General features: G+C 45.1%; 59 protein-coding genes (1 of these 59 running past the window's edge). 28 read left to right on the top strand and 31 right to left on the bottom strand.

The window, feature by feature from the left end; translation table 11 throughout:
• Positions 1-67 precede the first annotated feature (67 nt).
• Genes JWV37_RS03430 through JWV37_RS03415 form a run of 4 tightly spaced genes read left to right on the top strand, consistent with a single transcriptional unit; the run spans position 68 to position 5,372 of the window.
• Positions 68-2,410, top strand: a complete 2,343-nt coding sequence (locus JWV37_RS03430) for a molybdopterin-containing oxidoreductase family protein (RefSeq protein WP_205458299.1) — start codon at positions 68-70, stop codon at positions 2,408-2,410.
• 4 nt (positions 2,411-2,414) lie between these two features.
• A complete protein-coding gene (locus JWV37_RS03425; protein ID WP_205458297.1) occupies positions 2,415-2,978 on the top strand; it encodes a 4Fe-4S dicluster domain-containing protein in 564 nt (187 codons plus the stop codon).
• Between the two features lie 9 nt (positions 2,979-2,987).
• Positions 2,988-4,133, top strand: coding sequence for an NrfD/PsrC family molybdoenzyme membrane anchor subunit (gene nrfD / locus JWV37_RS03420; RefSeq protein WP_205458296.1), 1,146 nt, complete (start codon positions 2,988-2,990; stop codon positions 4,131-4,133).
• 24 nt (positions 4,134-4,157) lie between these two features.
• On the top strand, positions 4,158-5,372 hold the full coding sequence (locus JWV37_RS03415; protein ID WP_205458294.1) for a rhodanese-like domain-containing protein: 1,215 nt from the start codon (positions 4,158-4,160) through the stop codon (positions 5,370-5,372).
• 39 nt (positions 5,373-5,411) lie between these two features.
• Here the strand turns inward: JWV37_RS03415 and JWV37_RS03410 are convergent, their stop codons facing one another.
• A complete protein-coding gene (locus JWV37_RS03410) occupies positions 5,412-6,257 on the bottom strand; it encodes an NAD(P)-dependent oxidoreductase (protein ID WP_205458292.1) in 846 nt (281 codons plus the stop codon).
• A 244-nt stretch (positions 6,258-6,501) separates the two neighbouring features.
• On the opposite strand from JWV37_RS03410, the gene JWV37_RS03405 reads away from it, so the two are divergent.
• The 4 genes from JWV37_RS03405 to recG all read left to right on the top strand — a co-directional run bounded on the left by JWV37_RS03405 (position 6,502) and on the right by recG (position 11,315).
• Positions 6,502-7,110 carry a helix-turn-helix transcriptional regulator gene (locus JWV37_RS03405; protein WP_205458290.1) on the top strand — a complete coding sequence of 203 codons (609 nt, stop codon included), beginning with the start codon at positions 6,502-6,504 and terminating at the stop codon, positions 7,108-7,110.
• Between the two features lie 69 nt (positions 7,111-7,179).
• On the top strand, positions 7,180-8,229 hold the full coding sequence (locus JWV37_RS03400) for a dehypoxanthine futalosine cyclase (RefSeq protein ID WP_205458288.1): 1,050 nt from the start codon (positions 7,180-7,182) through the stop codon (positions 8,227-8,229).
• A 40-nt stretch (positions 8,230-8,269) separates the two neighbouring features.
• A complete protein-coding gene (locus JWV37_RS03395) occupies positions 8,270-9,523 on the top strand; it encodes a M16 family metallopeptidase (RefSeq protein WP_240331991.1) in 1,254 nt (417 codons plus the stop codon).
• Positions 9,510-11,315 carry an ATP-dependent DNA helicase RecG gene (recG, locus tag JWV37_RS03390; protein WP_205458284.1) on the top strand — a complete coding sequence of 602 codons (1,806 nt, stop codon included), beginning with the start codon at positions 9,510-9,512 and terminating at the stop codon, positions 11,313-11,315. Before JWV37_RS03395 ends, recG begins: the two co-directional genes overlap by 14 nt.
• Positions 11,316-11,329: 14 nt before the next feature.
• Here the strand turns inward: recG and hpf are convergent, their stop codons facing one another.
• The 7 genes from hpf to fliW form a co-directional block, all read right to left on the bottom strand.
• Positions 11,330-11,854, bottom strand: coding sequence for a ribosome hibernation-promoting factor, HPF/YfiA family (gene hpf, locus JWV37_RS03385; RefSeq protein WP_205458282.1), 525 nt, complete (start codon positions 11,852-11,854; stop codon positions 11,330-11,332).
• A 95-nt stretch (positions 11,855-11,949) separates the two neighbouring features.
• Complete coding sequence (locus tag JWV37_RS03380) at positions 11,950-12,390, bottom strand: type IV pilus modification PilV family protein (protein WP_205458332.1); 441 nt, start codon at positions 12,388-12,390, stop codon at positions 11,950-11,952.
• Positions 12,390-13,277, bottom strand: a complete 888-nt coding sequence (locus JWV37_RS03375) for a type II secretion system protein (protein ID WP_205458280.1) — start codon at positions 13,275-13,277, stop codon at positions 12,390-12,392. The genes JWV37_RS03380 and JWV37_RS03375 overlap by 1 nt, the downstream gene beginning before the upstream one ends.
• Positions 13,271-13,948: a type IV pilus modification PilV family protein gene (locus JWV37_RS03370; RefSeq protein WP_275898337.1), complete on the bottom strand. Its 678-nt coding sequence runs from the start codon at positions 13,946-13,948 to the stop codon at positions 13,271-13,273. The genes JWV37_RS03375 and JWV37_RS03370 overlap by 7 nt, the downstream gene beginning before the upstream one ends.
• Positions 13,948-18,078, bottom strand: a complete 4,131-nt coding sequence (locus tag JWV37_RS03365; RefSeq protein WP_205458276.1) for a Calx-beta domain-containing protein — start codon at positions 18,076-18,078, stop codon at positions 13,948-13,950. The genes JWV37_RS03370 and JWV37_RS03365 overlap by 1 nt, the downstream gene beginning before the upstream one ends.
• Positions 18,079-18,145: 67 nt before the next feature.
• Positions 18,146-18,901, bottom strand: a complete 756-nt coding sequence (locus JWV37_RS03360) for a pyrroline-5-carboxylate reductase (RefSeq protein WP_369407646.1) — start codon at positions 18,899-18,901, stop codon at positions 18,146-18,148.
• Entirely contained in the window at positions 18,898-19,290 is a 393-nt protein-coding gene (gene fliW, locus JWV37_RS03355; protein WP_205458274.1) for a flagellar assembly protein FliW, read from the bottom strand. The genes JWV37_RS03360 and fliW overlap by 4 nt, the downstream gene beginning before the upstream one ends.
• Positions 19,291-19,479: 189 nt before the next feature.
• On the opposite strand from fliW, the gene JWV37_RS03350 reads away from it, so the two are divergent.
• Together JWV37_RS03350 and lon are read left to right on the top strand one after the other, a co-directional pair.
• Positions 19,480-20,124 (top strand): outer membrane protein assembly factor BamD, encoded by a 645-nt coding sequence (locus tag JWV37_RS03350; protein WP_205458272.1) that lies wholly within the window; start codon positions 19,480-19,482, stop codon positions 20,122-20,124.
• A 21-nt stretch (positions 20,125-20,145) separates the two neighbouring features.
• The gene (lon, locus tag JWV37_RS03345; RefSeq protein WP_205458270.1) at positions 20,146-22,563 is read left to right on the top strand and encodes an endopeptidase La; all 2,418 of its coding nucleotides are present in this window, start codon (positions 20,146-20,148) and stop codon (positions 22,561-22,563) included.
• A 74-nt stretch (positions 22,564-22,637) separates the two neighbouring features.
• Here lon and rpsR read toward each other — a convergent pair whose 3' ends face one another.
• From rpsR to JWV37_RS03295, 10 genes are all read right to left on the bottom strand, one after another.
• On the bottom strand, positions 22,638-22,898 hold the full coding sequence (gene rpsR / locus JWV37_RS03340; protein WP_205458267.1) for a 30S ribosomal protein S18: 261 nt from the start codon (positions 22,896-22,898) through the stop codon (positions 22,638-22,640).
• Positions 22,899-22,919: 21 nt separating this feature from the next.
• Positions 22,920-23,402 carry a single-stranded DNA-binding protein gene (gene ssb / locus JWV37_RS03335; RefSeq protein ID WP_205458265.1) on the bottom strand — a complete coding sequence of 161 codons (483 nt, stop codon included), beginning with the start codon at positions 23,400-23,402 and terminating at the stop codon, positions 22,920-22,922.
• 18 nt (positions 23,403-23,420) lie between these two features.
• On the bottom strand, positions 23,421-23,846 hold the full coding sequence (gene rpsF / locus JWV37_RS03330) for a 30S ribosomal protein S6 (protein ID WP_205458263.1): 426 nt from the start codon (positions 23,844-23,846) through the stop codon (positions 23,421-23,423).
• Positions 23,847-23,934: 88 nt separating this feature from the next.
• On the bottom strand, positions 23,935-24,939 hold the full coding sequence (gene holA, locus JWV37_RS03325) for a DNA polymerase III subunit delta (protein ID WP_205458261.1): 1,005 nt from the start codon (positions 24,937-24,939) through the stop codon (positions 23,935-23,937).
• Positions 24,939-26,885 carry an RNB domain-containing ribonuclease gene (locus JWV37_RS03320; RefSeq protein ID WP_369407645.1) on the bottom strand — a complete coding sequence of 649 codons (1,947 nt, stop codon included), beginning with the start codon at positions 26,883-26,885 and terminating at the stop codon, positions 24,939-24,941. Before JWV37_RS03320 ends, holA begins: the two co-directional genes overlap by 1 nt.
• Positions 26,882-27,694: an HDOD domain-containing protein gene (locus JWV37_RS03315; protein WP_205458259.1), complete on the bottom strand. Its 813-nt coding sequence runs from the start codon at positions 27,692-27,694 to the stop codon at positions 26,882-26,884. Before JWV37_RS03315 ends, JWV37_RS03320 begins: the two co-directional genes overlap by 4 nt.
• A 67-nt stretch (positions 27,695-27,761) precedes the next feature.
• Positions 27,762-28,826 carry an EAL domain-containing protein gene (locus tag JWV37_RS03310; RefSeq protein WP_205458257.1) on the bottom strand — a complete coding sequence of 355 codons (1,065 nt, stop codon included), beginning with the start codon at positions 28,824-28,826 and terminating at the stop codon, positions 27,762-27,764.
• 13 nt (positions 28,827-28,839) lie between these two features.
• Positions 28,840-29,475, bottom strand: coding sequence for a pyridoxamine 5'-phosphate oxidase (pdxH, locus tag JWV37_RS03305; protein WP_205458255.1), 636 nt, complete (start codon positions 29,473-29,475; stop codon positions 28,840-28,842).
• A gap of 5 nt (positions 29,476-29,480) precedes the next feature.
• Complete coding sequence (locus JWV37_RS03300; RefSeq protein ID WP_205458253.1) at positions 29,481-31,016, bottom strand: ABC1 kinase family protein; 1,536 nt, start codon at positions 31,014-31,016, stop codon at positions 29,481-29,483.
• Positions 31,017-31,021: 5 nt separating this feature from the next.
• Positions 31,022-31,285: a hypothetical protein gene (locus tag JWV37_RS03295; RefSeq protein ID WP_205458251.1), complete on the bottom strand. Its 264-nt coding sequence runs from the start codon at positions 31,283-31,285 to the stop codon at positions 31,022-31,024.
• 160 nt (positions 31,286-31,445) lie between these two features.
• Here JWV37_RS03295 and ilvC point away from each other — a divergent pair, with 160 nt between their 5' ends.
• From ilvC to ruvX, 4 genes are read left to right on the top strand one after another with little or no spacing between them, the layout of a single operon-like run.
• A complete protein-coding gene (ilvC, locus tag JWV37_RS03290; protein ID WP_205458249.1) occupies positions 31,446-32,468 on the top strand; it encodes a ketol-acid reductoisomerase in 1,023 nt (340 codons plus the stop codon).
• A gap of 56 nt (positions 32,469-32,524) precedes the next feature.
• The gene (locus tag JWV37_RS03285) at positions 32,525-33,604 is read left to right on the top strand and encodes a divergent polysaccharide deacetylase family protein (protein ID WP_205458247.1); all 1,080 of its coding nucleotides are present in this window, start codon (positions 32,525-32,527) and stop codon (positions 33,602-33,604) included.
• Positions 33,601-34,365, top strand: a complete 765-nt coding sequence (locus JWV37_RS03280; RefSeq protein WP_205458245.1) for a DNA-processing protein DprA — start codon at positions 33,601-33,603, stop codon at positions 34,363-34,365. The genes JWV37_RS03285 and JWV37_RS03280 overlap by 4 nt, the downstream gene beginning before the upstream one ends.
• A complete protein-coding gene (ruvX, locus tag JWV37_RS03275) occupies positions 34,358-34,765 on the top strand; it encodes a Holliday junction resolvase RuvX (protein ID WP_205458243.1) in 408 nt (135 codons plus the stop codon). Before JWV37_RS03280 ends, ruvX begins: the two co-directional genes overlap by 8 nt.
• Here ruvX and JWV37_RS03270 read toward each other — a convergent pair.
• The gene (locus JWV37_RS03270; protein WP_205458241.1) at positions 34,762-35,103 is read right to left on the bottom strand and encodes an arsenate reductase family protein; all 342 of its coding nucleotides are present in this window, start codon (positions 35,101-35,103) and stop codon (positions 34,762-34,764) included. The two genes, ruvX and JWV37_RS03270, sit on opposite strands and share 4 nt — an antisense overlap.
• Positions 35,104-35,210: 107 nt before the next feature.
• Between JWV37_RS03270 and JWV37_RS03265 the strand changes: the two genes are divergently transcribed.
• On the top strand, positions 35,211-35,495 hold the full coding sequence (locus JWV37_RS03265; protein WP_205458239.1) for a flagellar basal body rod C-terminal domain-containing protein: 285 nt from the start codon (positions 35,211-35,213) through the stop codon (positions 35,493-35,495).
• 11 nt (positions 35,496-35,506) lie between these two features.
• On the opposite strand, the gene queA is transcribed toward JWV37_RS03265, so the two are convergent.
• The 4 genes from queA to hemW form a co-directional block, all read right to left on the bottom strand.
• The gene (gene queA, locus JWV37_RS03260) at positions 35,507-36,529 is read right to left on the bottom strand and encodes a tRNA preQ1(34) S-adenosylmethionine ribosyltransferase-isomerase QueA (protein WP_205458237.1); all 1,023 of its coding nucleotides are present in this window, start codon (positions 36,527-36,529) and stop codon (positions 35,507-35,509) included.
• Positions 36,522-37,331 (bottom strand): twin-arginine translocase subunit TatC, encoded by an 810-nt coding sequence (gene tatC, locus JWV37_RS03255; protein WP_205458234.1) that lies wholly within the window; start codon positions 37,329-37,331, stop codon positions 36,522-36,524. The genes queA and tatC overlap by 8 nt, the downstream gene beginning before the upstream one ends.
• Positions 37,331-37,768 carry a Sec-independent protein translocase protein TatB gene (gene tatB / locus JWV37_RS03250; RefSeq protein WP_205458232.1) on the bottom strand — a complete coding sequence of 146 codons (438 nt, stop codon included), beginning with the start codon at positions 37,766-37,768 and terminating at the stop codon, positions 37,331-37,333. Before tatB ends, tatC begins: the two co-directional genes overlap by 1 nt.
• A 73-nt stretch (positions 37,769-37,841) precedes the next feature.
• Entirely contained in the window at positions 37,842-38,894 is a 1,053-nt protein-coding gene (hemW, locus tag JWV37_RS03245) for a radical SAM family heme chaperone HemW (protein WP_205458230.1), read from the bottom strand.
• Positions 38,895-38,975: 81 nt separating this feature from the next.
• On the opposite strand from hemW, the gene JWV37_RS03240 reads away from it, so the two are divergent.
• The 9 genes from JWV37_RS03240 to JWV37_RS03200 are packed head-to-tail and all read left to right on the top strand — an operon-like array spanning position 38,976 to position 46,831.
• On the top strand, positions 38,976-39,446 hold the full coding sequence (locus JWV37_RS03240; protein ID WP_205458228.1) for an RNA pyrophosphohydrolase: 471 nt from the start codon (positions 38,976-38,978) through the stop codon (positions 39,444-39,446).
• A gap of 1 nt (position 39,447) precedes the next feature.
• Positions 39,448-40,650: an aspartate kinase gene (locus JWV37_RS03235; RefSeq protein WP_205458227.1), complete on the top strand. Its 1,203-nt coding sequence runs from the start codon at positions 39,448-39,450 to the stop codon at positions 40,648-40,650.
• A 4-nt stretch (positions 40,651-40,654) separates the two neighbouring features.
• Positions 40,655-41,206 carry a HobA family DNA replication regulator gene (locus tag JWV37_RS03230; protein WP_205458225.1) on the top strand — a complete coding sequence of 184 codons (552 nt, stop codon included), beginning with the start codon at positions 40,655-40,657 and terminating at the stop codon, positions 41,204-41,206.
• Positions 41,199-41,813 carry a DNA polymerase III subunit delta' gene (locus JWV37_RS03225; protein WP_205458223.1) on the top strand — a complete coding sequence of 205 codons (615 nt, stop codon included), beginning with the start codon at positions 41,199-41,201 and terminating at the stop codon, positions 41,811-41,813. The genes JWV37_RS03230 and JWV37_RS03225 overlap by 8 nt, the downstream gene beginning before the upstream one ends.
• The gene (gene folP, locus JWV37_RS03220) at positions 41,810-42,970 is read left to right on the top strand and encodes a dihydropteroate synthase (protein WP_205458221.1); all 1,161 of its coding nucleotides are present in this window, start codon (positions 41,810-41,812) and stop codon (positions 42,968-42,970) included. The genes JWV37_RS03225 and folP overlap by 4 nt, the downstream gene beginning before the upstream one ends.
• The gene (locus tag JWV37_RS03215; protein WP_205458219.1) at positions 42,967-43,368 is read left to right on the top strand and encodes a hypothetical protein; all 402 of its coding nucleotides are present in this window, start codon (positions 42,967-42,969) and stop codon (positions 43,366-43,368) included. The genes folP and JWV37_RS03215 overlap by 4 nt, the downstream gene beginning before the upstream one ends.
• Positions 43,365-45,323 (top strand): NAD-dependent DNA ligase LigA, encoded by a 1,959-nt coding sequence (gene ligA / locus JWV37_RS03210; RefSeq protein WP_205458218.1) that lies wholly within the window; start codon positions 43,365-43,367, stop codon positions 45,321-45,323. The genes JWV37_RS03215 and ligA overlap by 4 nt, the downstream gene beginning before the upstream one ends.
• Complete coding sequence (tlyA, locus tag JWV37_RS03205; RefSeq protein WP_205458217.1) at positions 45,313-46,023, top strand: 23S rRNA (cytidine-2'-O)-methyltransferase TlyA; 711 nt, start codon at positions 45,313-45,315, stop codon at positions 46,021-46,023. The genes ligA and tlyA overlap by 11 nt, the downstream gene beginning before the upstream one ends.
• The gene (locus JWV37_RS03200; RefSeq protein ID WP_205458216.1) at positions 45,989-46,831 is read left to right on the top strand and encodes a bifunctional riboflavin kinase/FAD synthetase; all 843 of its coding nucleotides are present in this window, start codon (positions 45,989-45,991) and stop codon (positions 46,829-46,831) included. Before tlyA ends, JWV37_RS03200 begins: the two co-directional genes overlap by 35 nt.
• 28 nt (positions 46,832-46,859) lie before the next feature.
• On the opposite strand, the gene JWV37_RS03195 is transcribed toward JWV37_RS03200, so the two are convergent.
• Positions 46,860-47,333, bottom strand: coding sequence for a hypothetical protein (locus JWV37_RS03195; protein ID WP_205458215.1), 474 nt, complete (start codon positions 47,331-47,333; stop codon positions 46,860-46,862).
• A gap of 9 nt (positions 47,334-47,342) precedes the next feature.
• Entirely contained in the window at positions 47,343-48,467 is a 1,125-nt protein-coding gene (locus tag JWV37_RS03190; RefSeq protein ID WP_205458214.1) for a c-type cytochrome, read from the bottom strand.
• Positions 48,468-48,642: 175 nt separating this feature from the next.
• Between JWV37_RS03190 and JWV37_RS03185 the strand changes: the two genes are divergently transcribed.
• The 3 genes from JWV37_RS03185 to JWV37_RS03175 are packed head-to-tail and all read left to right on the top strand — an operon-like array spanning position 48,643 to position 51,291.
• Entirely contained in the window at positions 48,643-49,497 is an 855-nt protein-coding gene (locus JWV37_RS03185) for a cache domain-containing protein (protein ID WP_205458213.1), read from the top strand.
• Complete coding sequence (locus JWV37_RS03180) at positions 49,494-50,159, top strand: response regulator transcription factor (protein ID WP_205458212.1); 666 nt, start codon at positions 49,494-49,496, stop codon at positions 50,157-50,159. Before JWV37_RS03185 ends, JWV37_RS03180 begins: the two co-directional genes overlap by 4 nt.
• The gene (locus tag JWV37_RS03175) at positions 50,143-51,291 is read left to right on the top strand and encodes a sensor histidine kinase (protein WP_205458211.1); all 1,149 of its coding nucleotides are present in this window, start codon (positions 50,143-50,145) and stop codon (positions 51,289-51,291) included. Before JWV37_RS03180 ends, JWV37_RS03175 begins: the two co-directional genes overlap by 17 nt.
• On the opposite strand, the gene JWV37_RS03170 is transcribed toward JWV37_RS03175, so the two are convergent.
• The gene (locus JWV37_RS03170) at positions 51,270-52,064 is read right to left on the bottom strand and encodes a GGDEF domain-containing protein (protein WP_205458210.1); all 795 of its coding nucleotides are present in this window, start codon (positions 52,062-52,064) and stop codon (positions 51,270-51,272) included. The genes JWV37_RS03175 and JWV37_RS03170 overlap by 22 nt on opposite strands.
• A 108-nt stretch (positions 52,065-52,172) precedes the next feature.
• Here JWV37_RS03170 and cmoA point away from each other — a divergent pair, with 108 nt between their 5' ends.
• On the top strand, positions 52,173-52,883 hold the full coding sequence (gene cmoA / locus JWV37_RS03165) for a carboxy-S-adenosyl-L-methionine synthase CmoA (protein ID WP_205458209.1): 711 nt from the start codon (positions 52,173-52,175) through the stop codon (positions 52,881-52,883).
• On the opposite strand, the gene JWV37_RS03160 is transcribed toward cmoA, so the two are convergent.
• The 5 genes in view from JWV37_RS03160 to JWV37_RS03140 are tightly spaced (at most 29 nt apart) and all read right to left on the bottom strand, a layout consistent with a single transcriptional unit that may run on beyond the window.
• Entirely contained in the window at positions 52,880-53,035 is a 156-nt protein-coding gene (locus JWV37_RS03160) for a hypothetical protein (protein ID WP_205458207.1), read from the bottom strand. The two genes, cmoA and JWV37_RS03160, sit on opposite strands and share 4 nt — an antisense overlap.
• Before the next feature lie 29 nt (positions 53,036-53,064).
• On the bottom strand, positions 53,065-53,325 hold the full coding sequence (locus JWV37_RS03155; protein ID WP_205458205.1) for a hypothetical protein: 261 nt from the start codon (positions 53,323-53,325) through the stop codon (positions 53,065-53,067).
• Between the two features lies 1 nt (position 53,326).
• Positions 53,327-54,364, bottom strand: a complete 1,038-nt coding sequence (locus JWV37_RS03150; protein WP_205458204.1) for a DHH family phosphoesterase — start codon at positions 54,362-54,364, stop codon at positions 53,327-53,329.
• A gap of 26 nt (positions 54,365-54,390) precedes the next feature.
• Positions 54,391-56,574: a flagellar biosynthesis protein FlhA gene (flhA, locus tag JWV37_RS03145; protein ID WP_205458203.1), complete on the bottom strand. Its 2,184-nt coding sequence runs from the start codon at positions 56,572-56,574 to the stop codon at positions 54,391-54,393.
• A gap of 9 nt (positions 56,575-56,583) precedes the next feature.
• On the bottom strand, positions 56,584-56,606 hold the 3' end of the coding sequence (locus JWV37_RS03140; protein WP_205458202.1) for an RrF2 family transcriptional regulator. Its footprint extends 382 nt past the window's final position; the window shows 23 of its 405 coding nt (coding positions 383-405); its start codon lies beyond the right edge, outside the window; the stop codon is at positions 56,584-56,586.

The following is a 56,606-nucleotide window of genomic DNA, read 5'->3' as shown; positions in this document are numbered from 1 at the left end:
ATTAATTTTTGGTTTGGGGGCTTTGTTTTTTGCAAAACCTTAAGCCTTAAATCCCAAAGGAGAGACGATGAGTGTTGAGATCTCACGACGGAGATTTCTTCAGGGTAGTGTGGCCCTGAGTATAGCTGGAGGTGCTGCGATGACCTCTTCGGAAGTCTTTGCTAGTGCCAGAGAAAAAAACTCGGTGAATGGTCAAGCGGTGACGAAAAAAGTTGCCACTTTGTGTGAAATCTGCGTTAACAAGTGTGCCGCTTATGCTATTGTTGAAAATGGCATTGTAACAAAACTTGATCCAAATCCAGATTTTCCAAAATCTCGCAATATGCTTTGTCCTCGTGGAAATGCAGGTATCGATGCGCTGTATGACCCCGACAGACTCAAATACCCCATGATTCGTGATGGTAAAAAAGGAAGCGGGAAATTTAAACGCGTCACATGGGATGAAGCCTACCAATACATCACTGATAAACTCACTAAAATCCTAGACGAAGAAAAAGACAACCGTTCAACCATCGCATTTTGTGCGGGCGAGGGTATGGGCGAACATAACTTCAAAAACCTCTTTACTGCTTTTGGTTCAGGTCACTGGCTCAATCACTCAACACTCTGTTTAGCAACGGCTGTTTCAGGGTATGCTATTACGATTGGTGGTTATGGCCAAGCAGACTTGCAAAATGCCAAGTACGTCATCATGGCGGGTGCTAACCGTGCTGAAGCCATTGTCACGCCTGACACGATGGATATTTTTAAGCGCACCACAGGACGAGGCGCAAAGCTTGTTTGTGTAGACCCTCGTTTTACCAATACGGCCGCCAAAAGCGATAAATACCTTGGCATTAATGTGGGCACCGACCTTGCGTTTGTGTTGGCCTTGACGTATGTGGTCATGTCTGAAGAGATTTACAACAAAGCCTTTGTAGAAAACCATGTAAATGATTTTGAAGAGTATAGGCAACATATTCTTTCTAACAACTACACCCCCGAATGGGCAGAGAAAATCACAGGCATCAAAGCCGAAGATATCCGCGAGGTGGCCAGAGAGTTTATGGCTCATGCTCCTCAGGCTATTTATTACCAAGGACGACGCTCTACGTGGAGCAAGGATGATTTCCAGCTTCGTCGTGCCCAAGCCATCTTTACCTCCCTTGGTGGTGGAATTGATGTCAAAGGCGGCATTTGTTTTGGCTCAAATGTTGCCATTAAAGGCCACGATGCCCCAGCACCTCTTTATGATAATGCAAAGCCACGTATTGAGCGAAATGAAGCGGCTATTGTTGGTGCTTCTGGCGCATGGGTTCCTTTTAGAAATATGATTCTAGAAGGCCGTGCAGAGTATCCTGTGCGAGGCTTGTTTATCTACAAGCACAACCTCATGCACAACATGCCAGATAGCAAAAAAACGGAAGAGTTTTTGAAAAAACTTGATTTGGTAGTTACGATTGAAACAATGCCAAGCGACACTGTGATGCTAAGCGATGTGGTGCTTCCTGAGTGTACGTATCTTGAGCGTACCGATCCTGCTACATCATACGGCGGCATTGAGCCAGCGGTTGTTCAGCGCAATAAAGTGGTTGAGCCGATGTTTGAGACCAAGTCTGTACTTCAAATTCTTAAAGAATTTACCAATGTTGCCTCTAAGCCTTTGTTTGAGATAACTAAAAAATACGACGAAATGGTGCAGATGGACATCGAAGATATGGGCGAAGAGAGTGTGTTTGAGGATTATGATTTAGCACAAGCCTTCCAAGAGTCTCAAGAAGAAATCAATGTCCATGCAGTGGAAAAATACCCAGGTGCGGCGGAAATGCTTGCAACTACAGGAGTCTTTTATCCTAACAAGGAAAAATATCTTAAAAAACTCGGTGTCAATGACTATGAATATTATCCTGAAGATAAACGTTATTATTCAGTGCGTAATGGAAAATTTAATACTCCATCGGGAAAAGTAGAGTGCAAGGTTGAATCATTGGCAGCTCGTGGAGTTGATGCAATGCCAACATGGCATGCTGAGAGCCAACTTGCGACGCCTCAAGATGAGTTTCGTTTTATTACGGGGCGCCATGCGCAGTTTACTCAATCAGCCACGGCCAACAATCCAGCATTGTTGGATTTGATTCCAACTAGCTATTTGTGGCTTAATAAGCGAGTGGCCAAAGCGCGCGGAATTAAGTTTGGTGATATGATTGAAGTCAAAAGTAAGGTGGGCGCAACAATACTTCCTGCCTATCCAACGGAAAAAATTGGGCCAGAAACCCTCTTTTTTGTCCATGGATTTGGCGTGACATCCAAAAGTATGCACTTGGCTCACAATAATGGCGGCCACGGATCGTCCATTTCGGAAGATGGTGTTGAGCCTGTGCATGGTTCAGTTTGTCTTCATGACACATTTGTAAGCATTAGAAAGGTGTAAGGTTATGGCAACTTATGGAATGGCGTTAGATTATAAAAATTGTATTAATTGCAAGGCATGTGAAGTTGCTTGTAAAAAGGAAAATGGTATTCAGCTAGGTGCGGATAAGTATCGCATTTGGGTGGGAGTAAAAGAAGAAGTGGGCGAGTTTCCAAATATCTCCATTGCCTCCCAGACCTACCATCCTAGTCAGTGCCAGCAATGTAGTGATGCTCCCTGTCAGTCGGTGTGCCCTACAAATGCGACATACTATGACGCTAATGGTGTTGTGAGGGTTGATTATGAAAAATGCATTTTATGCACATACTGCATGACAGCGTGTCCTTACGATGCGCGTTATGTAGATGATCGTACACATACAGTGGATAAATGTAATTTTTGCTCAAGTTCGCGTTTGGCAAAAGGAGACACACGTACAGCGTGTCAGACAACATGTCCCACTAAAGTGCGAACATTTGGGGATATTGATGACCCTAAGAGTGAGATTAGTCAGCTTTTGGCCAAGCGTGAACATTTTACGCTTAAAACCCACTTGGGAACAAAGCCCAAGCTGTTTTACCTAACATAAGGAGCGAGTATGTCGTTAAAAAATTATCTTCCATTAAAAAGTGAAATCAATCTTTTTAATGTTGAAAAAAATCCCGTTACACTCGTTATTATGGCGTTTACAGCCTTGTTTTTAGCAATGTATCTTTATGGTATCGTAAACTTTTTTATGTATGGGCATGATGCTTATAATGTTACCAGACAGTTTCCTTGGGGATTACTGATGGTAATGTATGAGTTTTTTGTAGGCCTTGCTATGGGGCTTGGTATTCTTGGCGCAAGCATTATTGTTTTTGACATTAAGCCTTTGCGATTTTTGGCAAAGCGGGCCCTTTTGTTTGGTCTTTTAAGCCTATTTGCAGGGTTTAGTGTCTTTTTGTTTGAAATTGGCCATCCTGTTCGTATGGTCATTTATGTGGCTATTTCTGGAAATATTAGCTCAACACTGTTTTGGCTAGGGGTCTTTTACCCACTTTTTATGCTTTTTTCAGTGCTAGCTTTTGTTAATGTCGGTCGAAAAAATGAAAAAATCATGGCCGCACTGGCTCTTGTGTTTGCCATCTGTTCTATTATGACAGCAGGGTCGATTTTTGGGCTTTTAAACTCAACGCCGTTTGCCAATGGCATTTATTATCCCATTCAGTTTTTACTCTCTAGTGTTGCCATGGGAGTATTCTTACTTTTGCTTTGGTATGGTATTAACAAAACGAACAAGACGCAAGATTTTGATGTCATGATAAAGCTTTTAGGCATCATGGTGAGTATTCTTTTGCTGATGAGTATTTCGCGATACCTTGTGGGTGTTTATGGTAACTTGCCTGAGCGTGCTTTGCCTATTGCTTACATATATAGTTCATCCAATTTTCTGGTTTGGGAATTATTTTTTGGCTTAGTTGCTCCATTGCTTATCATCTTGTTTGTATCCAATAAAAAACAATGGCTTTATATCGCGGCGGTACCAGCCTTGGTTGGTTATTTTTTCTCGCGCTACAATCTTGTTGAAGGGTTGCAGCTCTATCCAAAATTGATGGAAAAGACAAGAGAGTATCAAGAGGCAGTTACAATGATAACAGGCTATGTTCCCTCACTAGTGGAAATATCCCTTAGTGTTGGAGGGATTGGCGTAGCTGTTGTGCTTTACTATGTTTCAAATCGTGTTTTAGAATTAGATAATTAATCCACACACTAAAAGGAGACACACATGCGTTCTACATTTGTTGGTGCATTAGCACTTACCACCGCTCTACTTTTCACCGGGTGTGCTACAACCTCTAGCACAACTTCTCCCGCCGCAGCACAAGCGGTTTTAACCAAGCCTTCTGCGTCTGTTCAGAAGTTTATCGACCAGTACAAGCTTGAAGTGGTCGATTATGAATATACCCGTTCTAAACTTGGAAACGGAATGCGTTCAGGCTCTAAAGCTGTTTTTATTGACTCACGTCCAGACAGACTTTACAATGCAGCTACCATTCCTTCCAGTATTCAAATTCACGACACAGACTTTAAAGAGCACGTGGTGCGCATTAAAGATGTTCCCAAAGACAAAGAAATCATCGTTTTTTGCCAAGGTTGGGAATGTGCTAAGAGTCCAAAAGTAGCAGGATGGCTCAAGGAGATGGGCTATACTAACGTTAAGCTTTATCAAGCGGGCTACCCTGAGTGGGTCACCAAAGACTACGCAGAAATTGGTACTGGAACCATTAAAGCTGCTTTTGACAAAAATGGTGCGTTTATGATTGATGCACGGCCTTACAAAATGTTTTTAGCTGAAACCATTCCAGGTGCTATTTCCATGAATGATACTGAAATGCCTCAGCTTATGGGTCGTTTTCCTGTAGATAAAGCTACCCCAATTATCACCTTTTGCGCAGGATGGGAGTGTCATAAATCTCATGCAGTAGCCCAAAAGCTTGTCTCTCTTGGCTATACAGATGTTGCCAACTACTCCGCAGGTCTTCCTGCATGGAAAAAAGCAGGTCTTAAAACTACCAAAGGTAGCGACGAAGCAGCTGCAGGTGGCGCTGTAACTCTTAGTAAACCCTTTTTGGGCCCAGTTAAAAAAGGGTTAGATGAAGGTTCAGTGGATGGTCAATGGTTCCTTGAAGTGTACAAAAACCTTCCTGCCGATGTTACTGTAGTAGACGCGCGCCGAAGCGACGAACGTGCTGCTGGGGCAATTCTAGGAACAGTACATGTATCATTGGAAGAGAACTCTACTGAAGAATTTTTGGCTAAACTTCCAAAAAAAGGCTACATTATTTTCCATTGTGCTGCTGGCGGACGTGCCATGGAAGCGCAGATGAAGGCCAAGAATGCTGGAATGACTAATGCAGTATTTTTAGATGCAGGCATTAAATGTGCAGGCAGTGATTGTAAGATTACTCCCAATGATCCATTAGACCCAATGGATTGGTAGAAATCATTTAAACACAAGAAGGGTTTAAACCCTTCTTGTTTATTTAAACAACCGATAGATAGAACTAAAATCCTCCTCACCACGGCCGAGCATCTTCATTTTTGAGTACAATTCTTTGGTAACACTAGCACTATAAAGAGGACGGTTTAAGGAGTAGGCCAAGTCTTGCAAGCAGTGCAAGTCTTTGTTGATGGCGGCGTTGCTAAAATGAGGTGAGAAATCTTCGTCGATGAGTTTTTGGGTTTTGGCTGCCAAAACCAACGACTGTCCCCCGCCTACACCCAAGATGCCAAGCAACTCTTTTTTTTCTATCCCGCATGCTTCCCCTAGAGCGGTGCATTCGGCGAGTGTTGCCATAAAAGAGCCTAGGCAAAGGTTGTTGATAAGTTTCATTTTTGACGCACTTCCTGCTTCTGGCAAAAAGAAAATGTTTTTCCCAAAGCTTTCTAATAATGGCTTACATGTAAGGAATGTTTTCTCTTCGCCCGAAGCCACCAATGTCACTTCACCTTTACTTGCAGGCACCACGCTTCCAAATACTGGACACTCAAGGTACGCCGCGCCCACTTGTGTCACAAGGCTATGAAATTCAAGCACCGCTTCAAAGTGATTGGTGCTAAGGTCGATGAGGGTTTTGCCTTCTTTCATGCCTTCTAGCAATCCCTCTTTCATAGTAAGCACCGCTTTGACCGCGGGAGAGTCAAACAAGCACAACAGTACCGTGTCGCACGCTTCCATGAGCGCTTTGGGTGAGCTTGCCACAGGAAAACCAAGGGCGGTGGCTTTGCCCTGAGTGCGGTTCCAGACCATTACCTCATGCCCTTGGCTTGCTAGACGTTTACTGATGGCGCTGCCTAAATTTCCAAGTCCAATAAATCCTATCATCGTATCCCCTTTTTACATGTAAATATTTAGAATGATAGTCTAAATTAGACACTTTGTCAATTTATCTCTCACACTTTAACGCACTGACGCAAGGCGACTTTTCGCTCATTCTCGGTTTGCCATCCTTGGCAAACCCCCGAGGGTTCTCAGACAGCACTCCCCTGAGTGCTTTATGTTCTCGAAAATCCGCTCAAAGTCACCTTGCGTCAGTGCGACTTACGAGAAGATGTGCTATCATTTGCCCATGAATCCAGCACTTAAACCCTACCTTCCCGTATGCGAAGCCATCGGAAAACTGTTTGCGCCCAATGTCGAGGTGGTCTTGCATGACCTTGAAGCCAAAAAATTGGTTTTTATTGCCAATGCCTTTACTAAGCGTCGCGCAGGGGATGCTATGCTAAGCCAGCCAAAGGTACCAGAAAATGGCGATTGGGTGGGGCCTTATGATAAAAATTTAGAAGAGGGAAAGTCGGCAAAAGCGGTGACTGTGATGCTTAAAGATGCGCAAGAAAAGCCCGTTGGAATGCTGTGCATTAATTACGACATTACTCCTGCCAAAGCCTTGATGGAGTCCCTAAAAAGCATCGTTGGCTGTGTTCAGCCTGTGCCTAGCCCGGGTGCGTTTTTTTCCCAAAACTGGAAAGAGCACACCGATGAGCTCATTGCGCAGTTTTTGAGTGAACGCAATGTGTCCCTTCAGGGGTTAAGTGCAAACGAAAAGCGAGAACTCGTGGTCTCTTTGGAGGCTCAGGGCACCTTTGCTATTCGCAACGCAGTAGGGTATGTGTGTGGCGTACTTGCCGTGTCGCGCGCCACCATTTACAATTGGCTAAAACAACAACGCGAAGCCTAAAATAGGGCTTTTGTTTGACGTGCGTTTAACCTTTAGTCGGTATAATACACCAAAAAATGAAAGAGAAACATGCAGCGAATGACCAACGAAGAGGCCTTGCGCCTCATCCGTGAAGCCGATTTGACCGAGCTTGGTCAAATGGCTTTAGAGCGAAAACGCGCCCTTCATCCCAAAAAAATCACCACCTTTGTCGTAGACCGTAACATCAACTACACCAATGTGTGTTGGGTGGATTGTAAATTTTGCGCCTTTTACCGCCATGCTAAAGAAGAAGACGCGTATGTGTTAAGCTTCGAAGAAATCGGCCAAAAAATCGAAGAGCTTTTAGCCATCGGTGGGACACAGATTTTGTTCCAAGGGGGCGTGCACCCGAAGCTTAAAATCGAATGGTACGAAGGGTTGGTGGAGTGGATAAGCACCCATTATCCGCAAATCACCATCCACGGATTTTCGGCCATAGAGATTGATTACATCGCCAAAATCTCTAAAATTAGCACCCGTGAAGTGCTAGAACGCTTACATGTAAAGGGTTTGTTTTCCATTCCTGGAGCGGGAGCTGAGATATTAAGCGACCGTGTGCGGGATATTGTTGCGCCTAAAAAACTTGACAGCGCCCAGTGGATTGACATTCACCGTCAAGCCCACAAGATTGGCATGAAATCCACCGCAACGATGATGTTTGGCACAGTGGAAACCGATGAGGAGATTGTGAAGCACTGGGAGATGATTCGGGATTTGCAAGATGAAACGCAGGGGTTTCGCGCCTTTATCATGTGGAGTTTTCAGGGTAAAAACACCAAACTCTTGGCGGAATTTCCCGAGCTTAAAAAACAATCCCCCAACCGCTACTTGCGCCTTTTGGCGGTGAGTCGGCTGTACCTAGACAATTTTCCCAACATCCAAAGTTCGTGGGTGACACAAGGAAGCTATGTGGGGCAACTGGCATTGCTCTTTGGCGCAAATGATTTGGGCAGTACGATGATGGAAGAAAATGTCGTCGCAGCCGCGGGTGTGACCAACCAAATGAATCAGGGCGAAATGATTCGCCTCATTAGCGATGTGGGTGAAATTCCCGCAAAGCGAAACACTGCCTATGAAATTCTTGAAACCTTTTCTTAAAAAAAGTATTGCCACTTTGTTGGTGATACAAGGAGCACTTTTGAGCCAAGAACTCTTACATGTAAACGTCAAAGGGGTTGAAGTCCCTGTAGTTTTTGAACAAAGCACCACCTTGCCGATTGTCTCGTTACAATTGGTAATGCAAGTGGCTGGAAGCATTGAAGATGGCAACACGCCTGGTCTTGCGCGGTTTGTGGCAAGTGTGTTGGGGGAGGGCACTAAAACTCTGGGTGCAGTTGGGTTTGCTAAAAAACTCGAACAGCGTGCCATCACCCTCTCGGCCAATGCAGGTACGGAAACACTCGTGTTTGAACTAGGCGCCCTAAAAGAAGCGTTTGATGAGGGCATTGTGCACTTAAATGCTTTGCTCCAAGAGCCAAACTTTACCAAAGAAAGCGTAGAAAAAGTTCGCTTGATGACTCTTGGAAGCATCTCCAGACGCGCCAGTGATTTTGACTATGTGGCCACAACGGCCTTGCGCGAACTCATGTTTGAGGGCACGCCTTTGGCGCATCCTGGGCTTGGGACGAGTGCCTCCATTAAGGCTTTGGGTCTTAAGGAAGTGGAAGCCTTTTTTCGCACGCATATGGATTTATCCAATGCCATCGTGGTTATCGGAGGAGATTTAAGCCAAGAGGAAGCCAAAGCATATGCCAAAAACGTGTTAGCGACATTGGAGGTTGGCACAAAACGTCCTTTACCTTACGCCCAAGTAACCAAAACACCCAAAGTGTCCGTGCTGCAAAAACCAAGCGAGCAAGCGTACATCTACTTTGGCGCCCCTTTTTACATGCAAAGTGGCGATGCAGACTCTCACAAAGCGCGGGTTGCCGCGTTTATCTTGGGAGAAAGCGGTTTTGGCAGTCGGCTCATGGAGGAGATTCGCGTCAAACGCGGGCTTGCGTATTCGGCCTATGGAAAGATTAGCATTAACCGTTCTTCGAGTAAATTTACAGGCCATTTGCAAACCAAGAACGAAAACAAAGACGAAGCCATGGTGCTTGTGCGTAGCGTGGTCGAAGATTTCGTTAAAGGAGGCGTTAGCGAAGAAGAGCTTGCCCAAGCCAAACGCTTTTTACTAGGCTCCGAACCTTTGCGCACCGAAACCCTTTCGCAACGCCTCTCCCGCGCCTTTTTTGAGTACTACCGTGGGTTCGCTCTTGGCTATTCTAAAGAACAACTCCAGAAAATAGAAACCCTAAGTTTGGAAGAACTTAATGCTTTTATCGCTTCCCATGCAGAGATTGCGCAGCTTAGTTTCGCGGTTGTGACCAACGTGGATGCAGCCCAGTAATCCCAAAGACGCCAAGGATTTTTCAAAACTTGGCGTCACCTCCCTTTTAGACCTCGCCCTTTACCTTCCTCATCATCACGACAACCACTGCCTCACACAAACACCAATGTTAGGTGACGTGATCGTAAGCCTTACATGTAAAGGGTTGGCGCGCCATGCGAAAACCTTACATGTAAAGGCATGGTGCGAAACGTGGCAAAAGGAAGTGCGCGGGGTTATTTTTAACCCAAAACCCTTTCATTTTGCCTTGTTTAAAGAGGGGCAAACGTGCTACGTGAGTGCCAAAGCGGAGTTTAGTTTTGGCGTGTGGCAATTGGTACAACCCAAAGTCATTCGGGTCGTAGGTGTCGTGGTGCCTCGCTACAAAACCCCCTTGCAAAATGCGCGGATGATAGCACTGGTAAGTGCGTACGTACACAAAGACAAGCTCATGGAAGCGGGACTAAACGCCCATGAAGCGGGGGTGTTAACAGCATTGCATGGAGCAACCCAAGAAGCTATTAGGATGCGAAAAAAGCCGTACTTTTTAGAACACGTGGTGCCGGTGCTAAAACGCGTGGAAGTGCTCAATCATCTTCAAAAACTCCTCAAAAAAAAGCGTTATTTTAAGGCTTCGGCCACGCTAAACTCACCCGTCGACCCCTTTGTGAAAAGCCTCCCTTTTGTTCTTACGGACGACCAAAGACGGGTGATTGGGGAGATACGCGAGGATTTTGTGAAAGAACACGCGGCTAAACGTGTCATCATGGGCGACGTGGGGTGTGGAAAAACGATGGTGATTTTAGCTTCCATGGTGATGGCCTACCCTAAAAAATCTCTTTTGATGGTGCCTACAACGATTTTAGCCGTGCAGATTTTTAAAGAAGCCCAACGATTTCTTCCGCCACACATGCACCTCGCCCTTGTGACAAGCGCGACTAAAGAGGGCACGTTGGCACAAGCGGATTGCATCATTGGCACCCATGCGTTGTTGTTTGAACCCTTGCCTCAATGCGATTTGGTGATGGTGGACGAACAACACCGCTTTGGCACCAAACAGCGTGAGGGCATCAAAAAACTTACCAGAAGAGAAGGGGCGCATCCGCATTTTTTGCAGTTTACAGCTACGCCCATTCCCCGCACGCTGAGCATGATGAATGCGACATTGGTAGATTATTCGTTTATCAAACAGATGCCTTTTGTTAAAAAAATTACGACCTCGCTCATTGGAAAAGCAGACTTCAAGCAGTTGTTAGAACACATCGAAAAAGAGGTGGCTTTGGGACACCAAGTGGCTATCATCTACCCTTTGACCCAAGAGAGTGAAATTCACGCGTACCAATCCCTAGAAGAGGGGCGAGCGTTTTGGGAAAAGCGCTTTGAGGGAGTATTTGTGACCCATGGAAAGGACAAAGACAAAGAAGCGGTATTGGCCCATTTTGCCAAAGAGGGGGACATCTTGCTTGCGACTACGGTGGTGGAAGTGGGTATTTCGTTGCCCAAACTTTCTACGGTAGTGATTGTGGGGGCAGAACATTTGGGGCTAGCCTCACTACATCAGTTGCGGGGTCGTGTGAGTCGCACGGGTCTGGAAGGGTATTGTTTTTTATTTACCTATAAAGAAGCGTCAAAACGCTTGGAAGATTTTACGCGCACGTTGGATGGATTTGAGATAGCAGAACTTGATCTAAAGTACCGCCGAAGTGGGGACGTTTTGAGTGGCGACGTGCAACACGGAGACCAATTTGAGTGGTTTGACATGGGACAAGATAGAGGGATTTTGGAGGAGATAAAAGAGAGGGTAGGGGCCTAAACCCCTACAAGTGGCTAATACAAGCCAAATTTTTCGTCTGTGCGCTTGTAAAGGACGCGCAGTTTTGCTTCTTGGTCGTTAAAAACAAGAAACTGTCGTCCGCTTTCTTTGAGTTTTTCAAGCGCTTCTTCGATTTCCATGGGTTTGTACAAGTCTAGTTCCATGGGAACAATCTCATCTACGCCATCGATTTTTTCAGCCACTTCTTTTACAGAAGGTGTCTCTTCGGTTTTGGTGCGGTGTGCTGTGACTTTGTCATGGTGTCGGCGAAGCACTTTTTTGGCCCGCTCAACCGCTAAATCAACTGCAGCGTAGAGGTCTTTTTCTTTTTGTTTGATGACAACAGTGTCCATGTGTGCAAGATTGATAATCAGTTCAACCCCAAAGCCTTTTCTTCCTTTTTTCTCATCCGCAGTGATGACGGCGCGTGCAGAGATGATGTCTAAGCTGTATTTGCTTAAAGAATCAAATCCACCTTCGATGTAGCCTTTAATAGCTTCGGTGAGTTCGAATTGTTTTCCAACAATACTAGTGTTCATGGTAACTCCTTTCCTAACCCCATTTTTGGGGACTTTTGCGCATTATAACATAGCCATTCTTAAAGGGATAGGAGAAAAAGAGTCTGGTATATTTTTTAGGGTTTTTGCAGGGTGCGACGGTGAAAACGAATGGGTTCGGTAGCGGCACTGGAGGTTACAACCGTGTCGATGATGAGAGTAAGATTAGAATCATTGGTCGTGATATTATTGTCAATAATAAACCCAGCATCACACGGGAGACCGCGCCCAAGGTAGCGAAGCGTGATGTTAATGTCAAATAGAGCATTGATGCCAGCTTCTGGGTATTGGGCATTGATTTCCTGTAGACATCCGTTGGTGGCGTTAATATCATGACCAGAAAAAGCCAAAAGAGCAAACTCTGTAGCACTTTGGGCTAAGAGTTCGGCTTGTTCGCGCAAAAATAAATCGGTGGTTTGCTTGGTGGTTTGGGTGGAAAGCGAAAGTGCCAGCATGCCTAAAGTAGCCACTAAAACAATGAAGATAATTGCTGTAATCATGCTAAACCCAGATCGCATCAAAAGACCACCTTTTCTTTACATGTAACGATAAAATCGCCGACACCTGTTTGATTGGCATCATGTAAGCAGAGTTTTATTCGGACAAGGTTGGCATCTTGGCGGAAGCGAAAAAGTCTGACATTTTGAGCCATAAGGGCAGTGCTGCCATTGCTGTAAAATTCATTAAGCCATGGTTGATAATTGTATCGCAAGGTGAGATTAAAATCATTCGGGCTTCCTTCGGGGATAAGAGCATAGGCCGTATGGGCAAGGTAATAGTGCTCGTAGATTTGATCTGGGAGAGCGGAGGTGATAATAAGAGAGTCTTGGTTTGCCCCTTGTCTTACTTTTAACGCATTAGTGCCATCCGTGTTGGCGTTAACGCCCCAACCAAAGTCTGCAGTATTGGAGGATTTTTTAAACACAAGTGCAGCTTCTTTGCCAGCAGTGAGATCAACTTTTTGATTAGTAAGTGCATCCATGAGTAATCCAGTTATTGTAAAATCACTGCCTGGACTTACCAGTGTAGCTGCTCCCTTGTTGGTGTTTGGGTTTTCGATGTCAACAAGCCCCGTCCAATTGGGTGTCGCACCTAGAAAACTTTCATTGCTATAGGCAATCCACTCCATGATAGTGAAATTGTTGTCAACATTGTCGTTTGCCAATGATAAAACGCTCACTCCTGGTTTTCTTACAACGACACTCTCTTTGATGCGGTATTGTAAGCGTTTTGCAATTTGCTCAAGGGTGATTTCGGTCTGAGTTTGCAAACGGTTAATGGTGCGGGTACGAAGGTAGTTTTTATACATGGAACTAATAATATCAGCCCCAATAGAGGCAACAATGCCAAAAACAACAATGACCATCACAAGTTCAAGGAGTGTAAAACCTTTGCGTTTTACCATGCGCGCTCCAGCGGACGGCTTTCGCCGATGTTGCTAGCATAGGCGCGTAAGGTGAGGTCAATGTTTGTTCCTGTGGTGTGCATTTGAATCATTTTGATATTAGTCACACCTCCCGCTGATCCTGTTGTAAAGGTAAAAGTAAGTGTTTTGGCATTGTAATTCCCCGCAGCAGGGTTGTCTGTGACGTATTCAATAGTTGGTGTAAGTGTAATAGGAAGGACCATATCATAATCTTCCGCTGTGATGATAGTTGCTTCTACAACACTGTCAAAATCATCAATATCTGGAAAGCCTGTGGCTAAATTTGAATTGGTGGCAAAGTTCCCTTTTGGTGTAGGCGCAGCAAGGTCATCTCTCAAGCGCTGTCTACCGTCTGCCTCAATGTGTCCAACACGGCGCATAGAGACGACTCTGTCAAATGCGTTATTGGCTGCAGTGCCATCGGTGTTGAGTACCCTTGTAAAACCACTTGTGCTCTCATAGGAGTTTGCATCCCAGTCGTAAGCCAAAATATAACCAATTTTAGACTTGGTAGACATGATGGCCTCTTGTTGCATGGCGAAAGTGAGATTGTTTTGGGTTTGGAGCAATATCATGGGCAGTGTTGCCACAACAATACCCATGACTACGATAGAGACAATTAGTTCAATCATCGAAAAGCCTGTGCGCATTACCAGTTTATCCTGCGGTTGTTTCGTTTGATTGTTGTATTTTGATCGGTAGTATGTGCATGTGTTCCGATTTCTCCTTCTTCGGTTTTGTGCACAGACCCTTCTCCTGCCCATGCGCCAGCTCCGTAGAATTCAACTGTAAAATCAGTAGTCGTGGCTGCTGGGTTAAAGGGGTTGTAAACAAGCCAAGAAGAAGGGGCGAGTCGAATGCGATCGGTGTAGGGAGCTTGGTTTGTAGTAAGAATCTGCACTTCCACCCCGCTTGCAATGGCTGCTGTTGCTGTTGTTGTTGTAGCGGCCCCATAATTTGCACTTCCAAACCTCACATCTCCCAAGGAGATAAAAGAGCCCACACTTCCGTAGAGCGTGGCATCATGCAGGGTGTTTTGGTGCCAATAGAGTGTGTCGGGGCTTTGGTTTCCCAAAGCGTTAAATTCTGTTGTATTGCAATCCTTGCAATAGACCTCATAATAAACCCTTGCTGTGCCACTTTTGCCACCAAAGCGGTAATCGGGCGCATGAACACGTCCGTAATAAAAAGTAGCATTATTGTCCATGTTGATTGTACGGTCAAAATCGATTCCCGATAGGCCGTTAGTGTCTGTGGTTGAAGTTATGTTGAAGTCATCTAAAAAAACATGAAAAGGCTCATGGGCGGTGTTTGTTTGGCGGGTAAAGTTAAAAAGAACACGAACATCAGCCATGCCTGCGTTGAATTCGTCTTCAAGCGTCGAAATGGCTACATTTTCATTGTTTGCTATAAGGGTGTTGTTATCAGGAAGATACGCAATTGTATCTTTGCGTTCTTGAGGCGCATTATTAAGGGTTAAGTTGGTGGTTATGTTTTTTGCAAAACAACTTTGCGTGTAATTTGTAGCAATAGTGTTGTCGCCTAAAATAGCTTGGGTGTTGATATTAAGCGTTGGACTAACACCGTTACCTCCAGAAGTGTAGTAAAAAGGTTCCCCGTTAATAAAAGAGGCGGTATTTTGAAAACTTTTAGCCACAAAAGAAAATACCTCTTCTTTGTAAATATTACATCCGATTTTTCCGCCAGTGGGTGTGTTGCTATGGCTGTCAACAATGCAGTCGTCATAACCCTTTCCGTTTGAACTTCCTTGGTCTACGCTGGTCCACTTTGTATCTTTAAACTCAACCCTAACATCACCAACATTTGAATAAGTAAAAAAATTGTAATTCATTACGCCAAGACTAAATCCTCCACTAAGAGACATGCTTTCGTTCCATGGCGCTAGCCCGCATCCTGCGGGAGTTACGAGGTGCATACTTGCGTCAATGTTGCTACTTGTTTGGTTGTAATTTGTTGTTGAGGTGCTTTCGTCTATGTTTTGTGAAGTAATTTGCAGGGTGTATGTGTTGGCTCCAATGAGATCAGATTCGGTTTGATAAACATAAGAGGCGGGTCGCACAGCAAAACCGCCAGGGTCTCGGGAGCAAACATGTTGTAAAGAAGCCCCTTCTCCAAAGCTGACTTTAAATCCAAGACCAATGTGTGCATTAGGGTAGGAAAAAGACAAGTTTTTTTGGGTTTCATTATCAAAAGAAATGGACTTTGTGGACAATGGCAGTGCATTGTCACATAGCGCTTGATTAGTGCCACCGGCCCCTGCAACATAACCTGGGTTTTCAATAATACTCACCTGAACAGTTCCTGTGTAGGGTTGAATTGAGCTAAAATCGCTCCCAAGCGCTAAGACGGTGACATCAAAGGCTTGTCCTGCTATTTGAGTATAAAGAGCATTTTCTTCAGCAGCCCCATCGGTACTATTACTTCCTTGATTAAAGCCTGCATGCACCACATTAAAAGCACCCAAGGGCGCACTGACGTTTAGGGTGGTGTCAAAATCTGTACAGATGCCAATATTTAAGGGCGACTCATCACCGAATCGAACACCAAGCAAGCTATTTTCATAGGAAACTTTGTAGAGGTTATTGATGGAAATATCGCCAGATTGTGTGATTTTTGCTTGAAATGTTGCGTAGGTTTTTTGGCCAGGGTTGTTGTCTTCGTTTGGCAGTAGCCGTCCCCCGTCTGTTCCGCTTGCACCAATACCAACGCGCCATTTGGATGTGTTGGTATCAAAGAAAAATTCAGCAGTATCTGCATCTTTTGTATCAGTTTTGGAAAAATAACTTGACTCATTAATATTTTGGATTGTGATGCTTTCAGGGATATATTCTAGGTTTTCAGAATCAAGCTCAAGAGTAATTTCAACTTTATCGGCAGTTTCAAGATTAGAGTCCTCTGCATCTTTTTTCATATTGGAGATCCATGTTGCAATAGTGATGGTATCGCCAAGGGATAATGTGCTAATTTCATTTCCATTTTCATCTAGAAGGGTTTGTGCGTAACATACTCTTGGCTCGTATAATTCGGTCGCAAAGGCTACAACACTGGGAAAGTATTTGTCTTGGGTTGAGGTTAGGCGAATGGTAGCACTTTGTTGGCCATTTTTAATAATACTACTAACATCATGGTTTTGGATATCAATCCCTTGATTGTTAATCAGGTTAGGGCTTCTAACTACGCCAGTAATGGATGAATTAAACGCGTTTTGGTTGACAATGCTAATCTCATCTCCATCCAGATAGAGTCTGTCGCCCTCGATATTTTTATCTCCTTCTCCGGCAAAAATAGCCAAAGAAGAGCTTATTTCACCACTTGTTGGTGTCAAAAATCCATCTATAGCAATATCTACAGTAGTATACCCCGTGGCGTTGTAGACGGCGCGATAGCCATCAAATACAGAAATATTTTTCAAGGAAAGGGAGTCATCTTCGTAAACCACAACCAATGACCATGCCCCATAATTGCCAAGTCCACTACTGTCTGTTCCTTCATGAGCAATAATATTGGCAGCTGCAATCCAACCGTTCACTTCGGAACCTTTTTTGCCAACAAGTTGGCTGATCTCACTAAAGGACCCGTAGCTATAGCCACTCCATCCATTGGCAAAGATGTTGGAAATCGAAGGTGTGAGATTAATATTTCCAAGGGAGGGAATGGTTAGCCTCGTAGGGGTGTTGGTTAGGGTGTTGGTGATGGTAGTAGTATTGGTAATGCCTTGTATGTATCCTTGCGTGTAAAGGCCTGCCCATTTAATGGTGGCATTATTAGGGATGGCTAGTTGTGCTCTGGATGAGTTTTTGTAAGTGCCATTAAAATTATCTGTATTGATGAATTTTAAATCGAGGCCATTATTGGCAGTATTGGAATCAGAAATACAAGCCCCAGTGTTGTTTTTAGGACACAATACAGAGTTGCCAATCATGGCAAGGTTGCCTCTAATATTGCGTGTGGTTACTGGGTTGCGAATGAGAAAATCGCGTAAATTGTTTTGCACAACATGGCCATCGTCATTAAGTAGCGTGATAGTGGCTATTCCGTCTGAGATGGAAGCATTGCTTGAGGGATTGGAAAGAATAACTTTAAAGGACTCATCAGGTTCTTGGATAGTGTCTCCATTGATTTCAAGGGGAATCATACGTGTGGTTTCGCCAGGTAAAAAAGTAAGCACCCCTGTGGCTGCTTTGTAGTCATTCCCTGTCAAAGTGGCTGTGCCATCAAAGGTTTCGTAGTGAACCGTTACGGTCTGATTGTGCGCAGCGCTAAGTGTGACTGGAATTTTTTTTGTATACCAGCCGTGATTTCCTTCGTTTATCGAAGCATTTGAAACAGAAAGTTTTGGTACGATTGGCGTGTAATTGATTGTGAGATTGTAACTCATTAGGGTGTTGTATCTTCTTTGGATTTTCAAATAGATAAAATCTCCAGCTCCAACCTCAAAAGTACCTGCGTTTTTTGTATTGCTGTCGGAAGTGTTTGTGTATATTGATCCTCCGTCGCACTGTGTTCCAATGAAAAATGAGTAGTTTGTTTTGTTTCCGTAGATTGAAACTGAAATTTCAGCAGGTAACTGGGATTGGAAATAATAATAATCATAAGTATCAGATCCCTGATACACCGTTCCTGTTTCCTCGTGGGTTTTTGCAATCGATATATTGTGAAGTTCTGAAATTAACTCAACTTCTGAGCAGTTATTGTTGGTTTCGGTGTCAGCAAAAGCAATGCTCACAAGAAGAGCAAACACTATTAAGGGGCGCAACATAACCGACTCCTTAAAGTAAAAAGAATGTAGGTACTAGTTTAGCGAAATTTCTTTATTTCTTTGCTTGTTATTTTAGTGTTTTCTCATATGTTTTTTTTATTGCTAACATAAAGGCACTTCTTGCCTTACAATCTTCTAAGGCACCTAGCCCTGCGGCAGTGACACCCCCAGGGCTCATGACAGCTTCTTTGATGAGGGCAGGATGGTTGGCTTGAAGTAGTGGCGCAAAGCCCTCAAAAAGACCACGCGCTAAAAAAGTGGCATCTTCACGCTTGAGCCCTTCGCGCACCACGCCATCGCACAAGGCTTCGGCTACAAGGGCTAAAAAAGCAGGGCCACTTCCAGTGAGCGCCATGGCGATGTCGAACTCTTTTTCAGTGCCTAGCCAATGGGTTTTACCAATGCTTTTTAAGATTGCTTCGGAAGTTTCCCTAAAGTCATTATCGCCTGTTAAAAGTGTCATGGAAGCGCCATGTGCGGCGGCGAGATTTGGCATGGCGCGGATGAGATGTTTACATGTAAAGGCTTCTTGGAGCGCCTTTAAGGATGTGCCCGCAAGCACGCTGATGAGCCCGTGGGCTTCACCTTGGACATAAGAAGAAACGGCTCCTAGAGCGTGGGGTTTGACACACAAAAGAAGTGTTTTGCCCGTCACATCCACGCCCTCTTGGAGTAATCCTAAGGAGAGTTTGCCACCAAAAGCATCATTAAGCGCGCGAAGCTTGACCATATCTTTGCCAAGAACTTCGATTTGATGTGTATTGACAAGGCCTGCTATCATGGCTTTTGCCATGGCGCCATTGCCGATAAAAGTAAGTTTCACGCTTCTTCCTCTTGTAAAAAGCTTCCAATACTTTGAGAAATGCCAAGGTCGGGATGCTTGTCTGAATCCAAAAGAATCTGCGCCATCGTCATGCTCTCAGCGTTAAACACCAAAGGCGCAATGAAGTTCACTGAAGAGTTCTCAATGGGATTGGCAATAATCATGATGTTAAAGACCATAATCTTGGATTCGTCGGTGATTTCAAGCAGTGATTTATAATAAGGAGGAATCTCAAAGGCGTACTCGCGCAACATATAGGGATTGAGCAATGTAAACGAAGTAGCGTCATCTTTGCTTTCAAGGCGCATGAAAAAATCATCAATTTTTACGAGCTCCATTGTCGTGATGTGCGCAAAGCCGGGAATTGGGCTTTTCACAGTAAAGACCATGCGTGTCCTTTGGGGGGGGAAGTTTTATATCATTGTAGCACTGTAGAGTTTAAAACTCTATTTTATATCGCTCAAAAAGGTTTAAACTGTAGATAACATAAAAAAGACTACAATACCCTCTTTAAGAAAAGCAAGAACCGCCTAGTGACTTGTTGCATTAGTGCCAGAAAGCTTCACACAAGGAGTACCATGCGTCACCTTCGTTTTTTTGCCTCTTCATTACTTGTAGCCTCGCTTTTGGCAGGGTGCGCTAGCAAGCAAGAGGAGTTGTTTAATCAGCCCGCGGCATTTTGGTATGAGCAAATTATCAAAGACATTAAAGACAGAGATTTAGAAGCTGCCGATTTGCACTATACATCCATGGCGAGTGAGCACATCGCCTCACCATTACTAGAGCAAGCTATGCTTGTTTTGGCCCATGCGCACATTGAAGATGAGCAATACTTGTTGGCCAATTTTTACCTAGATGAATACATTAAACGCTACGGCAATCCTACCAAGGTGGAGTACGCAAGATTTTTAAAAATCAAAGCCAACTTCGCTTCTTTTGCCTACCCCAATCGCAACCAACAGCTTTTGCTTGACACCATTGAGGAGACAAAAGAGTTTGTACGGCGGTATCCAAATTCCGCTTACCGCCCTATGGTGGAAACAATTTTAACCAAGATGGAGTTGGGCGAGTATTATTTAAAACAAGAAATCGCCTCATTGTATAAACGTACAGGCAAAGATGACTCGGCAGCTATTTATGAAGAAAAACTTCAAACATCACCGCTTAAAGATGCAAACATGATTAAGCCAACATTGCCGTGGTACCGTGCACTTTTTGAATAACCCCTAGAAGGAGGGAAGATTTTGCAACTTAGTGATTACAGTGCGTTTCCAGCCGCACTTCCTATTATCGTCGAAGATGATTTGTTTTTATACCCGTTTATGATTTCACCACTTTTTTTAAGCGATGAAGAAAATATTGCCGCAGCCAATGCCGCACTTGAGCACAATTCGCTTGTGCTGGTAGCTTCGGCAAAGCCTGGTGAAGAGGGCACCCGCGATTTTGATTCCATGTACAAAGCGGGCGTCATTGGTTCTATTATGCGTAAGGTTGCTTTGCCTGATGGCAGGGTTAAAGTGCTTTTTCAGGGAATGACAAAGGGCCGCATCAGCGAAGAACTTGGTGTAAAACCCCTTAGGGCTATGGTGGAAGTATTGCATACGACCCGCGAAAATGAAAACAAGATTGACGCGATTTTGTCCATCATGCGCGAAAAAGTGCGCGTGCTTGCGGGTGTGAGTAATTATTTCCCACCTGATTTACTTAAAACCATTGAAGAAAATAGTGAAGTCGGACGCATTTGTGACCTGATTTCAAGCTCCATGCGCCTTAAGAAAGAGCAAGCATATAAGCTTTTTGTAGAAGAGAGCTTAGAGGCACGTATGCTGCTTTTGGTGGATTATTTGATTGAAGAGATTGAATCGAGTAAACTGCAACGAGAGATCAAAACCAAAGTCCATTCGCGCATTGAAAAGGTCAACAAAGAGTACTTTTTAAAAGAACAACTTAAGCAAATTCAGCAAGAACTTGGCACGGATTCACAGCGGGAAGAAGAGATTGAAGAGTATCGTAAAAAACTTGAAGCCAAAAAGCCTTTTATGAGTGAAGATGCGGTGAAGGAAATCAGCAAACAAGTTGATAAACTTGCCCGTATGCACCCCGATTCTGCGGATGCAAATATGATTCAAGGTTACCTTGATTGGGTGATTGACATCCCCTATGAATCTGTTGCTAAAGAGCGTCTAGACATCGCCGAAGTAAAACGCCAATTAGACATAGACCACCACTCGCTTACCAAGCCAAAAGAGCGCATTGAAGAGTATTTTGCCGTAAAACAGCTCCTTGAAAAACGCGGTATCAAAGACAAATCCAACAAGGGTGCTATCTTGTGTTTTGCAGGCCCTCCGGGGGTGGGCAAAACCTCACTGGCCAACTCTATTGCCAAGGCGCTAAAGCGCGAACTTGTACGCATTGCTTTGGGCGGGCTTGAAGATGTCAATGAGCTGCGTGGTCACCGACGCACGTATATTGGCGCGATGCCCGGACGCATCATTCAAGGGCTGATTGAGGCTAAACAAATGAACCCCGTGGTAGTGCTTGATGAGATTGATAAGGTGGCGCGTAGTTTTAGGGGCGACCCAACGGCAGTGCTTTTGGAAGTGCTTGATCCTGAACAAAACAACAAGTTTAGGGATTATTATCTCAACTTCAACATTGATTTAAGCAAGATCGTGTTTGTGGCTACGGCGAATGACGTGAGCTCCATCCCTGCACCTTTACGTGACCGTATGGAGTTTATTTTCCTTAGCTCCTACACGCCACAAGAAAAGTACGAGATAGCCAAAAAATACCTCATTCCCCAAGAACTTAAAAAACACGGCCTTAAAAGCATTGAGGTTTCTATTGCTAAAACGGCTTTGCAAATGATTATTGCTAATTACACCAGAGAATCTGGCGTGCGAAATTTGCGCCGTCGTTTGGCGGACATTTTTCGAAAGGCAGCCAAACAACTACTTCTAAACCCGAGCCAAGAAAAAATTTCCATCACCACTAAAAATATCTCAGAGTACCTTGAAAAACGGGTGTTTGAGATTGAAGCAACCGACAAAAAGTCTCGTATTGGTCAAGTCAATGGGTTGGCGTGGACAAGTGTAGGAGGCGATGTGCTCAAAATCGAAGCTATTCGCATTCAAGGCAAAGGCGCCATGCAAATTACGGGTTCTTTAGGTGAAGTAATGAAAGAGTCTGCGAAGATTGCCCTTAGTGTGGTGAAAGTCCTTGTTGATGAGAAAAAAATACTCATTCCTCAAGACATCATTCCTCAAACCACTAAAGAAAAAGAAGACAACGTGCTGCCAGAGGCTAGTGAAATGTACCGTCGCTTTGACGTGCATTTACATGTACCCGAGGGTGCAACGCCCAAAGACGGTCCAAGCGCTGGGATTACGATGGCAACAGCTATTGCTTCGATTCTCTCAGACAAAAAAGTACGCAGCGATGTGGCAATGACGGGTGAGTTGACTCTAACGGGCAAAGTGCTACCCATTGGTGGGCTGAAAGAAAAACTTATTGCGGCCTTTAAAGCCAAAATCACCACAGCTTTGATTCCGAAGAAAAACTACGAGCGTGACTTGGAGGAGATTCCCGATGAAGTCAAAGAAGCGCTAGAGATTATTCCGGTGGAACGCATTGAAGAAGTTTTAAAGAGAGTATTGGTTTAAAGGGAGCCAAGGAGGGATAAAATCTCTCCTTAGTTGGAGTTCCTTTTTGAAAGGAACTCCTTTACATGTAAGACTTATAGAATCTCGAACGGGTTAGCAACAACACGTTTGCGGTCAACGATGTAAGGAACAATCGCTGCGTGACGCGCGCGTTTGATGGCTGCTTCTACCATCTCTTGGTGTTTTTTGCAGTTGCCAGTTAGACGACGTGGCATGATTTTAAAACGCTCAGAAAGAGAGTGCTTCAAAAGTTTTGTATCTTTGTAATCGATAAACTCAATTTTTGCTTCGCAGTATTTGCAGTATTTTCGTGAATATTTACGTTTTTCAGCCATGGGTTTTACCTTTATATGGTTCTAAAATGGAATTTCGTCATCATTGATGTCGATTTCTGGATACGATGTGTTTCCAGAGCCTTTTTGCTGGGGTTGCCGTGGTGGCATGTTTTGTTGGTCATTGGAATAGCGCGGCTCACCATAAGCAGGGGCATCGTCGTTGCCGTGGTCTGCTTGTCCTTTGCTATCAAGCATCTGAAGCGAGTCCACAGAAACAGAGTGTTTGCTGCGCTTGGCGCCGCTTTGATCTGTCCATTGGTCGAGTTTTAAGCGTCCCTCAACAAGAATCTTGGATCCGCGCTTGAGGTATTGGTTGGCAATCTCCGCAGAACGGCCAAAAAATGTGATGTCGACAAAGCACACTTCTTCTTTTTGTTCGCCTGTTTGGCTTTTGAACTTTCGGTTGGTGGCGATGGCTGTATTGCACACCGCACTTCCGCTAGGAAGATAGCGAAGCTCTGGGTCTCGGGTAAGGTTTCCTGCTAAAATGACTTTGTTAAACATGCCTTCTCCTTTGGGGTATTAGGCCTCTTGGACTTCTGGAGCAACTTCTTCGGTTTGGACGGGAGCTGCTACGGCTTCTGGTGCTTGTGCAGGTGTTGCTTCCTCTTTTTTACCTTTGGCTGCATTGGCAAGTTTTTCCCAGTGTGCAAGCTCTTTTTTCTTTTCAAATTTAACAGTCATGAATTTGATGATTTCTTCGTTGATGCGGATAATGCGCTCAACTTCTTTAATCGCCGCAGTTGGGGCTGTAAAGTAGACAACAAAATAAACGCCACGCTCAAACTTTTGCACTTCGTAGGCAAGGCGGCGTGTTCCCATTTCAAGTACGGAAGCAATCTCAGCCCCGTTCTTTTCTAGAACCTCTTTCATGAGGTTTAACTTTTGTTGTACTTCTTCCTCGGTAAGCGTAGGCTTTAGTACAAACAACAATTCGTAATGTCGCATGTGTTCTCCTTGTGGATATGTAGCTCTTTTACAAGAGCAAGGAACCCTTAGTGGCTAAGAGTAAGCGGCGATTATATCTTAAAATAACTTAAGACTTTCCTAATTTTTTAATGAGGGATTGTACATGTAAAAGGGTTGAAAGCAAAAAAGCAGGCTTGTCATAATGGGTTTTTGTCTTTAGGGTGTGTTCAGCCTGGGCTAGGGCTTCTAAGAGGGCTTGGTACAAAGGAAGCGGAAAGCGTAAGCTTTGGCTAGCGCGCTCTTTAGCAAGGTGTGGCGGGAGTGGGTAGCCTAAGATTTCTTTGGCGTCAAAGTCTCCGTGAAGTTTGATGTAGAGGTGAAAGGTGGACAATTGCACCACGTGGTTTTGAAGGGCATTAAGAACGCGTACTTCGTCAAAAGCACCTGATTCTACAAAACTTTGATAATCTGTTTGTATGGGTTTAAGGTCTAAGAGTTTTGAGGCAAACTCTTCCACGCCCACCGTTCCTGCACCGTAGACTAGGCGATCGATGTCGGTTTTGGTTACTTCTCGCTCAAGAATAGCCAACTTGTCAAATTCGCTAATGGCCAAATTTAAATCTTCGTTGTGGGTGAGGTAGAGGTGGTTGAGGGCGTAGGATTGGATGGAGAGGTTTTTGGCTTTGGCTATTTGTGTCATGAATCCCATGGCTTCTGAAAGAGAGGGTTTGAAAAACCGCACTACATCACTACTTAGGGCCTTGGAGAAAGATTTTGCCATAGTTTTAACCTTGGCATCATCACTATAACACTCTAAAAGCAAAAAGCTGTTGGCATCTTTGTGACACAGGGCAAGCAAGGTTTCAAGTTCTTGCTTGGGAAGGGGTTTGTCGGTTTTGATGACCAGAAGGTTTTTGTCCCCAAAAAGGGATGATTGGGAGATGTGCGACTTGGCAGAATGAAAATCATACGCATCAAAATAAAAAACCAAAGGGTCGTCTTTGGCGGTATTCCATTGGTTTAAAACAGCCTTGCCAAAGTGGGAAATTTGAAAATCACATAGGCCGTGCAAGAGCAGAGATTTTGGTAAATTCCCTCTGCTAAGGGCGTTTTCTAGGTCGCGGCGGTACATTAAGGGTCAAGCCTTTTGGTGACGCGCGCGTAAATTCTAGCACTGGGTAAATCAACTTCTACGAGCATGACTTCCACGCGCTCTAACAGTTCCACATCATCATCCATGATAAACAGCCGTGCCCCTTGGATGGTGTCATCAAGGCGCGCAATGACCGCTTTGTTGACGTCGGTGATGATGGCTTTAAAGGTTTCTCTTAAGTGTGTCGCCGCCCACCGTGCGAACTTTCTGTCCATGTATTCCCAGGCGACCTTGTCGCTTTCGCGTTCAAGTTCACTGACCCGTTCACAAACGGTGTCGATGTCGGTTAAAAGGTAGCGGCGGAGTTTTTCATCATGGGAAAGCTCAGTTTTAAGCAGCCGGTGAAGAAGCAAATCGCTGTAGCGGCGAATGGGCGAAGTAAAGTGCGTGTAGGTCTCAAACCCAAGGCCAAAATGGCCTTTGGATTCGGATTCGTACAAGGCGCGTTTTTGGCTTTTAATGATGAGCTTGTCCACATCTTCGCGCATGCCTAGAGCTCCCGCTTGTTTTTGGATGATGCCGATGAGCTTGGGCAAATCAGGAGAAAAGCTTACATGTAAGCCGATGGTTTCAAGGTCAACAAGCAACTCTTCAACGCGTTCAAAGGAGGGGGCTTCGTGGTTGCGGAAAATCCCTTTTTGGATGCGCTTGGCAGCGGCTTGGTTAGCCAAAAGCATACAATCTTCGATGAGCGAATGGGAGGGTGTTTCGCTCTCAATGTGCGTGGCGACGAGGTTTTGCTGGGCGTCTACTTCCATGCGGGTGTCGTTGCTGCGAAATTCAAACCCATCGTAAAGGCGCTTTTTGCGTACTTTGAAAATCGTCTCTTTTAAAGGCAAAAGCCACTCAAGAATAGGTTCATCTTCGGGGATTTGGTGGCTAAAATCACCTGCTAAAAATCGGTCGACTTCATCGTAAGTAAAGCGACGTTTGGAGTGGATGATGCCATTAAAAAGATCTTCGCTCTTTACATGTAAAGAAGTTTTATCCAGTGTGATTTTAAAGCAAAAGGCTAGCCTGTCTTCATTGGGTTTGAGAGAACAAATGTTTTCACTTAGGCTGCGCGGCAGCATGGGGATGGATTTATGGGGAAAATAGATGGAAAATCCCCGCTCTTTGGCTTCTTTGTCGGTGGAGCCAAAGGGAAAAACATACTCACTCACATCAGCGATGGCTACGTAAAGGACACAGTTTTCTTGGTCAAAATAAATCGCATCATCAAAGTCTTTAGCATCGGGCGGGTCGATGGTGCAAAAGGGCAAGTGGGTAATGTCTACGCGCTCAGGGTAAAGGCTTTTGTCTACAGCTGTGCCGTGGGCTTTGGATTCAGCTTCCGCTTCGGGGCTAAAAAATTCGGTTTTATTGTGGGAAGCAAGGCAGATTTTTTCATCTACCGTCGGGTCGCTAAAGACGCCTAGGACTTCTAGGATAGTGCCAGTTAGCGTGTCGATTTTTAGTACAGAAGCCTCGGGGAGTTGTTTGAGGGATTTTTGACTCGCCGCCAAGGGAAAAGCAAGGCCTGTTTTTAAATGTAAGGCGACGACTTGTTTTTGGATGGTTTTGGTGTAGACAATGGCAACCCCGCTAGCGCGTTTGAGGATGTAGACCACCTTGGCTTTGGGGCGTCCTTTGCGGATGGGAAGGCGCTTGGCAAGGACCAAATCTCCGCGCATTGCTCCTTGCAAATCTTTGGGTTCAATCATCAAATCTTTGCGCGTCAAGCCTGCTTCAAAGACTTCTAAAAACCCCGTGCCACTGGAGGCGACATCGACTTTTCCCACGCGAAAAGCACTGTCGAGTTTGTAGTGGTCTTTGGTATATGTACACGCTTTTAGATGCATAAGTTCAGTGACAAGGGCAAGCTGGTCTTTGGTGAGGGTGGCGGCATCCACCCCCTGTGTCAACGCAAGCAAAAATGATTTCACGCGGTTACTTTTTGGGCTGCTTCATTAAAAAGTTCAAGGCCAAAACCGTATGTGTCAAGAAGAGCAGTGGCGTTTTGGGTGGAGGTGAGGGAGAGTTGGTCAAACACGTTAACCGTTGTTTTAACTACATGTAAAGGGCGCGCTAGAGGTGCAATAGCACTTGGTGCGTTGCTAGCGTTACTAGAGAAGCGAATAGCTTCGCCAAGCTCTGCCTCTAGGTTCCACTGTTCAAAGATTTTTGCCGTGACCTCTTCACTGGTGATGCCGTGGGTTTCGCGCTCAAGTACTGAAAGTTCTTCGAGGGTTCGGATTGTCTTGATTTTTGCCAAAAAAGGCTCGAAAGTGTTTTTGTCCATAAGGACGTTAGCAAGGACGACTTTGCCTACTTCCATTAAGAAAGAAGCGGGCAGGAGAATGTCTAGCAAAGAGCGATCAACTTTGGTGTACCAGTTAAACATCAACGCGCTTTGGTAGGTGCTGATTTCCAAAAACCGACCGTTGGTAATGTTGTAGGGTGTGAGGTTAATTTTCATGCTTTGTTTAATAGCGCTTGAAAGGGCAAATCCGCGTACTGTTGCCATCCCAAAAAGAGAGATAGCATGGGAAATATTTTTAATTTCTCGGCTAAATCCGTATAAGGGTGAGTTGGAGGATTTTAGGATGTTGGCAGTGAGCATGGGATCGCTCTCTACTACTTTAACCAAATCATTCAAAGAGCTGTTTTTGTCGGTACAGATGCGCTGAATTTTAAGAATGGTATCATCAAGCGGAGGAAGGGATTTGATTTTCTTTAAAATAGTTTCATCCATGATGTCGCCTTTGGTTAAGATTAAGTTTACAATGGGCTGATTTTAGCCAAAAATAACTTAAATGCCTTTACATGTAAAGCTTTCTGATGGGCTCAGCCTGTGGCTTGCTAAAATAATACCCTTGTATGTAATCTGTTCCGATGTCTTGCACTGTGTCTAGCTCTTCACGGGTTTCTACTCCCTCGGCCAAGATTTTGATGCCATGGTCTTTGGCGACCGTAGCAAGGGCTTTGTAGACGGACTGTTTAAAAGAATCTGTGTGAATATTTTGGATGATTTTACGATCGATCTTAATGATGTCGGGTTTGAGTTCGATGAGCATGTTGAGGTTAGAATGCCCCTCGCCTACATCATCAAGCGCGATTTTATACCCTTGGCCGCGGTAAAATTTTAAAATAGTTTTGAGATGCTCTTGGTCAGCAACCAGCTCAGTTTCAACCACTTCAAAGACGATTTTGCTAGGGTCAAATTCCAATTGATTTGCCCATTTGATGGTGGATTTTAGGCAAAACGCAGGGTCGTAGATGGCGGTGGGAAGAAAGTTGATGAACACGTGCTGGCGAATTTTTTTAACCGCTGCGGTTTTAAGGGCGCTTTCACGGCACAGGCGGTCGAGTTTAAAATCAAGGTCATTGCGCTTGGATTTGTGAAAAAGCATGTCGGGGTAGAGTAAGCTTCCATCGCTTTTGACCCCACGAATCAGGGCTTCGTAACCGTAAATGGTGTGAGAGTTTGCTCTGACAATGGGTTGGAAATGAGAGGTTAAACTCTCGGTGTTGATAATGTCAAAAAATTCACTGTCTTGAATGAGGTTTACATAGCGCTCTAGGGGTTTAGCCAAAAAAACAGAGCGGTAAGAAAAGGGCTCGTCGGGAGCGTTGATGTAGACCATGATGGCTTGTTTGGCAAGAGTGTTAAAAGCCTCGTCTAGCGCCTTGGTATGGGTTTCAAAGAAATCCTTGGGGTTTTCTACCTTTACATGTAAAGCCCCGTTTTGAAAATGGGAAGGGTAGCCTAGTGCGTTTAAAAAGGATTCAATTTTTGAAGAAAGTTCTTCGGATTCGCACAGCCAAAAGATGTTTGCGGGGGTTTCGTCTAGGCAAAAGATTTCGTTACATTTTGAACAGGACATAAAAATTCCTTTTTTAAGGTGCTAAACGGGCTAAGTGCCACACGTTTTCATAATAGGTGTACTCAAAACGATCATGCAAACGGTCGCCGCCCCCTTGCCAAAACTCAAAAGAGGTGGGAAAAAGTTTATATCCGCCCCAAAAATCAGGCAACGGCACTTCGCCCTTGGCAAATTTGGCTTTAAGCTGGGCAAATTTAGCTTCAAGTAAGGCGCGCGTGCTAATGACTTGGCTTTGGTCGGAGACCCATGCACCCAGCTGACTGCCACGGGGTCTGGAGAGAAAATAGCGCAAAGACTCAGTGCGGGAGATTTTCTCCACACGCCCGCAAATCTCCACTTGACGCTCTTGTCCTAACCACGCAAAATGCACCGCCGCGTGGGGATTGTGCGCCAAGTCTTGCGCTTTTTTACTGGTGTAATTAGAGAAAAAGACAAACCCCTCTGTGTCAAAATACTTCAGTAACACCGTACGCATGGTGGGTTTGCCTTGGGTGTCTACGGTGGCAAGGGTCATGGCGTTGGGTTCTAAAAGGGGCTTAGCCTCTTCAAACCACGCATGAAATTGCACGAAAGGGTCGGAGTTTAAATCCTTTACATGTAAGGGGGGTGAAGTGTATTCCTTGCGCATACTAAAAAGATTTTCTTTCATGTGTCCTACTTATATAAAAGGCGTAAAAAAGCAAGCCCAAAGAGCCCAAGTGCAAGCCCGTAAAGGGCAGGGTCATAGAGTAAAACACCCAAAGCGCCAAGGCTTAACCATAGGGTGATTTGCGCCTCTTTGGCGTAAGTTTTGACCTCGCGGCCAAGCCAATGCAGTTGGTCGTTGGACAGCTCTACGCGCACCTCGCCTTGGGCGATTTTTTTCATGGCGGTCTTGGTGTCTTGGACTACAAAAGGCAAATCTTTAACCTGCTCGATGATGGTTTCTAAAACAGAATCTTTGGCCCCAAGGGCGCGCGGGAGGTTTTGAAGCAACAGAGGCAAAATGTCTTTGACGCCATTAAAATTAGGAATGTACGTGGTGCCAAGGCCTTCAATAATAGCGCTGACGCGCAAAATGTAAATAGCATCACTAGGAAGTTTAAAAGGAAGATTTCGGGTCCCTTCAAGGACATGAAAAGCCAGATCCTGCATAGATTCGTTACTGAGGTTGTCGTTGGAAAAGATGGCAAACATTTTGGCTGTAAACTCTGCTAGTTCTGCTGTTGGTGCTTCGTAAGCCACGGTGCCTAGGCGCTTGCACGCGTTAATGTAGAGCTCATAATCTTGTTCGTTAGCCGCTTTTAAAAGCTCAATAATAGCAATACGCGTGTTGCTTGGAACGGTTTTGACCATTCCAAAATCAAGAAAGATAAGCTCGCCTTTGGGGCTAACAAGCACGTTCCCAGGATGAGGATCAGCGTGAAAAAAGCCTTTGATGAGCATCTGTTCCACGTAAAAAGTTACCAAGGTTTGAATGATGGGTTTGAAGTCGATGTTGTGAGCCAAAAGTGCCGTTTTATCATCAAAGCGAAAACCCTCCTCAAAGCTCATCACCAGTGCTTCATCGGTGCAATACTGCGGGTGGGGGTGCGGAAAACGCACACCGCTATCTTTGTAGGTGCTGGCAAATTTTTGGAGGTTTTGCAGTTCGTTGGTGAGGCTGACTTCTTGGAGAATCATTTTGGAAAACTCTTGAATCACCGCTTCGATGGAGTTTTTTGTTTGAGAAGAAAACAAGGGGCGAAAGAGGCGATTAAAGGCAGTTAAAATAAAAATATCCGCTTTGACCTGCGCCTTAATACCTTCGCGCAAGAGCTTCACGGCAACCTTTTCACCCGAATGCAACCACGCGCTGTGCACTTGCCCGATGGAGGCCGAAGCGATGGGTGTGGTCTCAAAGCGTGCAAAGGTGTCAGGGGTAAACACGCGTGAAAAGAGTTTCTCAAAAGCGTTTTGTGGCATGGGCGGAAGCTCATCGTGAAGTTTTTTTAGCTCATGCAAATACTCAGGCGTAAAAAAATCCGCACGGGTAGCTAGGACTTGGGCCAGTTTGACAAAACTCGCCCCAAGGCGTTGGATAACCTGACCCAATTTTTTGGGCGAAAGGGGTTTAAGGCCCAAAAAACTAGGCCGCCGTTTGATAGCTAAATAAACCGTGAGTAAAAAGGTAAAAACACCCCAAATGCGCGCAGGGGTGTAGTGGCGCAAAGAGGCTATTTGAGTTCCTTTTTAAGGGCTTCCAAATCCGCCTTGGTGGCAATACCCACTTCGTCAATCACCTCTTTAAGGAGCGTTTTGAGGCGGGTTTTGATTTTCTCATCCTCTTCTTTGCCTCGTGCTTCAAGGGAAGCGAGTACGCTTTTGGCATCACTAGCACCCAGCTTGCCACGCTCTTCTAGCTTTTTAAGCTCCGCTTCTACGTGCTCTTTAAAGAGCGTCGCCGCACCGATTCCTGTGTACAGTACATCTTTTAGCATGGTAACTCCTTGTGGGGTTATATTGTACCAAAGTTTAGCACGCACAAAGGGGTGTTGGTAGGGGTATTTTGTCTGTTTATGGGGGCTTGGGTGGTTCAGGGCTTTTTGAGAACTTTTTGTGTACACTTGCCCCATTATTTTACTTACAAGGATGAGGTTCATGGCAGTAACAGTGTACTACGACAAAGATTGCGACTTAAGTATCATCAAGAGCAAAAAAGTTGCGATGATTGGGTTTGGAAGTCAAGGACATGCACACGCAGAAAACCTTCGCGACAGCGGTGTTGAAGTCATTGTAGGCTTGCGTGAGGGCGGTAGCTCATGGAAAAAAGCAGCAGCCAAAGATTTTGTGGTTAAAAACGTAGCCGATGCGTCCAAAGAGGCAGATGTGATTATGATTTTGTTGCCTGATGAGACACAAGCAGACGTGTTTGAAGCAGAAATTCGCCCCAACCTCAAAGAAGGTAATGCCATCGCATTTGGACACGGGTTTAACATCCACTACGGCCAAATCCAAGCCCCAAAAGGCGTGGATGTCATCATGGTAGCCCCTAAAGCACCTGGCCATACGGTACGTAACGAATTTGTCAATGGCGGCGGGATTCCTGATCTTATCGCAGTACACCAAGATGCTTCGGGCAATGCCAAAGATTTGGCATTGAGCTACGCAAGCGCTATTGGCGGCGGACGCACAGGTATTATTGAGACAACCTTTAAAGACGAAACCGAAACAGACCTTTTTGGCGAACAAGCCGTGCTTTGTGGCGGTGCAACTGCCCTTGTGCAAGCAGGTTTTGAAACCCTAGTGGAAGCAGGCTATGAGCCAGAAATGGCCTACTTTGAGTGCTTGCATGAGCTTAAACTTATCGTAGATTTGATGTACCAAGGTGGCATCGCTGATATGCGTTATTCTATCTCCAATACTGCTGAGTATGGGGATTACGTGAGCGGTCCTCGCGTTATTAATGACGAGTCTAAAAAGGCTATGAAACAAATCCTTAAAGAGATTCAAGATGGCCGATTTGCTAAAGATTTCGTACTTGAGCGCAAAGCGGGTTATGCGCGCATGAACGCAGAACGTGCCAATATGCGCCGTTCACTCATTGAGCAAACAGGCGAACAGCTTCGTGGCATGATGCCGTGGATTTCTGCCAACAAAATTATCGATAAAGACAAAAACTAAACTTCCTAAAGCGGGCACAACAAAAGCCCGCTTTTTCCTCAAGGTAGCCCTCTTTTATGACCAAACGTACGCGAAAAAAACCTTCTCCAAAGCGCAGAACTTCCTCTTTTAAAAAGTATGCTATTTTTTTGCTTTCATTGCTTTTTGTTGGTGCATTCGTAGCTGGTGGGCTTTACATGTATGGCTTTTTTACAACCCCAGAAGTACCTAAAAAACAAGAAGTGGTAGTGAGTGATGCGTTGATGGAGAAAATGAAAACCATGCTTGAAAACGAGCGCCAACGTCTCAATGAAAAAACCCTTCCCGTGCTAGAACGTCCCTTGAAAGCACTTCCTTCTGAGCCTGAAAAACCTCTTGAAAAAGAACCTGTAGAGACTTCGGTTTATGAAGAGGTGCAACAACGTCCTTCGGAGGTTGCAGATTATGAGAAAAGTTTACAAAAAACTTCCAAAACAATTGTTTTTGAAAAAAAACCTCCCGCTACATTTACGGGCAGGCCAAAGCTAGCTATCATTATTGATGATGTTTCTTTTGCGCACCACGTGCGCAAAATCAAAGAGATTCCTTTTAAAATAACACCATCTATTCTTCCGCCTACTTCTAGACATCCTGATTCTCACACCCTTGCTAAAGAGTTTCCTGTCTATATGGTGCATTTGCCTTTGGAAGCTCTAAGCCACAACGCACCTGAAGAAAAAACCCTCAAAGTGGGCGACACGGAAGAGGAGATACATGGGTGGGTTCGTGAACTCAAAACCCTTTTTCCAAAAGCATTGTATTACAATAATCACACAGGCAGCCGTTTTACGGCCCACCTTGGCTCCATGGAAAAGCTCATTAGTGCTCTCAAAAAAGAAAAACTTATTTTTCTAGATAGTCGCACTACACCCCATGCAAAAGCGCCAGATCTTGCCAAAAAATACGATATGCTTATTCACTCAAGGGATGTGTTTTTAGATAATTCTTATGAAAAAGAAGCTATTCGTGCTCAGCTTAAAGAAGCTGTTCGCCTAGCAAAACGCAACGGCCAAGCCATTGCTATTGGTCATCCTCATGCCAACACATTGAGCGTCTTGGCTGCTGCAAAAGATATCTTAGTTGAGGTAGACGTGGTGTATGTCGGGGAACTTCAGTGAAAACACTTGAGACAATCCCTGTCACCTTAAGTGGGCTCTCTAGGCCAGTGGAACGTCTTTTTTATGCAGGCGATGAGCGTTTGCTGGATTTGCCAATGGTGGCAGTAGTCGGAAGCCGTCGTCCAAATGCCTATACGCGCCAAGCAACACTACGGTTGTGCCAAGCCCTTAGTGCTTGTGGCGTGATTGTGGTGAGCGGTGGCGCTATGGGGGTCGATGCCTTGGCGCATCAGGGGGCTCTCCCAAACACCATTGCAGTGTTGGCAAATGGGATTGATATTTTTTACCCCAAAATTAATGAGGCATTGTTGTGCTCAATTAAGGATGAGGCGCTAGTGTTGAGTGAATATCCTGCAGGAATGCGCGCCATGAAACACAGTTTTGTAGAGCGAAACCGTATTGTGGTGGGGCTTTCTTGTGCTGTTGTTATTGCGCAAGCCGAGGTGGAGAGCGGCTCGATGCATAGTGCTAGAATCGCACAAAAACTCGGGAAGCCTTTGTATGTTTTGCCTCAGCGTCTTGGGGAGAGCGATGGCACTAATCGACTTTTAAAAGAGAAAAAAGCAGAATTAATAGATGATATAGATGCTTTTGCGCGATTGTTTGGAAAAAGAGAAAATGGCTATGATGCATTGTTGGCCTTTTGTGCTAAAGAACCACGCCTCGATAAGTGCCTTGAAAAATTCGGTAATGCGGTGTATGCGTATGAATTAGAGGGACGATTAAGCATTGAAGGGCTTATGGTGGTGGTGCATGGATAAAACCTGCGTAATGGCAATTGATGTGGGATTAAAACGCATTGGCGTGGCACTGAGTTTTGATGGCTCGTTGGTTTTTCCTCAACCGTGTGTTTTTCGCAAAAACAGAGAACAAGCCTCAATGGATGTGCTAAAGCTTACTCATAAGTGGAAGGTTGAGCGCCTTGTGGTTGGGCTTCCAAAAGACGGACAAAGCAGCGAGGAAATGGCGCGTAGAATTCATCATTTTGTAGGGTTAGTCGGCTTTGAGGGCGAGGTGATATATGTGGACGAACAAGGAAGTTCCGTGGAAGCAAAAGAGCGCATGCGAGGTGTTACAAAACAAGAGCGAGATGGAAAGATAGATTCCCTTGCTGCTTTGATTATCCTTGAGCGTTACTTGGCGCAGTGTAGGAAAGATTAGGTCAGAAACAGCCTGCTGTAGGCTTTTTCATCGTAGCCTACAAGAACGCCGTGGTCATATTCAATGACAGGGCGCTTGATGAGTAAAGGCTCCTTTAGTAACCATTCGCGCTTTGCTTCATCATCCAGATGTAACTCTTTAAGTTCAAGGGTGCGGTACTTTGTTCCTTTGGTGTTAAGAAGGGTGTCGATGGTGGTGTAGCTTAGCCACGCATCAAGCTTTTCACCACTAATGGGTTCTTGTCGTACATCGATAAACTCAACATCAAGGGCATGATTTTTAAAAAACCCTAACGCTTTTTTGACACTTCCACAAGTCTTGATTCCGTAAACAACCACAGAAAACCTCCTCTATTTAGCTTGTGCAAATAACCTCTTGGTTAGTGCTTATTTTTTAGCTTGGTTTAAATAATCAAGGAGTAGTATACCATACCAAAGGAGATCCCATGCAAGTCAATCAATCTTCCATGACCGCACATACCACTTACCTTGCGGCCAATGCCAATAACGTTGCTAACGTTAACACTGAAGGTTATGGGGCGCTTAAAACGTCGCTCAATAATGACGTGCAAGGAAACGTAGCTGCCTCGGTAACACCAACACAAAATCCCACTTCTTTAGAAAGAGAGCTTACAGATCAAATTGTCATTGACAATGGTTTTGATGCGCAGGTACGCTCTATTCAGACCAAAGATGATATGCTAGGAACCGTGTTGGACATTCGCAGTTAAACACGCGATGCTTAGAGAATGAGCATCGCATCCCCGTAAGAAAAAAATCGATATCCCTCTTTTACAGCTTCTTTGTAGAGTTCTAGCGTTTTTTCTAATCCCACAAAACTTGCTACCAACATTAAAAGCGTGGATTTTGGAAGATGAAAATTGGTCAAGAGGTGGGTGACGCGAACAGGGGGATTATGAGGGTGTAAAAACAAATCGCATGCTCCGTGGAGTTTTTTAGTCCGTGCGTAATACTCAACCGTGCGCGTTACTGTAGTACCAACAGCAAGCAAGGGCGTGGGAGTATCGATGAGGGTTTTGGCTTCTTGGGGGATGTGGAATTGTTCTTCGTGCATCACATGATCACGAATATCTAGGACCTCCACAGGCTTAAAAGTCCCCGCGCCCACATGCAAAGTCAATGTGGCGTTTTTATGGCGTTTTTGCAGTGTCTTTAGCATCTCTTGGGTGAAATGCAAGGAAGCAGTGGGTGCAGCTACAGCACCTTGAACAGAAGCAAACACGCTTTGGTAGTTGTGATTATCTTCTTGATTATCTTCCCGCTTTATATAAGGCGGCAAAGGAATGTGTCCAATCTCTTCAAGAATGCCATAAAGGGTGGGTAGAGAGACGGGCATCTCTTTACATGTAAAGCGTACAATGCGCGTTCCATCTTCACAAAGCTCTTCCACGCATGCCTCTAGGCCGTTTTGAAAAAAAAGTTGTGTGCCTGAGGTTACTTTGCCGCGAACATAAACCCGATATGCTCCATTGGGCAGTGGTGAGTTGAGCAACAATTCGATTTTTCCGCCACTTTGCTTGGTGCCAAAAAGCCGTGCTTTAATCACCTTGGTGTTGTTTAGTAAAATGTTGCACTCTGAGGGAAGAAATGAAAACAGGCTATCAAAGCGCGCATGAGTAAGCGTGCCTGAAGTGCGGTTATAAACCAAAAGTCGCGCATGGTTCCTTGGAAAAACAGGAGCAGTTGCGATAAGTTCGCTAGGAAGCGTGTAGTCGTAACTGCTTTGAAGAAGAAGCTTATCCAATGTCGTTTTCGTCTTCCTCGTCTTCGGTGTTTTTATTTTTTTTGGTTTCTTCTTCGTCCTCTTCAAAATCCTCTTCTTCCTCTTCTTGGTCTTCAGAGGCTGGATTGACAGATTTTGCAATTAAAATAGAGACGCCATAAAGAATAATCATGGGGCCAGCCATGAGAAATTGTGTGATAACATCAGGTGGCGTAAGAAGGGCTGAGAAAATAAAAATAAAAATCACAGCATAGCGAAAAAAGCCCTTGAGGGTTTTGTCATCCACAAGACCAAGTTTAGCAAGGAAAAAGGTAATAACAGGCATTTCAAAAGCAATACCAAAGGCAATTAAGAGTTTGGTAAAAAACCCAACATACTCGCCGATGCTTGGAAGAGCCGTAAAGAGGGCGTCGCCAAAGTTAATTAAAAAGTCAAATCCTATGGGGATAACAGCGTAGTAACAAAAAGTGGCACCAGAAAGAAACATTAAGGTTGCAAAAAAGACAAAAGGCACTACAAGGTGTTTTTCGTGTTCGTAAAGCCCAGGAGCCACAAAAAGCCAAAACTGCCAAAAAATAACAGGCAAAGAGAGAATGAAGCCCGCAAAAAAAGCGACCTTAATGGCGGTGAAAAAAGGCTCTTGAACCTTGGTAAAGATAACAGAACTGCCTGCGGGAAGTACTTCTTCAAGGGGGGCAATCATCCACTGTAGTAAAGGCTCCCAAAAGCTAAAACAGACAAAAAACATGACAAAAACAACTGCTACGGAAATTCCTAAGCGTTTGCGAAGTTCGACCAAGTGGGGTTTGAGTTCGTCAAGCATTAGGCATTACTCTCTTTCGTTAAATTAGGGGTTTCTTTTGAATTTTCTTCAGGGGGCTTTGAAGCAACTGCTGGGTCAGCTTCCTTTTTTGGGGCATCAAAAGCACTACTAGCATCAAGGTCTTCCTTGATGTCATTGAGTGTTTTATTAACGTTTGCTTTAGCTTCTTTGAGCTCTTCAAGCTCTTCAAAGGTGAGTTTTTTGCGCACCTCAGCTGCACCACGCTCAAGTTGTTTTTTGTATTTGAGGCTATCTTCGCGTAGCTCTTGAAGTTTTACCTCTTGCTCAAAGGTGGATTTGGCTTCGTTGATGCTACTTTTGAAGCTTTTGAAGAATTTAGCCACTTGAACAAGGGCTGTGGGCAGTTTATCTGGGCCCAAAAAGAGCACAGCAATGACAGCAACGATAAGAATTTCGGTAAAGCTCATTCCAAACATAGGTTTTCCTTGGGCAATCTGACGCAGGGGATTCTACCCACTTAAAGCTCAAATTCGCCTAAAATGTAATTTTCTAAAGGATAAATAAGGCTAGCTCGTCAGAGAGAAAATAATCACAATTATAAACGCGATCATTAGAAAAAAAGACCTTCTTTTCTTTTTCAAGGAGAGAAGCCCGCGCTTGCTGCTCGGGCGTGAGAAGACCCATGGCAACACCTATATGGCTACGCAACCCTAGAAAAATTTTTTCAGTAATTATTTCTTGAGGGGACAGCACTTCGCGCCGTTGTGTTGCGGGCTTTTTAAGGTATGTGTGAATCTCTTGCGAGGGATACAAGCGTGCGGTGCCGTCGTACCCAACCGCGCCGCATCCAAGACCTATGTAGCGCCTATGTTCCCAATACCCCAAATTGTGTTGGCAAAAAACAGTGCCAAAATTGGAGATTTCATATTGCTTAAACCCACGGTGTGTAATTGCTTTGGCAAACCACCTTGCAAGAGGCTCTGAAGGGTTGAGGGTTTCGGTGCGGTTATAAAAAGGTGTTCCCTCTTCAAGGGTTAAAGCATAAGCGCTAAGATGCGAGATGGGTAGGGCAAAGGCAAAATCCAACTCTTTTTTTAGGGAGGTCTTGGTGTCCATGGCGGTGCCGTACATAAGGTCAATGGAAACAGAGTTAACACCAAGGCTTGCCGCTGTTTCTATGGCGCGACACGCTTCGTCGTTAGTGTGGTTTCTGCCCAAAAAAGCAAGCTTGTCTTGATGAAAACTTTGCACACCAAAGCTCATGCGATTAACACCTAAGGCAATCATACCTTCAATCCAAGAGCGGTTGGCAGTGTTGGGATTGGCTTCGGTAGAAATTTCTGCTTCAGGATGCAAATAGGGGGAAATAATCTCAAATAATGGTGCGTATTGGGCAGGGGTTAGAGTAGAGGGCGTACCGCCGCCAATAAAAAATGAACTCAAGGACGCAGGAGCGAGGTTAAAATGTTTAGCTTCGTTTTGGAACTGTACCATGACTGCTTTAATATAAGCCTCTTTGAGAGAGTTATGCTGGATGTAAGAATGAAAAGAGCAGTAGTGACACTTGGTTTGACAAAAGGGTACATGTAAATACAAAAGCATGATTTTCCAAAAGTAGTTTTTAATGACAGATTGGCTACTATTTTACCACAAAAATGGACACATAAAGCGCTAAGGTAATGAATGGCAGAGAAAAAACGATTTCGTCCAAATGTCGCCGCGATTGTGCTTTCTCCGCATTATCCACACAAGTGCGACATTTTAATCGCCCTTCGGGGAGATATTGATGGGGCATGGCAATTTCCTCAAGGGGGAATTGACAAGGGGGAAAGCCCAAAACAAGCCCTTTTGAGAGAACTCGAAGAAGAAATTGGAACTAGAGATGTTGAAGTTATTGCGCGGTATCCTGAGTGGCTTTCTTATGAATTTCCCGATAAAATTGCCAAAAAGATGTATCCCTATGACGGACAAACCCAAACCTATTTTTTAGTACGACTTAAGCCAAAAGCTAAAATAAATTTAGGGTCTGACCATCCTGAGTTTATTGACTATACTTTTATTAATGTGGGTCGCGTGCTTGATGTGATTACCCATTTTAAAAAACCTGTTTATAAAAAGGTGCTACGCTATTTTAAACAAGAAGGATATTTGTAGAATGTTGATTGTGCAAAAGTACGGAGGAACCAGTGTAGGTACCTTGGAGCGCATTGAAGCAGTTGCCCAGCGTGTTGCAAAGACAAGGGCCGAAGGACACGATGTGGTCGTGGTGGTTTCTGCCATGAGTGGCGAGACCAACAAGCTTATCGAATATGCGGAATATTTTAGCAAGAACCCAAAACAGCGAGAAATGGATATGCTTTTAAGTTCGGGCGAGCGAGTGACGAGTGCATTACTTGCCATTGCGCTTACTGAAAAAAATTGTCCTGCAGTTGCTTTTTCGGGACGACAAGCGGGCATTGTTACAGACGAGGTGCATACAAAAGCACGCATTGATCACATCGATACAAAGCGCATGAAAGAAGACCTTAAAGCGGGCAATGTGATTGTTGTTGCTGGCTTTCAAGGTGTAACACTTTCGGGCGAAGTTTCCACGCTAGGCAGAGGAGGAAGTGACCTTTCCGCTGTGGCTGTCGCAGGAGCATTAGAAGCAGATGTTTGTGAAATTTATACCGATGTGGATGGAGTGTATACAACAGACCCGCGCATTGAGCCCAAAGCAAAAAAGCTTGATAAAATCAGTTACGAAGAGATGCTTGAACTTGCATCTTTGGGAGCAAAAGTGCTTCAAAACCGTTCGGTTGAATTGGCCAAAAAGCTTAATGTGAACCTTGTCACACGTAGCAGTTTTAACGATAATCCTGGAACCTTAATCACAAAGGAAGAAAATATTATGGAACAACCACTTGTAAGCGGCGTTGCCCTTGATCGCAACCAAGCGCGCATTACCCTACGGGGAGTGACAGATAAGCCTGGTATTGCGGCTGAGATTTTTACCACGTTGGCTAATTGCAACATTAACGTAGACATGATTATTCAAAATGTAGGGCACGATGGTACGACCAATCTTGGGTTTACTGTTCCTGAAAATGAGCTAGGGATTGCCCGCAAGGCAATTGACGAGCTTCAGCCTGCCAATACAGTGGAGTATGACAGTGAAATTGTTAAAGTTTCTGTTGTGGGTGTGGGTATGAAATCCCACAGCGGTGTGGCAAGTCGCGCGTTTCAAACAATGGCAGACGAGGGTATTAATATCGAGATGATTAGCACGAGTGAAATTAAAATTTCCATGGTGGTACACCGAAAATATGGAGAATTGGCTGTTCGAGCACTGCACAAAGCGTACGGACTGGAAGAATAAACCCATGCAGGCATTTTTAAAGTGGACGCTTGAAACCATTCGCAAAGAAGGCTCATGGATGAGCTGGATGGAGGAAAAACGCTTGGAGTGGGTGCCTTTAGCTGCTTCAAGACTCCAAAACCTTATGAATGGACATACGTTTATTGTAGTAACAGATGAGGAGAGGGAGTGGTTTGCTCATTATATGGTCTCCTCTATTAACCGCAACACAAGCAGTCGTCCGCTTTTGCCTTTTGTTTCGTTAAAAACATTTTTTCCAAATTTAGACAAATTGCGTTCACGGGAGGAGATTGTGTTGTTAGAAGACATGCTCTCTCTCTCTTTTCCTAATGGTTATACGTTGTTTTATGTAGGTAAAAGTAACGATTTTAAATCGCAAATTGCAAAACAAAGAGATGAAAGTTTTATGTGGATTTTAGATGAGCAGATGCAAAACAGTTTTTACCTTAGTTCTTCGGATGAGTTATTGGATGTTAAGCTCATTCAATTGTATAAGCTCATGGAAAAGACCATAGACGCACTCCTCTTTGCTGAGGTGAGTGTCGAAGATGAGTAGTGAGCCTACAAGCTACATTACTGTTGTGCCAGATTTGGAAGCTTTTGAGGCTTCTTTGTTGCATTCACACAGTAAAAACAGATTAAAACTCTTTATCAAAGATGATTTTTTAGTAGAGGATGCCAAGGCGGTGATTAAAGAGGCCTATGTTGCAGAGGCTTCCGTAAAGGTTATTGCTCTTGGGGCAAAAAGTTACAATATTTATGCTCAAAACACTTTGTTGAAAGTGCTAGAAGAGCCTCCACACAATACAGTTTTTATAGTAGGGGCGCTGTCGAAGACCTCCCTTTTGCCAACCATTCGGTCTAGGCTTCCTGTTGTCTCATTAGTGCAAGAGAAGCTTTCTTTTACTACTTCTTTGCGATTTCGCTCTTTGGGACTAAAAGAGATTTATGCCTTTGTGCAGGCACGAAAATTTTTAGAACGCCAAGAGTTAAAAACCCTCTTGCAAACCATTGTTATAGAAGCAACCCAGCAAGGGGTGCGTTTTACCCACCAGGATTTGGAGCTTTTTGGGGTTTTGGTGCAACTGGCGGAGTTAAATTCCAGAGCACACAATTTGCTCATGACGCAACTGCTCACCATTTACCAAAGAGTGCGTTCATGACCTGTTGTGTTCTTTCGCCCTCTACGGATGTGTGTGCTTTGCTGAAAACCATGAATATTACCCCTGAGGGGGTGAAGATTTTGGAGAAAAAAGGGGCGATGAACCTGATTTACCTCCGAGACTTGCGCACGCCTGGGGCAAATATTTTAAAACAAGACGCCCTTTCTGTGGGGGCAGATTTAGCAGTACCTCGTGGAACGATTTGTTGTGAAACACACACGGTGGACGCGCTTTTAATGGCAACGAATGCACAGGTAAAAGCCCTTGCACGCAAAGCAAGCGCGCAGCCTTTTGGACTTAAAAACCTCAGCCTCTTTTTACATTCTTTGGGTGTCATCACAAGGGAGAAACCCTCGGTGATGGGGATTGTAAACCTCAATGCAGACAGTTTTTTCAAAGGAAGTCGCTGTGAAGAGCACACTGCTTTAGAGCGCATTGAGACGATGATAGCCCAAGGTGCTGCCTATATTGACATCGGCGGGGTTTCCTCGCGTCCTGGTAGTATTGGGGTGAGTGCAGAAGAAGAGATGGCGCGCATCAAGCCTGTCATCGACGCGGTGTATGCCCACAAATTGTACGAAAAAGCGGTTTTTAGCCTTGATAGTTACACACCAAAATGTCTAGACTACGCACTTTCTCATGGTTTTGGGCTAGTGAATGACATCACGGGGCTTGCAGACGATGCGGTAGCAAAACTTGCAGGAGAGTACGGGGCTGTTGTGTGCATCATGCACATGCAAGGAGACCCCAAAACCATGCAGCACCATCCGCATTATGAGGATGTGATAGGGGAAGTGGACAGTTTTTTTAAACAGCGGATTGAAAAAGCAAAAAGCTTTGGTGTCGAAAAAATTATCTTGGATGTGGGGATTGGATTTGGAAAAACAGTGGAGCATAACTTGGTGTTATTGAAACACCAAGGGCATTTTTTGCGTTTTGGTTACCCTTTGCTTGTGGGTGCGAGCCGTAAGTCGCTCATTAACACGCTCTCGCCTTCTGGAGTGGAAGAGCGTCTTGGCGGGACCCTTGCTTTGCACCTTGAGGCGGTGCGTAATGGTGCAAGCATCGTGCGGTGCCATGATGTGTTTGAGCACGTGCAAGCGGTGCGCGTCATGGAAGCCCTTGAAGAGACCTTGGTGCAGGGGAGATGTCTATGACACTATGGATTTACGTCGTAGCTACTTTTATGGTGTTCGGGGTTGGTTTGGGGTGGTGGATCGTCGCCAAACAACCTCTTTTTAAACGCTACAAAGAAGAGACCTTGTATGGGGTGATATGGCGTTGGGTGTGGCGGGGACGCAGTGTGGTAGGATTGTGGTGTTATTGCCCTACATGTAAAGGAGAGCTCAGCTTCGATGATGAAAACTGCCGCACCACAAAGAACCTCAATGAAAAAACCACCTTTTTTATCTGTAAAGCCTGTAATGGCGAAGAAAAAGGGCGTGTGGTGGGTGGCGATAGGCGCTATGTAATGACCCTCGTACAACACGAACTCATGCGCCGTGCTAGTTCGCCAGAATTTTTAACAAATTTCCATCCAAAGCATACCCTATGACCTATGAAGTCTACCTCGATACAATCGCCACACTCAATGCGTGGGCCCATGCCTATTATGTCTTAGACAATCCCATCGCCAGTGATGAAGAGTACGACGTTTTATACCATCGTGCGCTTGCATTTGAGCAAGAAAACCCTGAACGCATTGCGCCAGATTCTCCCTCATTGCGCGTGGGTGGTGAAGTGCTAGAAGGGTTTGAAAAAGCCCTGCACCTAAGCCCCATGTGGAGCATGGAAGATGTGTTTAGTGAGGAAGAGTTTTTAGCGTGGATTGGACGTGTAAAGAAGACCAAAGAACAGTTTTCTTTTTACTGTGAGCCAAAATTTGACGGGGCGAGTTTGAACTTGGTCTATGAGGATGGGGTTTTAGCCAAGGCCATCACAAGAGGCAACGGAAACGAGGGGGAAAATGTTACTCAAAGTGTGAAAACCATCCGCTCCATTCCCTTGCGCATCCCGCACCTTGGCACTATTGAGATTCGAGGCGAAGTGGTCATCCCTTTGGAAGATTTTGAGGGCATGAACGCTGCGCGTGCCAAGGCGGGTGAGGCGTTGTTTGCCAATCCACGCAACGCAGCAGCGGGGAGTTTGCGCCAGCTTGATACGGCAGTGACGGCGGGACGAAAATTGGTGTTTTACCCGTGGGGTATTGGTGTAAACACCTTGCAGGAAGCAAAACTTAGCCAAAAAATGGAAAAAATTTACACTTTTGGGTTTTTGCGCCCCCCTAAGGCACTGAGCACCCAAAGTACCCAAGCAGTGATGGCCCTCTACCATGAACTTTGCGCCTATGATTCGCCCATGATGATGGATGGGATGGTCGTGAAAATTGATGAGATTAGCCTCCAAGAAGAGTTAGGCTATACGGTCAAAAATCCCCGCTGGATGGTGGCGTTTAAATTTCCCGCTTTAGAAAAAACCACGCGGGTGTTGAGCGTGGATTTGCAAGTAGGGCGCACGGGCGTGGTAACCCCTGTGGCCAATGTGGAGCCTGTGATGCTAGCGGGTGTAAAAGTAGAGCGGGCGACCTTGCATAACTTCGATGAAATACAACGCAAAGACCTGCGGGTAGGGGACGCGGTCATTTTGATTCGCAGTGGGGATGTGATTCCTAAAATCACCAAAGTGCTGGCCGAGCGCCGTAGTGGTGAACTCTCCCCTATCCTTCGCCCAACGCAATGCCCAGAATGCGGCAGTGAGCTGTTGGATGAGGGTGCTTTGATTAAGTGCCAAAACCTCAGCTGTGCCGCGCGCGTGGTGGGGGCGATTATCCATTTTGCTTCCAAAAAATGTTTGAACATCGACGGCTTGGGCGAGCGGATTGTGATGCAACTTTTTGAGATGGGTAAGATTAATACCGTGGGAGATTTGTACACGTTAACACCTCAGGATTTAGAAGGATTAGAAGGCTTTAAAGCCAAAAAAATCACCAACCTTTTGGATGCCATCGAGGCGAGCAAAGGCGCGCCGTTGGAGCGGTTTATCGCAGGGCTTGGGATGGAGCACATCGGGGAAGTGGCGGCCAAAAAACTCGCGTACGCTTTTGGGGAAGCGTTTTTGGAAGCAAACCATGACGCGCTGTTGGTGCTGGAGGGCTTTGGGGAAGAGATGGCCCAAAGTGTGCTAGAATTCGCCCGCGTTAACCGCGAAAAGGTGGCGGGACTCTTGGCGCATGTGGCGCCTAAAATCCCTGAAAAAACCCAGATAATACCTTCGTATTTTACGGGTAAAACCGTGGTGGTAACAGGAAGCATGCGCATGCCAAGAGAGAGCATTAAAGCCCTTTTGGAAGCCCATGGCGCCAAGGTTTCGGGGAGTGTTTCTAAAAAAACCGATGTGGTGATTTTTGGAGAAGACGCGGGAAGTAAGTTAGACAAAGCTATCACATTAGGAGTAGAAACCATGCCAGAAACAACCTTACACGAATTAATAAGCCAATCCCATGCGTCTTGATGCGTATTTAGCCGAAAAAGGCTTGGCACAAAGCCGTAACAAAGCCCAAGAAATCATCAGCGAAGGTTTTGTGCTTGTCAATGGTGAATCCGTCCAAAAACACGCGTTTGAGGTGGGTGAAAAAGACACCGTAAAGGTGTTAGAACACGCGCGCTACGTGAGTCGCGCGGGAGAAAAACTGGCTAAATTTTTAGAAGATTTTCCCCTTGAAATAGCGGGCAAGCGGTGCTTGGACGTGGGAAGCAGTACGGGCGGTTTTACGCAAGTTTTGCTTGAAAACAACGCCTTACATGTAAGCGCGGTGGACGTGGGCAAAGACCAACTGCACGTTTCCCTTCGCGCCCACGAAAATCTTGTGGTGCATGAAGAGACCAATATCACCGAATTTTCTTCGCCAACACCCTTTGAAGTGGTGACGTGCGATGTTTCGTTCGTGGGCGTTGAAGCGTTGATGCCTTCTATTGATGCCCTAGCGTGCGGGATGATTGTTGTGTTGTTTAAACCCCAGTTTGAAGTAGGAAAAGAAGCCAAACGCAGTAAAAAAGGGGTGTTAAAAGACGGAGTAGCCATCATGCAAGCACGCCGACGTTTTGAGATAGCCGCAGCGGGATTTGGGTGGGAGTTATGCTATGTGGAAGAGTCTAAGCTAAAAGGAAAAGAGGGGAATGTCGAATTCTTCTATGCATTTAAAAAAAGATAGCGTCACCGCCATTGCTATTGGTGGGTTTGACGGGGTGCATTTGGGGCACCAGCAACTCATTGCGCGTCTTGGCGAGCATGGGGCGCTTTTGGTGATTGATAAAGACGAAGCCAACCTCACTCCAGGAACCAAGCGAAGTCAGTATGCAAAATATCCGTGCATGTTTTACCATTTTTTGAAAGTCAAAGACTTGAGTGGTGAGGAGTTTATTGCGCTTTTGAAAAAAGAGTTTCCAAACCTTCGAAAGATTGTTGTGGGATATGATTTTTGTTTTGGAGCCAAACGTGCCCACCGTGCCAATGATTTGCCTTTGCTTTTTGATGGAGAGGTAGAGATTGTTAAAGAATTTCTATTTGAGGGCATCTCAGTACACTCTTCAACCATTCGCACCCAGCTGAGAGAGGGAAATATTGCTCTAGCTAATCGGCTTCTTGGGCGTGAATACGGGATTGTTGGTACAGTTATCGCAGGCCAAGGGCTTGGTAAAAAAGTATTGTATCCTACTCTCAATTTACATGTAAAGCATTATTTGCTCCCAAAAGAAGGGGTGTATGCGACGCGCACATTAGTGGAGGGGCGTTTGGTAGATTCGGTCTCTTTTGTGGGAGTGCGCACCAGTACTGATGGAAAATTTGCCATCGAAACCCATCTTTTGGAGGCACCTGAGGCGGAAAGTGTTTATCATGTAGAGTTATTTTTTGTGGCACATTTGCGAGAAAACCAAACTTTTAGCGATTTGAAACTATTGAAAAAGCAGATTGAAAAAGACATTATTCAAGCACGTGAAGCTTTACATGTAAAGGGGTAATGTCCGCGCCAATGGCGCGGACATGGTGTTATTGCACTCGTCCTACAATGAGAAGAGACTTCCCTGCCAAATCTTCGCTAATGCGAATCTCCCATCCTTCTTTCGTACTCTCAAGATGCGCAAAACGCGGTGTTTGTGCGTCGGTGTATGTTGTTGAGGATTGTTCGGTAAAAAGCGCACAATTGTTGTTCGCAATAAAGCCCCCTTGGTACACATGCGTGACGCTCTTAGTAAGGGCGTTGGCGTGAGAACCTACGAGGGTAAAGGTGCCATGGCATGGCGTGGCAGTAAACCCAGCGCCAGTGTTATTTTGAAGATTTGGGAAGGCGATGGTGGCATTGTTGCCCTCCGTGGTAAGGGTCATAACAGTGCTTTGAGGTGCCATTTTGTTGACATTGGCTGCCGTGCCTTGGAGGGTGCTTGCCTTGGGTGTCGAAGGGGTAGCACATCCTGTAAAGCCAAGCAAAGCAAGTGCGATTAGAGCGGTATATAGGGGTTTCATGATGACTCCTTAGTTTGCTGGTTTTTGTTTGATGATGCCTTTGTAAGGCCCAACTTTGTAGCGCATGCGCTCCATTCCCTCATCAGGAAACATCAATTCACCATTTTTGCCATAATATCCCATGACATCTTGGTCAGGAACACGCACTTTTGGGTCACCAAAATCAACATTACGGTTAATTTTGACAGGACGATAGTGGGCATCTTGGTTGATGAAAGCTGCTACGTCGTATGCTTCTTTATCAGTTAGAATGGGTGCGTCACCCGTTGCGCCTTTTGGCATCGTACTATAGATAAAATCCGCAGCTTTAAGAGTGCGGTACATCCCAGCCCCTGTGTTGTAAGTATCGTCCGTTCCCCAAAGTGCTGGGTTGGTGTAACCATCAAACTTTCCATTAGCATCTAGCCGTTTTTCCCCTTGGCCATTTTCTCCGTGACATACTGCGCATTGGGCTTCGTAGACTTTCGCTCCATTTTCTACATCTGCAGTGTTGTTGCGAATCATGGGGCGGTTGACCAACTTGAGTCCGCGCCCTTTGATTTTACTAGCACCCACAGGGATTCCTTGGCTTAGCCAGTGCATGTACGCTTGCATGGCTTTCATTTCATTGCTCTCAGGGGGAAGCTTGTAGCCATTCATGCTACGTTCCATACAGCCATTGATGCGTGAAGTAAGTGTACCTAAGACATCTTCACGGTTTCGGTATTGGGGAAAATTGCCGTAGGTGCCCACGAAAGGTGCGGAGTACTGCATGGTGCCAGCACCCAAGTGGCAACTACTACATGCATTGTTGTTACCCGCGTAACGCATGTTTACATCTTCCACTTCAGGGCCAATGTGGCGCCACGTGGCCACAATGAGTTGGTACCCGTACTGCACCGCTTCGCCGTATTTGGTGTCTGGCGTGATAGGCTTGGCATTGAGAGGGTCCCACAGTGGGTCGCCTTCAAAAGCAGGCAAGGCATAGTTAAGGGTGCCATTTTCCACCTCGTTGATGGTAGCGCCCTCTATCCATTGAATGGAAGGTTGCTTATACCCTCGGTTTCCGCGTTCTGCCAGTGTCCACGGCTCAAACGCCAAAGCGTGTGTACATGTAAGGCCAAATAGCACGAGGCCTAGAGTCAAACGACGCATTTTTTCTCCTTTTTAGTATTGATGTGCGATAATTCTAAATGATTTATGTCAACTTTGTGTCAAGATTTGACTTATTGTTTTAAGAAATAATTAAGGATTTGCTATTTTCACCTTACGCCCTCTTGTCTTTCTTATCCTCCTTTTTGGAGTAACTATTGCTATTAGTGTGTATGGGGTGCATACCATCAACCAGAGCATCCAGCAAGAGTCTTTGGAAAAACAAGTGGAATCTGCCCTGTGGCATGCCCAAGAAGCCATCGACTCTCAAAAGCGGGAAGCTTTGGCTTTCTCCCTTTTTCTCTCCCGAAGCCCTTCGATCAAAGAAGCGTACGCGCGTCATGATCGCGAAGCGGTGCAAAGGGCACTGGAAGCCTATTTTGATGAGGCGGCAATGGCGGGTAATTATCACGCCATGGAAGTGCAGTTTCACACGCAAACCCTTCACGCATGGGTGCGAAGTTGGGACAAAGACTCTTATGGGATGCCTTTGTCGGAGTTTCGAAAGGGTTTGGTGCATGTGAAAGAGAGCCTAAAGCCCCATGTTTCTATTGAACTTGGGAAACGCTTGAATATCAAAGCCATTGCCCCTATTCTTCTTGAGGGGAAATTTGCAGGGTCTGTGGAAGTGATTGTGGGGTTTGATACCCTCTCAGAACAGTTAATGGAAAAGGGAATCGAGTTGATGGTGTTGCTCGATAAGGCGTATTTGGAGATTGCAGAATGGGAGAGTTCAAAACACCGAATCGGGGATTTTGTCCTCATTAGCGATACCTGTCCGTGCGAAGTGACTCTTGAAGAATTCGCCCACGCGCGTGCTTTTTCGCAAGGGTTTTTAGAGGACAAGCAACGGGTGTATGGGTTTTTGCCTTTATTTAACGTGGACGCTACCCCTTTGGGTTTTTTTGGGGTCGCACTCAATAAATACGAACTTAATAAAGGCAACTTTGCTCTCGTGCGCTCTAGTGGAGCAGGTGTGTTGCCTGTGGCGCCTTTGCTTGAACAGTCCTTGCCTGAGGTGAAGATTCAATGAAAATTTTACTTTTAGAAGATGATTTTGCTTACAAGGAAACCATGCGGGAGTATTTGGAGTCGCTTGGGTATTTGGTGGATGATTTTGACAACGGCCAAGAGGCTCTTGATGCGGCTTTTTCCCAACGGTACGACCTGCTTCTTTTGGATATTCGTGTGCCGGGGATGGATGGGTATGAGATTGTCAAAGTTCTTCGCGAATACCAGATGGAAACCCCTGTGATTTTTGTGACCTCTTTGACAGACATCCACAACCTCAGCCTTGGGTACGAACTTGGGTGCAATGATTATTTGCGCAAACCTTTTGCCATGAAAGAGTTAAAATACCGCGTCAATCAGGTGCTTAAGAGTCGCTTTGAAAGCTCCAAGGGAGCGTGGGTTGCCCTAGGCGAGGCGACGCGGTTTCATTGTGAGCGTTTTGTCCTAGAGCGCGAAGGAGTGGAGGTGGCGCTAACAAAAACCGAGCAAAAGCTCATCTGTGTTTTAGCCCAGAACCTAGGCCAGATTTTAAGCCCTGAGGCTTTGCGTGAATACGTGTGGAATGGACAAGAGGTCAACGACAGCGACATCCGCATGGCGATTAAAAAATTGCGCGACAAGACCCACAAAGAGCTCATTAAGAACGTGCGTGGGCAGGGGTATGTGATTGAAAAAAAGCACTAAAAGCGCCCTTGGGTACGCCCTGCTTTACACTTTTGTGATGGTGTTTGTGACAGCTATTCCGTTGTATTCGTATGTCTCTTTGGCGCTTTCTCACGCGCAACTTCAACAAGAACAAGAACTTAAAGCGTACGCCCTGGAGGTGCAACGGGCGATTTATGGAATCGGGCCAGAGACTACAACCTTTGTGTACCCGCGCTCTTTGTTGTTTGAATCTGCTATTTTTGACAAAAACGGGAAACCTTTATTTTCGCTACTAAAGGAGAATGAAGTGGTGCTAGGGGAGGGGACGGCAAAACTAAAAGGCCGGTTAAGCCACCGCGTGTTGCTTGCTCCTAATCGCCTTGGGGCCCATTCGTTAGTGGTTTCACGCCCCCTTTCGTACACAGCGGTGTTGCTAGACGCCCTCATGCTTGTGGGCGTAGTGGGGGTGTTTGTGTTTGCTTTTTCTTTGTTGATTTTATCTCGGAGTATTCAGCCTTTTGAAGAAGCAGCGCGCCAAATGGACCGTTTTTTCAAAGATGCCATGCATGAACTGAAAACGCCACTAGGGGTGATTCGCCTCAACCTTGAAATGCTTGGCGAACACATCGGCCCGCACCGAGCGATTTCGCGGGCGAATTCGGCGTTGATTGCCCTTTCGACAATCTACGAGGACATCGAATACCTCATCAAGCACCGTCGGGTAGAGTACCGCCTTGAATCCTTTTGTGCCTCAGAAGCACTTTTAGCGCGCCTTGATTTTTTTGCCGACATGGTTGCTATGAAACATTTACATGTAACCCATGCAATCACGCCAGATGTGATGCTTTTGCTTAACCGCCAAGAGTGGCAGCGGATTGTAGATAACACCCTCTCTAACGCCATCAAATACACGCCCGCCCAAGGGAGTATCCACCTTGAGCTTTTGTGTCAAGGGGAAAAAGTCGTGTTGTGCATCAGTGATTCTGGCGTGGGGATTGCGGACACGGAAGCTATTTTTCAGCGTTACTTTCGCGGAGATGAGATTCGCGGGGGTTTTGGGATTGGGCTAAGCATCGTTAAGGAGATTTGCGTGAAAAATGGGATTGAGATTCAAGTGCGCTCAACCCCAGATAAAGGAAGCTGTTTTTGTTACACTTTTTCTGCTTTATGATTTGCTTTGTCTTGGTATATTAGGGCGTCAACGCGGATATAAACATCGCTAAAGGTGTCTCCCGTATCAAAATCACTGACTCCATAGGAAAAGGAGACAAAAAACTTTTGCTCCCCTGTTTTAAGTGGTGTGCTTTTGAGGTTTTTGTAAACAGTTGAAAGCATTTGGTGGAGTTTTTCGCTGGAATGCACAATGCTTACAATAACAAATTCATCACCCGCAAAACGCACGACGCTTACATTTTCCATTTTTTGCAACACTCTTGCGAGAACTTGGAGCACCTTATCTCCTGTTTCGTGTCCGTAAGAGTCGTTGACGGATTTAAAATCGTTAATATCTAAAAAAGCAAAAGAGCCTTTACATGTAAAGGTGTTGTCGTCTAGAAATTTTTCAAAAAGCCAACGGCGGTTAAACATTCCCGTGAGGCTATCGAGATAAATTTCATGTTGCAAACGTTTAATCTTTTTCTCCAGCGCCATTAAGTCATCTTGGATGGTATGCAGAGCTTCGTCGTCTCTATTTTCAACAGCCTCTTGGGCTTGTGCGACATGCTCTTGGAGCTCATGAGCGGATTTCTGGGTTTCTTGGGAGAGTTTTTGGATTTTTACAAGAGCGTAAGTGAGTGCTTCTTCTTTGTCGTCCTCATTGATGGTGATGCCACGTTTTTTTGCCATGGCATAAAAAATATCGCGGTAAATTTCTGGCAAAACAATTTCTAATTTTCGGATTTCTCGGATGGTGTCATCGGTGAGTTCTTGTAAGTCTTTATTCATGACGTTTCCTGATCGTAAAAATTGTAATAAGTGTGCCAACTTTGAAGTATTATAGCGCATTCCAGACAAGCTTTTGTATAATGCGCACTAAGAACACTATAAAGGTTAATGATGGATACTGTTTTTACACGTCCTATCGAAAAGCAGTTTGAGTTTGATGCATCTGTAGCGAGCGTTTTTGATGACATGGCTGCGCGTTCTATTCCTTTTTACAAAGAAAATCTTGCACTCATTGCGAGGCTTTTGTGCGCCATACTAAAAGAAAATGACACCGTAGTTGATTTGGGGTGCTCCACGGCCAACACTCTTTTAATGGTACACAAATACGCCAAAGTGCCTCTGCAACTTTACGGCTTTGATAATGCCGAAGCAATGCTTGAAATTGCTGCACAAAAAACCCATGCTTTTGGTGCAAAAATAACTTTAGAAAAAGCAGATATTACCACACTTTGCATTCCTTCAGCTGAGGCTATTGTAGCAAACTACACTTTGCAGTTTATTCGCCCTCCCAAACGTGCTTTGTTGGTGGCTTCTGTTTGTGACGCACTTACAGCAGGAGGTGTTTTTATCTTTAGTGAAAAAATTGTGCACGAGGACCCCGTGTTGAGTAAGGCAATGATTGAAGTGTATTTGGACTTTAAGCGCGAGCAAGGCTACAGTGATTTTGAAATTTCCCAAAAGCGTGAAGCGCTGGAAAATGTACTTGTGCCTTACACTGAACAAGAAAACAAAGAGATGGCATTAAAAGCAGGGTTTGCTCAGGTGGAAACACTCTTTAAGTGGGGTAATTTCGCAACATACCTTGCCAAGAAAGCTTAGCGCCAAAAAAAGGATTTTATAGCCTCAATTTCTTGGTTAAGGGTGCGTGCTCCTTCGCCACTGAGAATTTTTCCGCCCGAGAGGCCTAGAATGAGCCCCGCAATGATAGCAAACAAGGCTTTTAAAAAAGAAGAAGTTAGTGTAGATTTCATGAGAAAAAGCCACGCGAGGTGGCTTTGGTCTATTTAAAGAGCTCGGGCTTGGTGTTTTGGAGATGAGTGATAACTTTCACCACTTCCTCAAAGCCCATCTCGCCATCCTCGTCCTCCCCGAAGCATTCATCAATACCATCAAGGTACGCATCTACGGCTTTTGGGATGTCGTCTTTTTTAACGCCCGCAAAATGGAGCGCGACGCCCAGCATGTCGGCAAGTTGCATGGCCAACTCTTCGATTTCAAATTCTGCGCGCACTAATTCTTCGTTGGTTTTTTTAACATTCATGTTATTTTTCCTCGTTTTTGGAGATGATTTCTTTGACTTGTGAAAGAACCCTATCATACACAAAGCTATCTTTGAAAGTTGTTAACATTCCTCCACTCGCATTAGGGTGACCGCCACCATTGGCAAGGGCCTTGGCCATTTTGCTCACATCAATCTTGCCGCTAGAGCGAAAGCTGACAGTTTTGCGGGAAGTAACGTCCATGAAAAAATCAAAATCGGGATTTGCTGCTAAAAAATCGTTGCCCACGACAGAGACGTTGCCGATGTTGTAGGTCAAAATTCCTTTGTGGCCTTTATAGGAGATGCTCATACGTTCTTTGTAGCGTGTCAGTAAGCTTACCATGTGGCTAGAGACAAGATTGCTAAGGGTGTCATCGGGCTTATCGGCTCTAAAATAGCGTTTTTTGAGCCCATGAATAGCTTCATCTAACGCGATGTGGGGACTGGGTTGATCAAAATACGCTTGGGTACTTTGAAGCAAAGTGAGTAGATAGTGACTATTGGGCTTGGCAAACATAATGCGGTTAATTTCTCTGGCGTTTGCCACAAGTCCAAGGCCGACTTTGCCCAGTTCAAAATGGGAATCTTGGTCAAGCCAAATATCCACTGCATTTACCACATCCACAAAGCGCGACAAAGCTGTATCTGGTGTATAAAGTGCGGAAAAAAAATCATAAGTGATTTTAGTGGCACAGCGCGTGTCATCAAGCAAATACCAAGGGTGATTTTCGTAGGAATCTTGCCCGCTTTTATGGTGGTCAAGCAAGAGTAAACGCGCTTCTACTGAAGCATTTTGCAGCTCTTTTTCAAGGATTTCACATTGCTCAACCGTGAGATTTAAATCTGTGATTAAAACAAGGTTTTTAGCCGCTTTGCGTTTCTCCATCTCCTCAAGAATTTCCAAAAAGCGTTCTTCGATTTCTTTGCCATAATTTGAGTTGTAAAAACTAATATTTTCAAAATAGTGCTGAGTGACAAGTTGGCACCCATACCCATCAAGGTCAGTATGAGAAAGGTGATAAAGATGGTAAGTATTCATGGGGTTTTCCTTCGTAATGTATGCATTTATAGGCCTTCGATTTCAATGGAGCCCATGACTTCAAAAGGGGTGCTTGGGTCGATTTCGGCATGGCTCAATACCACAACGTCCAAGCCAAACTTCTCGTAAATATCCGAAAGGGATTTGCGCAAAAGCGGATCAACAATGATAACAACCGGTGCAATACCTCGCTGTAAAAGGCGTTGGGCCTCTTGGGTGGTGGTTTGCACAAGAGTGTTGATTTGTCCGATATTAAGCATCAAATCACGCATGCCATCGCGCTGCTTGAGCATATCAAGAAGACGTTGTTCAGTGGGAGCGTTAAAGGTGAGGAGTTTTAGCCGCCCCTCTTCATCCTTGTAAAGCTTGGTGATAACGCGTGAAAGCTTAGCACGCACTTGTTCAACAAGAATATCTACATTCTTAGTAATCTCCGCCACATCACTGATGGCTTCAAGAATGGTAAGCAAGTCTTTGATGGGGATGTTTTCATGCAATAAGGCTTTGAGTACTTTTTGGATAAGCCCAATACTTGCCACCCGCAAACAATCTTCTACAACTACAGGATAATCGTGTTTGAGTTTGTCCACCAAATGTTGTACTTCTTGGCGCGTGAGCAGTTCTTCGGCATGTTTTTTTACCAGTTCGCTCATGTGCGTCGAGATGACTGTGGCGGGGTCTACAGCGGTGTACCCTTTAATGATGGCATCTTCTTTCTTCTCAGGATCAATCCATAATGCATCAAGACCAAATGCTGGCTCTTTGGTAGGTATCCCTTGAACGGTATCTGTTACAAGGCCACTGTCCATGGCAAGGAATTTATCAGGGTAAATCTCTCCTGATCCTATGTCAATACCTTTGAGTTGGATTTGGTAGTGATTAGGGCTAAGGTGTAAATTATCTCGGATGCGCACTTGTGGCATTAAAAAGCCAAAATCTTGCGCGATTTTACGGCGCATACTGCGGATACGTTCCAGTAAATCTCCCCCCTGGTTGGGGTCAGCAAGCTTAATGAGCTGGTAGCCTAAATCCAATTCTAGAATTTCTAGTTTCAAGATATCTTGTAGTGCGCTTTCTTCTTCTTTTTTGATCTCTTCTGGGCTTTTCCGCGTTGCTTTTTTTTCAGATTCTTTAGCCGCCTCAGCTGCTTTTTTTGCTTCGGCCTTGGGGAGAGGTTTGGTGAGATCAAAAGAAATATTACCCTCTTTGGTTTGCTTCATTAGGTAGCCAATTCCTAGAAAAATCATCCCAACAAAGCCCAGTGAAAAGGTAGGAAGTCCAGGCACAAGGGCGAAGATGAGCAAAATAAAACCCACAATAAGCAAGGTTTTGTACTCATCAAAAAGTTGGTTAATGGCACCCTCTGCAAAGTTGGTCTCTTCTTTGCTTGCCCGTGTGATGATGATGCCAGTAGCGGTAGCAGAGATGAGGGCGGGAAGTTGTGAAACAAGGCCATCCCCGATAGTTAAAATGGTGTAGGTTTGCGCGCTGGTTGCCATGTCGAGGTCGTTTTGAAAAACACCGATTAAAAACCCGCCAATGATGTTAATGATAGTGATGATGATACCCGCGACCGCGTCACCTTTGACGAATTTACTCGAACCGTCCATGGCGCCGTAAAAGTTGGCATCTTGAATGATGGATTCGCGCCGTTCTCTGGCGGTTTTTTCATCAATCAACCCTGCGTTTAGGTCAGCATCGATGGCCATTTGCTTTCCAGGCATCGCGTCTAGTGTAAAACGCGCAGCCACTTCGGCAACGCGCGTGGAGCCTTTGGTAACGACCATGAAATTAATGAGCACAAGAATGGTAAAGACAATCACCCCAATGACATAGTTGCCACCTACGACAAATTCTCCAAAGCTTGAGATGATATCACTGACCGAATCAGGACCTTCGTGACCTTTGCTTAAAATCATCCGCGTAGTGGCAATGTTGAGCGAGAGGCGAAAGAGGGTGATGATGAGGATGAGGGTTGGAAACGTTGTAAGATCGGTGGGCTTGGGAATGTACAGCGAAATGAGAATAATGAGCACCGAGAGGGAAAGAGAAATGGTCAAAAAGAAATCGAGCACACCGCTAGGGAGTGGGACAATGATGATGGCAAGAATCGCCATAATCAAAGCAACAATAGTAAGGTCTTTAGCCCGAAGAAGAGGTTCTAAAAAGGGAGCTATAAGAGCGAGGATACTTCGCTTAGAACGTGCCAAACACTGCCTTTAATCTTTGATGATATCGTTGA

The sequence above is a fragment of the Sulfurospirillum tamanense genome, assembly GCF_016937535.1.
GTDB classification, from domain to species: Bacteria; Campylobacterota; Campylobacteria; order Campylobacterales; family Campylobacteraceae; genus Sulfurospirillum_B; species Sulfurospirillum_B tamanense.
Note: the sequence above shows the minus strand (reverse complement) of the source record. Positions and strands in the feature narration are given on the sequence as shown.

Bases quoted from the DNA above. Each gene is read 5' to 3' on its own strand.
- JWV37_RS03430 (WP_205458299.1), top strand. From the start codon at position 68: ATGAGTGTTGAGATCTCACGACGGAGATTTCTTCAGGGTAGTGTGGCC.
- JWV37_RS03425 (WP_205458297.1), top strand. From the start codon at position 2,415: ATGGCAACTTATGGAATGGCGTTAGATTATAAAAATTGTATTAATTGC.
- nrfD (WP_205458296.1), top strand. From the start codon at position 2,988: ATGTCGTTAAAAAATTATCTTCCATTAAAAAGTGAAATCAATCTTTTT.
- JWV37_RS03415 (WP_205458294.1), top strand. From the start codon at position 4,158: ATGCGTTCTACATTTGTTGGTGCATTAGCACTTACCACCGCTCTACTT.
- JWV37_RS03410 (WP_205458292.1), bottom strand. From the start codon at position 6,257: ATGATAGGATTTATTGGACTTGGAAATTTAGGCAGCGCCATCAGTAAA.
- JWV37_RS03405 (WP_205458290.1), top strand. From the start codon at position 6,502: ATGAATCCAGCACTTAAACCCTACCTTCCCGTATGCGAAGCCATCGGA.
- JWV37_RS03400 (WP_205458288.1), top strand. From the start codon at position 7,180: ATGCAGCGAATGACCAACGAAGAGGCCTTGCGCCTCATCCGTGAAGCC.
- recG (WP_205458284.1), top strand. From the start codon at position 9,510: ATGCAGCCCAGTAATCCCAAAGACGCCAAGGATTTTTCAAAACTTGGC.
- hpf (WP_205458282.1), bottom strand. From the start codon at position 11,854: ATGAACACTAGTATTGTTGGAAAACAATTCGAACTCACCGAAGCTATT.
- JWV37_RS03380 (WP_205458332.1), bottom strand. From the start codon at position 12,390: ATGCGATCTGGGTTTAGCATGATTACAGCAATTATCTTCATTGTTTTA.
- JWV37_RS03375 (WP_205458280.1), bottom strand. From the start codon at position 13,277: ATGGTAAAACGCAAAGGTTTTACACTCCTTGAACTTGTGATGGTCATT.
- JWV37_RS03370 (WP_275898337.1), bottom strand. From the start codon at position 13,948: ATGCGCACAGGCTTTTCGATGATTGAACTAATTGTCTCTATCGTAGTC.
- JWV37_RS03365 (WP_205458276.1), bottom strand. From the start codon at position 18,078: ATGTTGCGCCCCTTAATAGTGTTTGCTCTTCTTGTGAGCATTGCTTTT.
- fliW (WP_205458274.1), bottom strand. From the start codon at position 19,290: ATGGTCTTTACTGTGAAAAGCCCAATTCCCGGCTTTGCGCACATCACG.
- JWV37_RS03350 (WP_205458272.1), top strand. From the start codon at position 19,480: ATGCGTCACCTTCGTTTTTTTGCCTCTTCATTACTTGTAGCCTCGCTT.
- rpsR (WP_205458267.1), bottom strand. From the start codon at position 22,898: ATGGCTGAAAAACGTAAATATTCACGAAAATACTGCAAATACTGCGAA.
- ssb (WP_205458265.1), bottom strand. From the start codon at position 23,402: ATGTTTAACAAAGTCATTTTAGCAGGAAACCTTACCCGAGACCCAGAG.
- rpsF (WP_205458263.1), bottom strand. From the start codon at position 23,846: ATGCGACATTACGAATTGTTGTTTGTACTAAAGCCTACGCTTACCGAG.
- holA (WP_205458261.1), bottom strand. From the start codon at position 24,939: ATGTACCGCCGCGACCTAGAAAACGCCCTTAGCAGAGGGAATTTACCA.
- JWV37_RS03315 (WP_205458259.1), bottom strand. From the start codon at position 27,694: ATGGATGAAACTATTTTAAAGAAAATCAAATCCCTTCCTCCGCTTGAT.
- JWV37_RS03310 (WP_205458257.1), bottom strand. From the start codon at position 28,826: ATGTCCTGTTCAAAATGTAACGAAATCTTTTGCCTAGACGAAACCCCC.
- pdxH (WP_205458255.1), bottom strand. From the start codon at position 29,475: ATGAAAGAAAATCTTTTTAGTATGCGCAAGGAATACACTTCACCCCCC.
- JWV37_RS03295 (WP_205458251.1), bottom strand. From the start codon at position 31,285: ATGCTAAAAGATGTACTGTACACAGGAATCGGTGCGGCGACGCTCTTT.
- ilvC (WP_205458249.1), top strand. From the start codon at position 31,446: ATGGCAGTAACAGTGTACTACGACAAAGATTGCGACTTAAGTATCATC.
- JWV37_RS03285 (WP_205458247.1), top strand. From the start codon at position 32,525: ATGACCAAACGTACGCGAAAAAAACCTTCTCCAAAGCGCAGAACTTCC.
- ruvX (WP_205458243.1), top strand. From the start codon at position 34,358: ATGGATAAAACCTGCGTAATGGCAATTGATGTGGGATTAAAACGCATT.
- JWV37_RS03265 (WP_205458239.1), top strand. From the start codon at position 35,211: ATGCAAGTCAATCAATCTTCCATGACCGCACATACCACTTACCTTGCG.
- tatC (WP_205458234.1), bottom strand. From the start codon at position 37,331: ATGCTTGACGAACTCAAACCCCACTTGGTCGAACTTCGCAAACGCTTA.
- tatB (WP_205458232.1), bottom strand. From the start codon at position 37,768: ATGTTTGGAATGAGCTTTACCGAAATTCTTATCGTTGCTGTCATTGCT.
- hemW (WP_205458230.1), bottom strand. From the start codon at position 38,894: ATGCTTTTGTATTTACATGTACCCTTTTGTCAAACCAAGTGTCACTAC.
- JWV37_RS03240 (WP_205458228.1), top strand. From the start codon at position 38,976: ATGGCAGAGAAAAAACGATTTCGTCCAAATGTCGCCGCGATTGTGCTT.
- JWV37_RS03235 (WP_205458227.1), top strand. From the start codon at position 39,448: ATGTTGATTGTGCAAAAGTACGGAGGAACCAGTGTAGGTACCTTGGAG.
- JWV37_RS03230 (WP_205458225.1), top strand. From the start codon at position 40,655: ATGCAGGCATTTTTAAAGTGGACGCTTGAAACCATTCGCAAAGAAGGC.
- JWV37_RS03225 (WP_205458223.1), top strand. From the start codon at position 41,199: ATGAGTAGTGAGCCTACAAGCTACATTACTGTTGTGCCAGATTTGGAA.
- folP (WP_205458221.1), top strand. From the start codon at position 41,810: ATGACCTGTTGTGTTCTTTCGCCCTCTACGGATGTGTGTGCTTTGCTG.
- JWV37_RS03215 (WP_205458219.1), top strand. From the start codon at position 42,967: ATGACACTATGGATTTACGTCGTAGCTACTTTTATGGTGTTCGGGGTT.
- ligA (WP_205458218.1), top strand. From the start codon at position 43,365: ATGACCTATGAAGTCTACCTCGATACAATCGCCACACTCAATGCGTGG.
- tlyA (WP_205458217.1), top strand. From the start codon at position 45,313: ATGCGTCTTGATGCGTATTTAGCCGAAAAAGGCTTGGCACAAAGCCGT.
- JWV37_RS03200 (WP_205458216.1), top strand. From the start codon at position 45,989: ATGTCGAATTCTTCTATGCATTTAAAAAAAGATAGCGTCACCGCCATT.
- JWV37_RS03195 (WP_205458215.1), bottom strand. From the start codon at position 47,333: ATGAAACCCCTATATACCGCTCTAATCGCACTTGCTTTGCTTGGCTTT.
- JWV37_RS03190 (WP_205458214.1), bottom strand. From the start codon at position 48,467: ATGCGTCGTTTGACTCTAGGCCTCGTGCTATTTGGCCTTACATGTACA.
- JWV37_RS03180 (WP_205458212.1), top strand. From the start codon at position 49,494: ATGAAAATTTTACTTTTAGAAGATGATTTTGCTTACAAGGAAACCATG.
- JWV37_RS03170 (WP_205458210.1), bottom strand. From the start codon at position 52,064: ATGAATAAAGACTTACAAGAACTCACCGATGACACCATCCGAGAAATC.
- cmoA (WP_205458209.1), top strand. From the start codon at position 52,173: ATGATGGATACTGTTTTTACACGTCCTATCGAAAAGCAGTTTGAGTTT.
- JWV37_RS03160 (WP_205458207.1), bottom strand. From the start codon at position 53,035: ATGAAATCTACACTAACTTCTTCTTTTTTAAAAGCCTTGTTTGCTATC.
- JWV37_RS03155 (WP_205458205.1), bottom strand. From the start codon at position 53,325: ATGAATGTTAAAAAAACCAACGAAGAATTAGTGCGCGCAGAATTTGAA.
- JWV37_RS03150 (WP_205458204.1), bottom strand. From the start codon at position 54,364: ATGAATACTTACCATCTTTATCACCTTTCTCATACTGACCTTGATGGG.